Below are 57,671 nucleotides of genomic sequence, written 5' to 3'. Positions count from 1 at the left end.
ACCGACTGGCTCTGTTTGCCCGGATACGTGCAACACGGGCTCATCGCGCCCCACGGAGCACACACGACACCCACACATGCGGAACGGGCCGGGCATGGCCCGGCCCGGTGACGGCAACGCCCACGGCGTCACTTCATCCGCGTGGCCCACTCCTGCACCTTGGCGATCCGCTGCTTCAGCTGCCCCGCCGTGGCCTCGGCCGCCGGCGGGCCTCCGCACACGCGCCGCAGCTCCGTGTGGATCACCCCGTGCGGCTTGCCGCTCTGGTGGACGTACGCGCCGACCATCGTGTTGAGCTGCCGGCGCAGCTCCATCATCTCCTTGTGGGAGACCACCGGCCGCCGCTCGGCGGGCACTTCGAGCAGGTCGGCCTCGTCGTCCGGCTTCTTGCGGCTGTGCGCGATCTGCCGGGCCTGCCGCTTCTGCAGCAGCAACTGCACCTGGTCGGGCTCGAGCAGCCCGGGAATGCCGAGGTAGTCCTGCTCCTCCTCGCTCCCCGGGTGGGCCTGCATGCCGAACTCGGCGCCGTTGTACATGACCCGGTCGAAGACGGCCTCGGACTCCAGCGCCTCGAAGGCGAACTGCTCCTGCTCGCCGGTGTCCTCGTCCTGCTCCCGGTTCGCCTCGTCCATCTCCTTCTCGGAGTCGGCGTACGGGTCCTCCTCGCCCTGCTTCTTGGGCTTGTCGAGGACGTGGTCGCGCTCGCGCTCCATCTCGTTGGCGAAGGAGAGCAGGTCGGGCACGGTCGGCAGGAACACCGACGCGGTCTCGCCGCGCCGCCGGGAGCGCACGAAACGGCCGACGGCCTGGGCGAAGAAGAGGGGGGTCGAGATGGTGGTGGCGTACACGCCCACCGCCAGCCGCGGTACGTCGACGCCCTCGGACACCATCCGCACGGCGACCATCCACCGGTCGTTGTTCGCGCTGAACTCGTCGATCCGCTCGGAGGCGCCGGAGTCGTCGGACAGCACGAGGGTGGCCTTGCTGCCGGTGATCTCCCGGATGAGCTTGGCGTAGGCACGCGCCGAGTCCTGGTCGGAGGCGATGACGAGGGCGCCGGCGTCCGGGATGGCCTTCCTGACCTCCGTCAGCCGCTGGTCGGCGGCCCGCAGCACGGACGGCATCCACTCACCGCGCGGATCCAGGGCGGTCCGCCAGGCCTGGCTGATGGCGTCCTTGGTCATGGGCTCGCCGAGGCGGGCGGCGATCTCGTCACCGGCCTTGGTGCGCCAGCGCATGTTGCCGCTGTAAGAGAGGAAGATGACGGGCCGCACGACATTGTCGGCGAGCGCGTTGCCGTAGCCGTAGGTGTAGTCGGCCGCCGACCGCCGGATCCCGTCGTTGCCCTCTTCGTACGTGACGAAGGGAATGGGGTTGGTGTCGGACCGGAAGGGCGTACCGGTCAGGGCGAGCCTGCGGGTGGCGGGCTCGAAGGCCTCCAGACAGGCCTCACCCCAGGACTTGCTGTCTCCGGCGTGGTGGATCTCGTCGAGGATGACGAGCGTCTTGCGCTGCTCCACGCGGTTGCGGTGCAGCATGGGCCGGACGCCCACACCGGCGTACGTCACGGCGACACCGTGGTACTCCCGGCCGAGCGGCCCGGCGCTGTACTCCGGGTCGAGCTTGATCCCTATCCGGGCGGCGGCCTCGGCCCACTGCTTCTTCAGGTGCTCGGTCGGGGCCACCACGGTCACCTGCTGCACGACGTGGTGGTGCAGCAGCCAGGAGGCCAGTGTCAGCGCGAAGGTCGTCTTGCCGGCGCCGGGGGTGGCGACCGCCAGGAAGTCCCGCGGCTGCTCCTGGATGTACCTCTCCATCGCCCCCTGCTGCCAGGCGCGGAGCTTGCCGGCGGTCCCCCAGGGGGCGCGGCCGGGGAACGCCGGGGACAGGTGGTGCGAGGCAGTGCTGGTGCCGGCGGTGGTAGTCACGGTCTCCGTTGTGGGTCGGGCGGCTCGTTCGAGGGAGCCTGACGGCTCGGCTACGTATGACAACCGGGCCACCCTACCGGCGCCCCGAACCCGCCCACGCGCGGACCGGGCCGGGTCGCCTGCGGGTGGGACCGACGTCACAGCACCCTCGGCCGCCCTCGGCCCTCGGCGACCGGCGACCGGCGACGGCGACCGGCGACGGCGGTAAAAAGCAGCCCGCGCTCCGCCGGGGCCCGGCGGTCCGCCGGTCTACGGCCGGCGTTCCCGCAGCCGCGTCGACACCCAGGCCCCGGCCAGCGCCACCACCGCCATCGGCAGGAACACCGCGGTGAAGGCGGCCGGGTGGGAGCCGGAGGTGTGGGTGCTCGTGTGGGTCACCGTGCCGCCGCCCAGCGCGGCGAAGGCGGCGCCGCCGGCGGACAGCAGGACGACGTTGGACAGGCCGTCGGAGATCTGGAGGGCGGCGGAGTTGGTGCCGGCCTCCTCGGGGGCGGAGAGCTTGAGCAGGAGAACGCTCGTGGAGGAGATCACGAGTCCCATCCCGAAGCAGCCGAAGGCCCAGGCGAGGGCGAGGGTCCAGACCGGCACGGAGTCGATCAGCACGCTCGGCGCTGCGGCGATGGCGGCCGCCACCAGCAGCATCCCGACCGTGGTCAGCCGCTCCCGGTACGGCTCCACCCGCGACCGCGACTGCACCCAGGAGCCCAGCGCCCACGTCCCCCCGCCCGCGGCGAGCGAGAACCCGGCCAGCGTCGGACTGAGCCCGCGCTGCGTGACCAGCATCAGCGGTACGAACGATTCGGCGGCGATGAAGGACCCGGCGGCGACGCCGCGCAACAGCACGACCGACGGCAGCCCGCGGGCGGCCCGGTACGTGCCGCGCGGGAGCAGCCCGAGCACGGCCGGCACGAGCAGGGCCACGCCCACCGCACCGGGCAGGAGCGAGAGGGGGCGCAAGTCCTGGGCGGCGTACTGGAGCAGCCCGGCGCCGAGGGAGATGGCCAGGGCGAGCCGAATGCGCCGGCGGTCGAAGGAGGCGAGCGGGCTGTCCGGCGGGGCGGGGCGGCCGGTGGTGCGCGCCGGGTCCGGCGTGACCGGCCGGTCGGCGAGGGCGGTCCGCTCGGCGGGGACGGGCAGGTCCGCCTGGACGGAACCCTCCACCGCGGCGGACTCCCCAGGGGTCCGCCCCGCCGGGCCGGACGCACGACGCCGTATCTGCGGCAGCGCGAGCGCGAGCGGGAAGACGACGAGCAGGGGTATCCCGACGAACACCCACCGCCACCCCAACTGCTCGGTCACCGTGCCTGCCGCGAGCGGGCCGACGATGGACGGCAGCACCCAGCTCGCGGCGAACGCGGCCATGATGGCCGGCCGCAACCGCTCCGGATAGGCCCGCCCGACGACGACGTACAGCGCGACGATCACCAGCCCGCCGCCCAGCCCCTGCACGGCCCGGCCCAGGATGAACACCCACATCGTCCCGGCGGTCCCCGACAGCAGCAGGCCGGCGCCGAAGGACGCGATGCCCGTCGTCAACGGCCCGAGGGGGCCGCGCCGGTCCGACCACTGCCCGGAGAGCACCATCCCGAACAGACTGGTCGTGAAGTACCCGGAGAACGCGAACGCGTACTGCGAGACCCCGTCCAGTTCCCGGGCCGCGACAGGCATCGCCGTCCCGACGGCGGTCGCCTCGAAGGCGATGAGCAGCACGACGGAGACGATCCCCACACTCAACGCCCGGTACGCCGCCCCCAGCACACCCTCTTCCCGCTCGGCTACGGAGGGCGGATCAGCGGCTTCCTCGACATCGGCATCACGCGGCTTCGGGACGGTCATGCCCGCCAGCGTAAGGTCCACACCGCACGGTGACCCCTGTCCCGGGAAGGTCCCGGCCTGAGACCTTGGTCGTACACCCCTCTTCCCGGCCACCCCCTTCGTGAACGGCGTATGGCAGTCACATTGCAGCCCACGAGCCTCTCTTGAGCCCGGCCCCACCCCGCCCTACGGTCACTACACCGAGTTCGAAACACGGCCGTGTGCCCGAGTGGTTCAGGGACTCGCCTGCAAAGCGAGTAACGCGGGTTCGAATCCCGCCACGGCCTCAACCTGTCCGACCGGGCACGACAGAAGGGCGGCACCCCGCGCGGGGTGCCGCCCTTCTGGTCTTCCGTGCACGGCTCGGGAGGCGCACGGCCGGCCGGCCGTCGCACGCGCCTCGACCGGTGCGGTCGCGGCGTGTGCGCGAAGTCGTGCACAACCCCACGTGCCTCTCAGGTGTCCAGGACATGACCGGTAGCCGAGGCTCCGGTCGTTTCACCCACTGTTTCGACGAGGAGAACCCCGTGCACCTCCGCCCCTCGGCAGCCGTCCTGGCCGCAGCCGTGATCGCCGCCGCCGGTCCCGCTGTCTCCGCTCCCCTGGCGCACGCCGAGGAGGGCGCGCCCGAACTGGTCGTTTCCGCCCTGCCGTCCGCCGCCCCCAAGCCCGGTGAGGTGTACGACAAGTCCGTCACCCTCACCAACAAGGGCACGGCCGCCGTGGACGGGGTCACCTTCCAGGTGCGTCTGACGCGTGGGCTGGACTTCCCCGAGCAGGTGGCGGGCTGCACCTACTCGACCGTCAAGGAGCAGGTCAGGCAGGCACTCTGCGAACTGGACACGGTCATCGAGCCCGGCGCCTCCGTCACTACGCCCGTCCGGTTCAAGGCGCTGGACAGTGCCCTGATGGAGGCCGTCGAGTACGGCACGAGTGCGAGCGGTGAGGCGCCTGGCGAGGGGTACGACGACAGCTATCGGCGGCTCACCCTGACCGCGGACAACACCGCCGACCTCGTCGCGGTGGGCGAGGCCACCGAGGCGCTGGCGGGCGAGAAGCAGTCGGTCACGGCGACCCTGCGCAACGACGGCCCCGGCTGGGTACAGAACCAGGAGAGCGACGACCTCCCGGGTCTGCTGGTGCAGATCCCGCCGGGCACCGTCGCCGTGGCGGTGCCGAAGGACTGCGCGCCGTTCGGGATCGACGGGCCGAGCGGACCGCAGGGGACCACGGGCAAGCCCAAGTACGTGTGCTGGCCGCAGGGCGGAACCCTCGACGTGGGCCAGTCCCTGGCGTACACCTTCACGCTGAAGGTCAAGGAGTCCGCCCAGGACACCGAGGGCGAGGTCAAGGCGTCGTCCGTCTACGACATCGCCCCCGAGTACGACACGAACCGCGCCAACAACACCGCCCTGATCAGCATCGACCTGCCGAGCGACTACGAGCCCGGGCCGAGCCCCTCGGAGGGTACCGACGGCGGCTCCGGCAACGGCGGGAACGGCAACGACCCGGAGGGCCAGGCCGCCGGCGGCACGGGCGCCACGGCATCCCCCTCGGCCACGGCCTCGACCGGCACCACGACCGGAGGCTCCACCGGCTCCACGACCGGCAGCACCACCGGCGGCAACCTCGCCGCCACCGGTTCCGACGGCACCCCGCTCCTCGCCGGTGCCGCCGCCACCGCCGCGGTGCTCGGGGGTGGCCTGGTCCTGGCCGTACGCCGCCGCAACGCCACCAAGTCCGCCTGACGCGGCCGGCGTCGGGTACGCCGGACCCGTATTGTAACGGTCGGTCTAAAACGGCTAGGGTGCCGTCATGGCCCGACCGAGGATGTTCGACGAGGAGCGGGCCCTGGACGCGGCGATGCGCACGTTCTGGAAGAAGGGCTACGAGGCCACTTCCACACAGGACCTGTGCGACGCCACGGGACTGGGGCGCAGCAGCGTCTACAACACGTTCAAGAGCAAGCACGACCTGTTCGAGCGCTCCCTGGCCCGCTACATCGACACCATGACGACCGCCCAACTCGCTGTGCTGGAGGATGCGCGGCTCAGCGGCGCCGACCGCATCCGCACCCTCTTCGCCGTGATCCTCGACGGCGACGCGGAACACCGGGCGGACGGCCACAGCATCGGCTGTCTGACCGTGAACACCACGGTCGAACTGGCCGCCCGCGACGCCGAAGCGGCGCGCATCCTGGAGCGTGACACGGCCCGCCGGCTGGCGGCCCTGCGCGCGGTGGTCGAGGAGGGCCGGCGGGACGGCAGCATCACCTCCCCCCGGGACGCCGGAGCGCTGGCCCGATTCATCAACGCGGCGATCGCCGGCATGCGCGTATCGAGCCAGGGCGGCGCCGACCGGGCCGCCCTGGAATCGATCGCCGAGATCACCCTGGACGCCCTGACCGACTGACCCGCCGACCCGCCGACCATTGGCGATCATGCCCGCCGGGCTGTGCCCTCGCATGTCCACGTTTTGAACTGATCAATACATAACTCGATCCATCGAAGGAGACCCCCACCGTGCCTCGTGCCGTATACGTCCTGGCGCTCGGCATCTTCGCCATGGTGACCAGCGAGTTCGTGGTCGCCGGGCTGATGCCCCAGATGGCCGACGGGCTGAACGCGACCATCCCGCAGATCGGATACCTCATCACAGCCTTCGCGGTGGCCATGGCGGCCGGCGGGCCGTTCCTCACGGTGGCGCTCATGAAGCTCCCGGCGCGCACGGCACTGATGGTGCTGTTCGTGATCTTCCTGGCGGGCAACGCGCTCGCCGCCACCGCGAGCGGCTACGGCACGATGATGGCCGCGCGGATCATCACCGGCATCGCCGCCCAGGCCTTCTTCGGCGTGGGTATCTCGATGTGTGCCCGGATCACCCGCCCGGAGGTCCGGGGCCGCGCCATCGCGGTCGCCATGAACGGCCTCATGCTCGGCACCCTGCTCGGGCTGCCGATGTCCACCCTGGTCGGCGAACGGTTCGGCTGGCGCGCGGCATTCTGGACCATCACCCTGATCACCGTGGTCGCCGCCGCGGCCACCCTCTTCGGTGTGCCCCGCATCGAGCGCGACCGGAACGACAGCGGCCTCCGCGCGGAGTTCGGCGTCTTCAGGAGGCCCAAGCTGTGGCTGGTGCTCTCCACCAGCACGCTCATTATCGGCGCCACCTTCTCGGCCTTCAGCTACCTCAACCCGATCCTCACCGGCGTCACCGGCTTCTCCACCGGCACCGTCCCCGTCCTGCTGATCGCCTACGGTGCGGCCACCGTCGTCGGCAACAATGTCGTCGGCCGTCTAGCCGACCGTCACACCGTCCCGGTGCTGGCCGTCGGCCTGGTCCTGAACTCGATCTTCCTCACCGGCTTCGCTCTCCTCGCCGACCTGCCCGTGCCGGCCGTCGTCTGCATGCTGGGCATCGGCCTGGTCGGCGTCACCATGAACCCGGCGATGGCGACCCGCGTCCAGCGCATCGGCAACGCGGGCCCGCTGGTCAACACCGTGCACACCTCGTTCATCACGCTCGGCGTCATCCTCGGCTCTTCCCTGGGCGCCCTCGTGATCGACACCTGGGGCCTGCGCGCCCCGCTCTGGCTCGGCACGGTCATGGCGCTGGCCGGCCTGGCCACCCTCCTGCCGAACCTCGCCCGCCGCGCCACGCCCGCCACGAGTCCGGTCGACATCCGCTCTGCCCAGTGGGAACAGCCGGAACGGGTCTGAGCAACGCCCTACGGCCCGTCAGAGCACCCCGCCCGCCTCGTCCTGGAACGCGTCCGTCCAGTAGTGGCGGGCCGCTCTGCCCGCGGTCACGCCCGTGGGGTCCACCGTCGACAGGACCTGGAGCATCGTCATGGCGAGCTGGTCGTACGTTTCGGTCGTCAGCTCGTGGTCCGACTGCTCGTCTATCGCGCGCTCGCGGTGCAGGAGCCAGAGGGTGAAGGCGAGGGTCGACACGTCCGTGTTGAGCGGGGACAGCGTCGCCTCGGGTTCGCTCCAGTTCAGGACCGCGCCCGTCGCGCCGTCGACGACCAGGCTGTTGTCCTCGACCAGGTGACCGAGACGGAACAGGCGGTGGGCCCCGGCGGGCAGTTCCGCCGGGGCGCCGGCGTCGGCGTGGTACTCGGCGAGGGTCGCCAGGGGGACGTCCGTGTCCAGGGAGAAGACGTGGGCGTCCTCCGGCAGGCCCACCTCGCGCAGGAAGCGGCGGGTCGGCTCGTGCGTGAGGGTCGCGGGGAAGTCGACGTCCTCGAAGCGCGCCACCTTGCCGGGGCCGAACTCCTGGTCGAGGAGGCGGTGCGGGAGGTCCAGGGAGAGTCCGGAGGCGCCGCCCCGGCCCGCCACCAGGGACAGGGGGCGGATCAGCGCCGCCATCTTCCAGAACGGGGCCGGTTCGCCGTCCGCGCCGTCGCGGAACACCGCCAGCAGGTGCTGGGACGCCTCCGCCACCGCCTTGGGGCCGTAGCGGCCGGCGTAGGAGGCGAACTGGCCGCGCAGGCCCGCCAGTTCGTCCGTGGCCTCCGCGAAGCGGACCAGCGTGCGCAGGGAGGGGGCCAGGGGGCGGCGGTCCATCAGGCCGGGGCGGTCGTGCAGGACGTACGCCGTCGAGATCTCGCCCGTCGCGCCGTCCAGCAGGAGCGACTCCGTCTCCAGGCCGCCGGGACCCAGCAGGCCGCCGATCACCAGCTGCTCGCGCAGCTCCGCCGAGAGGCGGTCGCCCGGGTCCCCCGTCGAGTCGGCGACCGTGCGCAGGCCCTCGCGGCTCAGCTCCGCGAAGCTCAGCACGCCGCTGTCGCCGGGCAGTCCGGGGCCGGTCAGCCAGTGCCGCGTGGACGCGTCCGTCACCCACGGGTCCAGGTCGGACTCGGTCAGCGTGATCACCGCGGAACCGGCGTCGGTCGTACTCATGGGCTCCCCCGCATGTGCTTGCTCACCGTCCCCTGGCGGAGCACGGCAGACCACCCGGCCCAGCCCGGCAGCCGTTCCCCACTGCCCAGAACAGTACGCGCCACCACTGACAACGCCCCGGAACAGCCACGCGCGCCCGACGACCACACGCGCTCACCTCACATGACGCGCAGAGGACCCTCGCGCGTTCCCTTTCCGCGAGAATCGCCTCCAGCCGGTGGCGCGACCGCAGTCGGCCGGCACGACACCGTCCCGACGAGCGGTCAGGCCCGTTCCGTGACCACCGCGGCCTGGGGGCGGATCGGGAGCCGGTTCACGGGGCGGCCCGTCGCGGCCCGTACGGCGGACGCGACGGCCGCCGGAGACGCCACCACCGGCACCGCGCTGACGGCCTTGGCCCCGAAGGGGGCGACCACGTCCCGTTCCTCGACCAGCCGGACGATGCGGATGTCGGGCGCGTCGAGGGCCGTCGGCAGGGCGTAGCCGGTCAGGTCGGGGTGGCGGATCAGGCCTCGCGGCGTGCGGAGGTTCTCCGTGAGCGCGATGCCCACGCCCTGCGTCACGCCCGCCTCGATGCGGGCGGCCAGCTGGGCCGGGTTGAGGATCCGGCCCACGTCCTGGGCGACGGCCAGTTCCACGACCCGTACGGAACCGATCTCGATGTCGACGTCCACCACCGCGCGGATCGCGCAGAAGGCCATGCCCACGAACGCGTCGCCCTGGCCGGCCTCGTTCAGCGGCTCGGTCGGGTGCGGGCGGCACTGGGCGGTGGCCCACAGTTCCTTGCCGTCCAGCGCTTCGGTGACGGTCGTCGAGAGGACCCCGTCGTACGACGTGATCTTGCCGTCGGTGATCTGGAGCAGCTCCGTGGACATGCCGAACTTGTGGGCGAGCGGCTGGAGGAGCTGCGTGCGGACCATCTTGGCGGCGCGCTCCACCGCCCCGCCGGAGACCCAGGTGTGCCGGCCGCGGCAGCCCGCGCCCGCCGGGGGCTGGTCGGTGTCGACCGGTGCCACGTGCACCTCGTCGATGCCGAGCGTCTCCTGGACGATCTGCCGGGCCAGGGTCGTGAAGCCCTGGCCGGTCTCGACGGCCGCGCACAGGACCGTCGCGACGCCGTCGTGGACCTTCACGGTCGCCGTGGAGACCTCGTCCGCGCCCTCGGCGCCGAGCATGTGCACCATGCCCACGCCGTAGCCCACGCCCCGGCGCACCGCGCCCGGTTCGCCCGCGCCCTCGGGGCCGCCGGGCAGCAGCCACTCGTCCTCGGGTGTGTCCTTGGGCAGCGGAGGCAGCGGGAAGTCCCGTACGGCCTGGAGGAGTTCGGCCACCGGGGCCGGGCAGGTCACGGTCTGGCCGGTCGGGAGGACGTCGCCGGTCGCCAGGGCGTTGCGCAGCCGCACTTCCGCCGGGTCGAGGCCGAGCTTCTTGGCGATCTTGTCCATCTGCGCCTCGTAGGCGGCGCAGACCTGCATGGCGCCTTCGCCGCGCACGTGACCGGACGGGGGGTTGTTGGTGCGTACGGCCCAGCCCTCGATGAAGGCGTTCGGGACGACGTAGGGGCCGCAGGCGAAGCCGACGGCGGCGGCCAGGGCCTCGGCGGAGGTGTCGGCGTAGGCGCCCGCGTCGAGCAGGATCTGCGCCTCGACCTTGACGAGTCTGCCCTCGGCGTCGGCGTGGTGGCGGTAGCGCAGCAGGGTGGGGTGCCGGTGGACGTGGCCGAGGAAGGACTCCTCGCGCGTGGCGGTGAGTTTCACCGGGCAGCCGGTGCGCAGCGCGAGCAGCCCGAGCGGGAGCTGGAAGCCCTGGTCCTCGCGGTCGGCGGTGGCGCCGGGGACGCCGGTGACGACGACCTTGACGCGCTCGGGTTCCAGGCCGAACGCGGCGGCGGCCGCGTCGCGGTCGGCGTGCGGGTCGGTGGAGGCGAGGTACAGCTCCACCCCGCCGTCCGGGCGGGGCACGGCCAGGCCCGCCTCGGCGCCGATGGGCGCGGGGTCCTGGCGGCCGATGCGGTACAGGCCCTCGACGACGATCTCGCCGGCCGCCTCCGGGTCGCCGTGGCGCAGCGGGATGTGCCGGATCAGGTTGCCGTCGGGGTGCAGCGGCTCGGCCTCGAAGGCCTGCTCCGGGTCGGTCACCGGGTCGAGGACCTCGTACTCGACGATGACGGCGGCCGCCGCCATGCGCGCGGTGTCCGGGTGGTCGGCGGCGACGGCCGCGATGGGCTCGCCGTGGTGGCGCACGACCTCGGAGGCGAAGACCGGCCGGTCGGCCGTGCCGCGGCCGTGCAACGGGCTGCCGGGGATGTCCTCGTGGGTGACGACGGCGTGGACGCCGGGCATCTCACGCGCGTGGGAGGTGTCGATGGACACGATGCGCGCGTGCGGGTGCGGTGAACGCAGCACGGCCGCCCACAGCAGGCCCTCGGCCCACAGGTCGGCGGCGTACGGGAAGGTGCCCTCCGTCTTGGCGCGGGCGTCGGCGGGCGGGAGCGAGGCGCCGATGCCGTGCGGAAGCGGTTCGGGGGCGGAGGCGGCCTCCGCGGCCTGTGTGGCCTGGGCGGTGGCTGCTTCGTTGCTCACGCGGGGCCTCCGTCCTGGCCGTAGGGCTGGTCATGCGGTTCCGGGGAGTGCCGTTCCGGGGGTGCTCCGAAGGCGGACGCGTGCACGCCCCCGGCGCCCGGGCCCGCCTGGTGCGGGATGCGGGCCTCGCCGGTGTCGCCGTCGGCGGGCGCGGAGTGGGCCTCGCGTTCGGCGACGACGTCCTTGACGGCGTCCACCACGCCCCGGTAGCCGGAGCAGCGGCACAGGTTGCCGCACAGTGCCTGGCGGGTCTCCAGCTCGGTGGGCGCCGGGTTGCCCTCCAGCAGGTCGTGCACGGTCATCGCCATGCCGGGGATGCAGAAGCCGCACTGCACGGCGCCGCAGCGCGCGAGCGCCCGCTGCACGTCCGAGGGCCGGCCGTCCTCGGCCAGGCCCTCGACGGTACGGACCTCGCTGCCGGCGGCGGTCACGGCCGGGACCAGGCAGGACGCCACGAGCCGCCCGTCGACCTGGACGTTGCACGCGCCGCACTCGCCCTGCGAGCAGCCGTCCTTGGCGCCCGCGAGCCCGAGCCGCTCACGCAGCACGTACAGCAGGGACTCGCCGATCCACGCGTCGGAGACGGGGCGGTCGGCGCCGTTGACGCGCAGGACGTAGGAGGCGAGGGGGTGTTCCTCCTGGGGGGCGGCGGGGGGGACGTCGTGCGGGGCGGCGACGGCCGGGGCGCCCGGGGTGCCGGCCGGGTCGGCCGCCTCGGTGGCCGGGTCCTCGTCCGGGGCCGGCTCGTCCCGGAGGTCGCCGTCGACGGTCTCCGGGCCTGTGTCGGCGTCCGCGAGGACCGGGAGGGGCTCGGAGGGGCTGTCGGCGGCCTCTGGGGCCCCAGGAGCGTCCTCGGAGGGCTCACCGGGGCCGGGAGCGGGCTGTGAGGCTTCCTGGGCGTCCTGCGGGAGGGCGGCGGCTTCCGGGTCCGCCTCGGGCCCGGGCTCCCCGGGGAACTCGTCGGGCGTCTCGGCGTAGGGCTGCCCGAGTACGTGACCGTCGGGGCCGGACGCCTCCTCCGGCCCGTGGCCGGGGAAGTCGGAGGGCTCGAACCCGTGGTCGGCGAAACGCGGCTCCTCCGCCGTGTGCCCGGCCGCCCCGGGCTGCTCCGGCGCGTACTCCGACGGCCGAGGTGGGTGGGACGCGCCGGGCGTCTCCGGGCCGTGGCCGGCGATCCCGGAGGACTCCGGCGCGTGGCCGAACTCCCCCGGCTGGTGCGCGTGGCCGGTGTCCTCGCGGGCTTCCGGCGCGTGAGCGTCCCGCGAGTGCCCGGGCCCGGCCTCGCCCGGGTCCGCCTCCTGCGGCAGCGGACCGGCGGCCTGCTGCTCCGGCGCGTATCCGGAGGCCGGTCCGGCGTCGCCCTGCTGCCCGTACTCCTGTTCGTGACCGCTCTCGTGACCCGGCTCGTGGGGGTAGCCCGGGTGGGCCTCCTCCTGCCCTGCCGTGTCGTGCGGGTCCTGCTGCCCCCAGGGCCGGCCCGCGGCGTGCGTCGCCCAGGGCGCGGGCGCGCCGCCGGGCAGCGTGGCCGGCGGGGTGCCGCCCCACTGCTCGACCAGCGAGGACGTGGTGAACTCGCCCGACTCGTCCGGAAGGTCGCCCCCGGCGACGGGGATGGACCACTGCCCGGTCACGTCATGGCCGGGCGCCTCGGCCGCGTGCGCGGTCTCCTCGAAGTTCCACTGCCCGGTCGCCCCCGGGGTGTACGTGAACCGGTCGTCCCCGCCGTGCGGCCGCGCCCTCGCGTCGGAGCCGTAGGGCGTCCCGGGGTCGTACGGGGCGTCGGAGCCGCCGTACGGCTGCTCGGGCACGTCGTAGCCCTGCTGCTCGTGCGCGCCGTGCTCGTGGCCGTGCTGCGGGCGCCCGGCGTTCGGGTCGTGCCACTGGGCCCCGTCGACCGGTGCGCCCGGCACCGGCCACGCGCCCGTGGCGGCCGGGTCGGTGCCGGCCGTCGTCGCGGGGTTGACCGCTATCTGCGGCGGTACGTAGCCGTGGCCGGGCGCGGCCAGGGGGCTGTCGGCGGCCAGCAGGGCGTCGACGCCCCCCTCGGGGAGTTCGACGAAGGCCGTGGCGCCGTCGTCGTACTCGCCCTGGGGCAGCGGGTCCCAGCGGCTCCCGCCCCGGGGCGTGCCCTCTCCGTGCTGGTCGTCGGTCACGACAGCGCCCTCCCCAGTGCTCGTCGGGCCAGCGCGGCGACGGTGCGCCGCAGGTGCAGTACGGCGGGCGGAAGCTGCGCCACCGAGCCGTCCCCGGCCGGCGCCGCGTCGGGGATGCAGGCCGCGGCGACGTACTCCCCGAAGGCGTTCAGCGCCTCCGGGACGAGCGCCCGGTTGTTGTCCCAGTCGATGAGGCTGCCGACCCACTGCTCGGCCTCCAGCGGCCGCAGCGGCATCGGCGCTATGGCGCCCACCGCGCAGCGCACGCCCCGGCGCGCGGGGTCCAGGACCAGGGCCACGGACGCCACCGCACGCCCCGGTCCGGTCCGGCCGGTCGCCTTCAGGAAGACCTGCGGGGCGTGCAGCAGCGGCACGCGCACGTAGCCGATGAGTTCGCCGGCGCGCAGCATGTCCATCCCGGCCAGCAGGTGCGACACGGGGATCTCCCGGCGGGCTCCGCCCGGGCCCGCGACGATCAGGGTCGCCTCCAGGGCGGCCAGCACCGGCAGGGCGTCCCCGGTGGGGGCGGCCGAGGCGATGTTGCCGCCCAGGGTGCCCGCGTTGCGGATGTGCGGCGGGCCCGCGGCACGCGCGGCGGCGGCGAGCGCCGGGATCAGGGCCGCGAAGTCGGGGCGGCCCATGCGCGCGTGCGTGAGGCCCGCACCGAGCATCGCGTGACCGTCCAGGTACTGCCAGCCGCGGATCTCGCTGATGCGGCCGAGTCCCACCAGCGCGGCGGGTCTGAGCTGCCCGGAGTTGACGGCGGCCATCAGGTCGGTGCCGCCCGCGACGGGCACGGCGGCGGGCACGGCGGTGAGTGCCGCGACGGCCTCGTCCAGCGTCGTGGGCAGCGTGACGGCCTGCGCCGCCTGCGGTGCGTGCGTGGTCAAACCGGCTGCCCCTTCCCGCTGCCCCACCTGGTCCCACCTGTGCTGCCGTACGGTACGTGCTGACAGGGCGGACGTGGCAACTCTGGCACATCTTGGCGAGAGCCGAGGACACGGGTCCGCTAGGAGGCATTCGCCCACCTCACCGGCGAGATGGTCCGTTTTCTCACCGCTTCACCAGTGCGTGCCGATTGGCACTTTCGGTGACCCTTGTGCGCTTTTTCCGTGGCTTGTTCGAGCTGTTCGGTAACGAGGGGGCGAGCTACCGGTGCGGCGGCGGGCCGTCCTTCGGGCGGCCCAGCACCCCGGGGCGCTGCTGCCAGGGCAGCGGGCCCGTGGGGGGCCGGTAGGCGACGCCCAGGGCGTCGAGCCGCCGGTAATGGGCGGTCATACGGCGCTGGAAACCCGCGAAGTCCCGTTCCGCCGGGGCGGGCAGGGCGCTCCAGGCGACCTCCGCGAAGGCCGCGAGGCGGGGGAAGGCCTGGTAGTCCACGCGCGCGTGGTCCTCCATCACCTCGGTCCACAGGTTGGCCTGGGTGCCCAGCACGTGCCGGGCCTCCCCGGGCGTCAACTCCGGAGGAACGGGCTCGAACCGGTAGACGTCCTCCAGGGTGCGCACCCACCCGATCGGTACCGGCTCCCCGGGACCCGGGTCCTGACGGTGGTCCAGGTACACCTGCTGCTCGGGGCACATGACGACGTCGTGGCCGGCCCGGGCGGCGGCGATGCCTCCCGCGTAACCGCGCCAGGAGGACACGGCGGCGCCCTCGGCCAGCCCGCCCTCCAGGATCTCGTCCCAGCCGATCAGCCGGCGGCCGCGTTCGGCCAGCCATGTGCCGAAGTGCCCGATGAACCAGGACTGGAGCTGGTCCTCGTCCGCGAGCCCGAGTTCCCTGATCCGCGCCTGGGCGGTCTCCGACCGCCGCCACTGGTCCTTGGGGCATTCGTCGCCGCCGATGTGCACGAACTCCGAGGGGAACAGCCCGAGTACTTCCTCGAAGACGCCCTCGTAGAAGCGCAGGGTGTTGTCAGTGGGGGCGAGTACGTTCGGGTTGATTCCCCAGGTGTCCCAGACGGAGAGGGCGGTCGTGTCGATGACGTCGGTGTTGCCGAGTTCCGGGTACGCGGCGATGGCGGCCTGCGAGTGGCCCGGTACGTCGATTTCGGGGACGACGGTGATATGCCGCTCGGCGGCGTAGGCGACGATCTCCCGGATGTCGTCCTGGGTGTAGTAGCCGCCGTGCGGCTTGTCCTCCCACAACGGCGAGGCCCGGTGGCCGGTTTTCGTGCGGGTGCGCCAGGAGCCGATCTCGGTCAGCCGCGGATGCCGCTCGATCTCGATGCGCCAGCCCTGGTCGTCCGTCAGATGGAAGTGGAAGACGTTGAGTTTGTGCGCCGCCATCAGATCGAGGTACCGCAGCACGCCGTCCTTGGGCATGAAGTGCCGGGCGACGTCGAGCATCAGGCCGCGCCAGCGGAATCGGGGGGCGTCCTCGATCGTGAGGTACGGCACGGTCCAGGCGCGGTCGCGGCCGAGCGGGGCCCTGCGGTACGCGTCGGGGCCGAGGAGCTGGCGCAGCGTCTGGGCGCCCCAGAAGACACCGGCCGCGCCGCCGCCCTCGATGAGGACGCCGTTCCGGTCGCTGACGAGGCGGTACTCCTCGGGGCCGAGCCCGGGGGCGAGCCGGAGCCCGATGCCGTCGCCGCGGGCGTCGTCGCGTTCCCGCCCCTCGCGCAGCGGCAGGCCGGTGGACTGCCGGAGGGCGGCGCTCAGCCAGTGGGCGACGCCTTCGCCCGCGGTGTCGGCGTAGAGCCGGGAGTGCCGCGCCAGCCGCACCTCGCCGGAACCGGCGACGGCACCGCGGGGCGCCGGAATCAGTTCGGTCACGTCAGTCCTTCACCGCTCCGCCCAGTCCGGAGACCAGGCGGCGCTGTACGAGTACGAAGAAGACCAGGACCGGAATCGTCATCACCGTGGAGGCGGCCATGACTCCGCCCCAGTCCGGGTCGTCGGGCTTGTAGAAGACGAGCAGGGCCATCGGCAGCGTCGACTGCGAGGTGTCGCTGATGATGAACGACTTGGCGAACAGGAAGTCGTTCCAGGCGGAGATGAACGAGAACACGCTGGTGGCCACGAGACCCGGCAGCACGAGCGGGAAAAGGATCTGCCAGAGGAATCGCGCCCGGGTCGCCCCGTCGATGTACGCGGCCTCTTCCAGTGCCTCCGGGACGGCTTTCACGAACCCCCGCAGCATCCAGATCGCGAAGGGCAGTGAGAAGGCGATGTGGGGCAGGATCAGCGAGCCCAGCGTGTTCAGCTGACCGGCGTCCCGCATGAGGAAGAACAGGGGGATCGTGAGGGCTTCCACGGGCACCGTCTGGGCCACCAGAAACATGATCAGAAGGGTGGTCCGGAGGCGGAAACGGAATCGTGTGACGGCGGTCGCGGCGAGAAACGCGATCAGCGCGGAGGCGATCACGACACTGCCCGCGACGACGAGGCTGTTGAGGAAGTAGCGGCCGAATTCCTGCTGCCCGAAGACGCGCCGAAAGGAATCCAGGGAGGGCGCGAGCGTCCACGGCCTCGGTTCGCTGGACTCGATCTCCCCGGCCGGTCTGAAGGCGCTGAGCACCATCCAGTAGAGGGGGAAGGCGACGACGACCGCGATCAGCAGGGCGGAGGCCTCGGCGGCCAGCCGCCCCGGGCGGCGCACAAGGGCGCGTACGGGATTCACAGTTCCTCCCCCTGCCGGCGCAGCAGCCGCAGGTACACCAGCGTGACGGCGAGCAGGATCAGCAGCATCACGATGCCGATCGCGGAGCCCAGGCTGTACTGCGAGGACGCGAAGGCCTGCTGGTAGGCGTAGACGTTCAAGACCAGGTTCTGGCCGGCGATGCCGCCGCCGTTCGTCATGACGTAGATCTGGGTGAAGACCTTGAAGTCCCAGATGACCGACTGGATGGTGACGACGACCAGGATCGGCCGGAGCATCGGGGCGAGGACGGAGCGCCAGATCCGCCACTGCGAGGCGCCGTCGAGGGAGGCGGCCTCCAGCACTTCGCCGGGTACGGCACGGATCCCGGCGTAGACGGTCACCATCACGAACGGGAAGGAGCACCAGACCACTTCGAGCAGGACGAGGAAGAAGGCGCTGATCCGGCCATAGGTCCACGAGTGGTCGCCGAGGCCCAGCATCCGGTTCACCGGGCCGAAGTCCGGGTCGAAGAGGAACAGCCACACCGTGGAGCCGGTCACGGCCGGGGTCGCCCACGCGCCCAGGGCGGCCAGCATCAGCGCGAGCCGCGGCACGGCCCGGACGCGGGTGAGGAGCACGGCGAGGGCGCAGCCGACGGCGAGCGTGGAGACGACACAGGCCGCCGCGAAGAGCACGGTGGCGAGCAGCACCTGCCAGAACTGCGGGTCCCCGAACAGCTCGGCGTAGTTCCCGAACCCCTCGAAGGTGGCCGGCTCCCCGCCACTGACCTGCGCCTGCGTGTACCGGAAGAACGAGATCAGCCCGAGCTGGTAGATCGGATAGACGAGCAGCCCTCCGAGCACGACGAGCGCGGGCGCGAGATACAGCCATGGCGTCCAGCCGCCCCCGACGCGTCCGGCCCTGCCCGCCCCACTCCGGCGCGCGCCCGGTCGCCCGGCGCGCCGGGCGTGGGCCTCGGAGGACTTGCGCGCGGCCGGAAAGCCCTGCACGGCCGGGCCGGACGCGCCCACGGTGGCCACCTGTTCGCGCGGAGCGGCGACCGAACCGGTCCCGGCCGGGTCTGCCCCATCGGATTCCGCGCGATGGTTCACCGGGCTCACCCCGCGGAGCCGAACGCGTCGTTCATCTTCTTCGCGGCGTCCTCGGAGGCCTTCGCGACGTCCTTCTTGCCGCTGATGACCTCCTGGAACATCGTCGGCAGGACCAGGGAGGAGTCGATCTGGGCCCAGGCGGGTGAGGCGGGGACGAACTTCGTGCCGGCCGAGAGGGTCTGTACGAAGGGCTTCACGAACGGCTCCTGCTGCGCGACCTGCTGCCGGACGTCCGTGAAGGTCGGCAGGAAGCCCATCGCGTCGAAGAGTTCACTCTGCGTCTCCTTCGACGCGAGCCGCTCCATCAGCTGGACGGCGAGCGTGCGGTGGGACGTGCTCTTCAGGACGCCGATGTTGTTGCCGCCCGCGAAGGCCGGTGCGATCGAGCCGGACTCGACCCCCGGCAGCGGGACGACGGCGTACTTGCCCTTGACCTTGCCGGCCTCGACGGCGGTGTGGCTGAAGTCGCCGCCGATCGCCATGCCCGCCTTCCCCGCGGCGAACGCGGAGATCGTGTCGTTGCCGCCCATGCCCGCGCACTTGGCGGCCGGGCAGTTGTCGTCGCCGAAGAGTGAGGTGTACGCCTTGATGCCCTTGCGGGCCTGCGGGCTGTCGATGCCGGACGCGTACGACCCGCTCTTGCCGCTCGCGAGTTCACCGCCGTTGGCCCACACGAACGGCATCGCGCCATAGGTGTAGGCACCGCCGACCACCAGCCCGTACAGCTCGGGCTTCGCGGCGCGTATCTCACGGGCCGTGGAGGCGAGTTCGGCCATCGTCCTCGGGACGGACAGGCCGAGCTCCTCGAACACGTCCGTGCGGTAGTACAGGGCGCGGACGCCGACGTAGAACGGGGCGCCGTAGAACTTGCCGTCCACCGTCACCGACTGCCTGGCCGTCGGGTCGGTGTCCTTCGCCTCGCTCCAGGCGCCGAACTCCTCCGTGACGTCGAGGAGTCCGCCGTCCTTCACATAGCCGGCCGTGTCGGTGTTGCCGTACTCCATCACGTCGGGCGCGGAGGCGGGGTCGTTGAAGGCGGCCTTGACGCGCTGGGCACGGGTGTCGACGGGGATGTACTCGACATCGACCTCGGTGCCCTTGTGAGTCTTCTCGAAGTCGGCGACGACCGCGTCGACGACCTTCTCCTTGGGGGCGTTGCCGACCTCCTGGAAGAGCCACACGCGCAGCGTGCCGGTCTTCTCGTCCTTGTCGGAGGAGGAGTTCGAGGAGGTCTGGGGCGCGCAGGCGGTGGCCAGGAGGGCGGCGAGCGCGGTGAGCCCGGCAAAACGGACGGACAGCTTCATGGAGTGCTCCTCCGAGGGAGTGTTGCAACATGCGCAATGAAGGTTTCGCTGTGCACAACACTTCGGAGGCTAGGGACTGCGGGAACGCGCCCACAAGAGGTCTCAACCACTCTGTGACCGGCAGACGCACCCCGCGCAACGCCCGGACAGCACAAAAGCCCTCAGGGCGCACAAAACGCACCCTGAGGGCTTCACGCCCCGCGGACCGGGCCTACTTGTCGCCCTTGCCCTTGTCGTCGTCGCCGGAGCTCATGGACTCGTAGATCTCCTTGCACATGGGACACACGGGGTACTTCTTCGGGTCGCGGCCCGGCACCCAGACCTTGCCGCACAGCGCCACGACGGGAGTGCCGTCGAGGGCGCTCGCCATGATCTTGTCCTTCTGGACGTAATGGGCGAAGCGCTCGTGGTCACCGTCACCGTGGGAGGTCTGCGGCGTCGGCTCTACGAGGGTCCCCGTACCAGTCCCGCGCTCGGGCTCGAGAGTGCTCATAGGGCCAAGGGTACTGAAGCTCACACGCATCAGTTGAGCGAAGGGTCGTCCGGGTACGTCGCCACCATCGCCAGCTCGCTGCGCTGGCGGCGCAGCACCTCGCGCCAGAGCCGCTCGGGAGACGGGGACGAGACGTCACCGGGCTCCGACTCGACGACGTACCAGGCACCGTCGACCAGCTCGTCCTCCAGCTGGCCCGGGCCCCAGCCGGCGTACCCGGCGAAGATGCGCAGCGAGCCGAGGGCGGAGGCGAGCAGCTCCGGCGGGGCCTCCAGGTCGACCAGACCGATCGCCCCGTGCACCCGGCGCCAGCCCAGCGGGGTGGCCTCGCCGGACGCGCCGCCGGGGACGACCGCGACACCGAGGGCCGAGTCCAGCGACACCGGGCCGCCCTGGAACACGACACCCGGTTCCACGGCGAGATCCCCCCAGCCCTCCAGGATGTCGCCCACACCCACCGGGGTGGGACGGTTGAGGACGACACCGAGGGAGCCCTCCTCGTCGTGGTCGAGGAGCAGCACCACCGCGCGGTCGAAGTTCGGGTCCGCCAGGGCGGGGGTGGCCACGAGCAACCGCCCTGTGAGCGAGGACACCTCGGTCATGGCAGACATGATCCCGCATTCTCCCCTCGCGTGGGGAGGCAATGCGGCACGGGGAGGGAACGCAGCTCAGGGCGCACCGAAGCGTCCGACGCACACGAGAGCGACGGTGACCCCATGTGCCCGGCACGGAACGGTTCGTGTTGTGACGAAGCTATGACGTGGCTGGGTCTGACTCAGGCTTACAGAAGGGGGGTGGTGGGCGATTACCCTTTCCCTCCTGGCCCCTGCCCGACTCCATGGAACGCGAGATTCATGACCGTCAACGACGATGTCCTGCTTGTCCACGGCGGAACCCCGCTGGAGGGCGAGATCCGTGTCCGCGGTGCGAAGAACCTCGTACCGAAGGCCATGGTCGCAGCGCTGCTGGGCAGCGCTCCGAGCCGGCTGCGCAATGTTCCGGACATCCGCGATGTTCGGGTCGTACGGGGTCTGCTACAGCTGCACGGTGTGACGGTCCGTCCGGGTGACGAGCCCGGCGAACTGGTGATGGATCCGACGCGCGTGGAGAGCGCGAACGTCGCTGACATCGATGCCCACGCGGGTTCGAGCCGGATCCCGATCCTGTTCTGCGGACCGCTGCTGCACCGCCTCGGCCACGCGTTCATCCCCGGTCTCGGCGGCTGCGACATCGGCGGCCGGCCCATCGACTTCCACTTCGAGGTGCTGCGGCAGTTCGGCGCGAAGATCGAGAAGCGGGCGGACGGCCAGTACCTGGAGGCGCCCCGGCGCCTGCGCGGTACGAAGATCGCGCTGCCGTACCCGTCCGTCGGCGCCACCGAGCAGGTGCTGCTGACGGCCGTCCTCGCGGAGGGCGTCACGGAGCTGTCCAACGCGGCCGTCGAGCCGGAGATCGAGGACCTCATCTGCGTGCTGCAGAAGATGGGCGCGATCATCGCGATGGACACCGACCGGACGATCCGCATCACGGGTGTGGACCAGCTCGGCGGCTACAACCACCGCGCCCTCCCGGACCGTCTGGAGGCCGCGTCCTGGGCTTCCGCGGCACTGGCGACCGAGGGCAACATCTACATCCGCGGCGCGCAGCAGCGCTCGATGATGACGTTCCTGAACACCTACCGCAAGGTGGGCGGGGCCTTCGAGATCGACGACGAGGGCATCCGCTTCTGGCACCCCGGCGGCCAGCTGAAGTCCATCGCGCTGGAGACGGACGTCCACCCCGGCTTCCAGACCGACTGGCAGCAGCCGCTGGTGGTGGCCCTGACCCAGGCCACGGGCCTGTCCATCGTCCACGAGACGGTCTACGAGTCCCGCCTCGGCTTCACGTCCGCGCTGAACCAGATGGGCGCGCACATCCAGCTCTACCGCGAGTGCCTGGGCGGCTCGAACTGCCGCTTCGGCCAGCGCAACTTCCTCCACTCGGCCGTCGTCTCGGGCCCGACCAAGCTCCAGGGCGCGGACCTGGTCATCCCCGACCTCCGCGGCGGCTTCTCGTACCTGATCGCGGCGCTGGCGGCCCAGGGCACGTCCCGCGTCCACGGCATCGGCCTCATCAACCGCGGCTACGAGAACTTCATGGAGAAGCTCGTGGAGCTGGGCGCGAAGGTCGAGCTGCCGGGCAAGGCACTCGGATAGTCCCCCGTACGCCGAGGGGCGGCCACCTGATTTCAGGTGGCCGCCCCTCGGCATTTCATACGGCTCTACGTGGCGCGCCCCAAAGGGGCGCGGGGAACTGCGCGACCAGCCACAGGCGGCCCGCAGTTGCCCACGGCGCACGCAACGGGCCGCTTACTTACCCTTGGCCGCTTCCTTGAGCTTCGAGCCCGCGGAGACCTTCACGCTGTAACCGGCGGGGATCTGGATGGGCTCGCCGGTCTGCGGGTTGCGGGCGGTGCGAGCGGCACGGTGGGTGCGCTCGAAGGTCAGGAAGCCGGGGATGGTGACCTTCTCGTCGCCCTTGGAGACGATGTCGCCGACGACGTCGGCGAACGCGGCCAGCACGGCGTCGGCGTCCTTGCGAGTCACCTCGGCGCGGTCGGCCAGCGCGGCCACCAGCTCACTGCGGTTCATGTTCTTACTCCCGTGTTCATCTTGCCGTTGAGGCGTCAGATCGAAGCCGATGCTGCCAGGGTCCTCGATGAGTCCCCGGACCCGGGTCCGTCGTCAGACCCTCGCGCCCAGGGACGCATCCTGCCCCTACCTGCGGCGGGAAAGCCAATCCAGCACCCGCAGGAGTCGTGAGAACACCCTTGGGGAGTCACACGAAAAGAGGGCCTGAGCCTGGCGCCACGATAGCTCCGCTGCTGACAGGGGTCTTGCGACGCGCCGGGTTCCGCGCCGCCGTGGGGTTACTCACAGTCGGAGGCCGCCGGCCCACGGGCCCCCGTGAGGGGCCCGGTCGGCGCGGCCTCAGACGCCGGTCGGGCTGCCCGCCGCCGCGCCGACCGCCTTGGCGGCCTCCCGCACGGCGCCGGCGACCGCGCCCGCGACCTTGTCGTTGAAGACGCTCGGGATGATGTAGTTCGGGTTCAGCTCGTCCTCGGTCACCACGTCCGCGAGGGCCTTCGCGGCGGCCAGCATCATCTCGGTGTTGACCGTCCGGGACTGCGCGTCCAGCAGACCGCGGAAGACGCCCGGGAAGACCAGCACGTTGTTGATCTGGTTCGGGAAGTCCGAGCGGCCGGTGGCCACGACGGCCGCGGTCTGGCGGGCGATCGCCGGGTCGACCTCGGGGTCCGGGTTCGCAAGCGCGAACACGATCCCGCCGTCGGCCATGGCGGCCACGTCGTCGCCGTCGAGGACGTTCGGGGCCGAGACGCCGATGAAGACGTCGGCGCCGCGCACGGCCTCCTTGAGGGTGCCCGTGAGGCCCTCGGGGTTGGTGTTGTCGGCGATCCAGCGCAGCGCCGAGTCCGGGGCGGCGTCCACCAGGTCCTCGCGGCCCGCGTGCACGACGCCGTGGATGTCGGCGACGACGGCGTTCTTGACGCCCGCGGCGAGCAGCAGCTTCAGGATGGCCGTACCGGCGGCGCCGGCGCCGGACATGACGACGCGGATGTTCTCCATCGCCTTGCCGGTGACACGGAGTGCGTTCGTCAGGGCGGCGAGGACGACGATCGCGGTGCCGTGCTGGTCGTCGTGGAAGACCGGGATGTCGAGCGCCTCGCGCAGCCGGGCCTCGATCTCGAAGCAGCGCGGGGCGGAGATGTCCTCGAGGTTGATGCCCGCGAAGCCCGGGGCGATCGCCTTGACGATCTGGACGATCGCGTCGGTGTCCTGGGTGTCCAGGCAGATCGGCCAGGCGTCGATGCCGGCGAACCGCTTGAAGAGCGCCGCCTTGCCCTCCATGACGGGCAGCGCGGCCTTGGGGCCGATATTGCCCAGTCCCAGAACGGCGGAGCCGTCCGTCACGACCGCAACGGAGTTGCGCTTGATGGTGAGGCGGCGGGCGTCCTCGGGGTTCTCGGCGATCGCCATGCACACGCGGGCCACGCCCGGCGTGTAGACCATGGACAGGTCGTCACGGTTGCGGATGGGATGCTTCGACGCCATCTCGATCTTGCCGCCGAGGTGCATGAGGAAGGTCCGGTCCGAGACCTTGCCCAGGGTGACGCCCTCGATGCCGCGGAGTTCCTCGACGATCTCGTCCGCGTGCGAGGTCGACGACGCCGCGATGGTGACGTCGATACGGAGCTTCTCGTGACCGGACGCGGTGACGTCGAGGCCGGTCACCGAGCCTCCGGAGGACTCCACGGCGGTGGTGAGCTGCGAGACGGCGGTTCCGCTCGCGGGCACCTCCAGCCGGACCGTCATCGAGTAGGAGACGCTGGGCGCCGTTGCCATGGCCGACTTCCTCTGCTTTCACCTGACGCTGAGTTGTGCCGTCCGATCGTCGCACCTACCGCTGAGTAGCAGGTAGCCGCCCTCGATTGCGAACGTTTTGTTCGCGGAAAGGGCCAGCAAAAAGAGACCCACGTCACGTGGACGTGGGTCTCTTCCCAAGTAAGTGGCACCGGCCCGCCATGCTCGCCTCGCGGCAAGTGGTCGCTCGTAGCGACGAAGGTTGGGCCCGGGGGCTTGGATCGGGCCGGTGCCACATCCAGGCTAACAAACAGATCCCGTAAGGCCATTCCCGTACCGGTAGTTCATTTCGCCGACAAGTGGGTATCGGGCCTCAGTCCCTGAGCAGGTCCGGAACTCCCGCCGTGTCGGGCTCGTCCCGGCCGGCCGAGACGACCGTGAGCTGCTGGGTGGCCCGGGTCAGCGCGACGTAGAGGACGCGCAGACCGGCCGGGGACTCGTCGGCGATCTCCGCCGGGGAGACCACGACCGTCGCGTCGTACTCCAGGCCCTTCGCCTCCAGGCTGCCGAGGGCCACGACCCGGTCACCGAGCCCGGCCAGCCAGCGGCGGGCCTCCTCACGGCGCTGCATGGCGACGACCACGCCGACCGTGCCGTCGACGCGCTCCAGCAGCCGGGCCGCCTCGTCCCGGACGGTCGCGCCCAGCGTGTCCTCGACGACGGTGAAGCGGGGCTCGACACCGGTGGAGCGGACCGCCTTCGGCGACACGGAACCGGGCATGGCGAGGGCGAGGACCTTCGAGGCCAGCTCGGCGATCTCGGCCGGGTTGCGGTAGTTCACCGTCAGCTCGAAGCGGCGTCGCGGGCGGGTGCCGAGGGCCTCGTCGCGGGCCTGGGCCGCCTCGTCCGGGTCGGACCAGGAGGACTGGGCCGGGTCGCCGACGACCGTCCAGGTGGCGTGCCGGCCGCGGCGGCCCACCATGCGCCACTGCATCGGGGTGAGGTCCTGGGCCTCGTCGACGATGACATGGGCGTACTCGACGCGCTCCTGCGCCAGGCGTTCGGCGCGCTCGCGCTGCGACTCCTCGCGCACCGGCATCAGCTCCTCCAGGCCGGTGAGCTGGTCGAGCGGGTCGAGTTCGCGCTTCCTGCGGGGGCGGGCCGGGGCGCCGAGGACGGCCTGCAGTTCGTCGAGCAGGGCGATGTCGTGCACCGTGCGGCCCTCGCGCCGCAGCGAGCGGGCGACCTTGCGGACCTCGCCGGGGTTGAGGATCCGCCGGGCCCAGCGGCCGAGGCGGCGTTCGTCGGCCATGGCGTCCAGGACGGCCCCCGGGGTCAGCTCCGGCCACCAGGCGTCGAGGAACGCGATGAAGGCGTCCTCGGAGGTGATGTCCTCGTCGAAGGAGGAGCGCAGTTCGGCGGCGAGCTCCGGGTCGCTGTGCCGGCCGGCCGCGCCGGACCGCTCCCACAGGGCGTCCAGGAGGAGCTTGCGGGCGCGGGGGCGCAAGAGGTTCACGGGGGCGGTGCCGCCGAGGGCGGCGTGGCGGATGCCGTCCAGGTCCCGGGCCTCCAGTTCCAGGCGGCGGCCGAAGGCGACCACGCGCAGCCGGGCCGGTGGATCGTTCATCTCCAGGGCGCCGCGCGCGGCCTTCCGCAGCACCTTGAGCATGCGGGAGGAGCCCTTGGCGCGGGCCACGGCCGGGGAGTCGTAGAGCGTGGCCTCGCTGCCGTCGACCAGGGAGCCGATGGCGCGGATGGCGACCTGGCCCTCCTCGCCGAGGGAGGGCAGCACGCCCTCGGTGTAGGCGACGAGCAGCGGGGTCGGCGAGACGATCAGGATGCCGCCCGCGTAGCGGCGCCGGTCCTGGTAGAGGAGGTACGCGGCGCGGTGCAGGGCGACGGCGGTCTTGCCGGTGCCGGGGCCGCCCTCGACGTACGTCACGGAGGCGGCGGGGGCGCGGATGACCAGGTCCTGCTCGGCCTGGATGGAGGCGACGATGTCGCGCATGGTGTGGCTGCGGGCCTGGCCGAGCGCGGCCATCAGGGCGCCGTCGCCGATGACGGGCAGCTCGTCGCCGTCGAGGTACGCCGTCAGCTCGGGGCGCATCAGGTCGTCCTCGACGCCGAGCACCTGGCGGCCCTTGGAGCGGATGACGCGGCGGCGGACGACACGGCCGGGGTCGACCGGGGTGGAACGGTAGAAGGGGGCGGCGGCCGGGGCGCGCCAGTCGATGACCAGCGGGGCGTAGTCCTGGTCGAGGACGCCGATGCGGCCGATGTGCAGGGTCTCGGCGATGTCGGCGGTGCTGTCGGGGCGTACGGCCCCCTCCGCCGGCTCGATCGCGGTGTACGCCCCGTCGGGCCCCTTCTTGCCGTCCTTGCCGGTCAGCAGGTCGATACGGCCGAAGAGGAAGTCCTCGAACTCGTTGTTCAGCCGGCTGAGGTGGATGCCGGCGCGGAAGACCTGTGCGTCCCGTTCGGCGAGTGCGCCCGGGGTGCCGACCTGGCCGCGCCGGGCCGCGTCCTGCATGAGGAACTCCGCCTCGTGGATCTTCTCCTCGAGGCGCCGGTACACCCGGTCCAGGTGTTCCTGTTCGACGCTGATCTCCCGGTCACGAACCGAATCGTGCACCGAACCGACCGCGTCTTGTCTGTGAGCCTGAACGGCCACCGGGCCCCCTTCTGACGTGCTGGGCAGCCGTCAACCGTACGCGAAGGGGACCCCTGGAAGCTACGGGTCGGCGGGCAGGCACGGGACCTGTTGCCCCAATGGCGCCTGCCGGCTGACCGGACAGACCTATGCGTCGACCTCGACCAGCCGCTTGCCGTCGAAGGTCACGACCTCGAAGTGGTCGATCTCGTTCGGCTCGAAGGCGGCGCCGCCCTGGACGTAGAGGGGCTCCTTGGCCTTGTCGGACTTGGCGTCCGGCAGGCCGTAGCCCCACTCCGGGACGGACCAGGAGGACAGGGTCTCGCGCTCGCCGTTCTTGCCGACCGCGACGAGGGCGCACTTCAGCGGGCCCTTGACGTTCTTCAGCTCCAGGACCATGCCCGTGCCCCAGTCCTTCTTCTGGAGGGCGACGGTGGCGGAGACCTTTGTGGTCGGGTCGGTGGCGGTGATCTTGTCGGAGATGCCGTCGAAGGCGGCCTTGGCGGGGCTCGCCGCGAGCGGGCGGTTCTCCGCGCCGCTGCCGCCGTCGCCACCGTTCGTCGCGACCGCGACGAAGGGGCCGCCGATGATCAGCGCACCGGCCGCGGCCACCATGTAGAAGTTGCGGCGGCGCTTCTGGGCGCGGCGGTCGGCGACCTCGTCGACCAGCTTCTCGACCAGGCGCGGGCGGGGCTTCGCGGACAGCGACTCGCCGATCGCGGGTGTGCTGCCGGAGCCGGGAAGGTCGGCGAGGGCGGCGAGCATCGGCTCCATGCCGGCCAGTTCGTCGAGCTGCTGGGCGCACCATTCGCAGCCCGCGAGGTGGGCTTCGAAAGCGGTTGCTTCGGCGTCGTCGAGGATGCCGAGGGCGTAGGCGCCGACGGTCTCGTGCTCGTTCGGCACCGGAGATTCCTGCATGGGACCAGACATACCCATGCCTCCCGTACCGAACCCTTGGTTACCCCCGTAAACACTCATCACGCCGTCACCCCCCGCTCCTCCAGTGCCAGCTTCATGGAACGCAGGGCGTAGAACACCCTGGAGCGGACGGTTCCGCTGGGTATGCCCAGAGTCTCGGCCGCCTCATTGACGGTACGCCCCTTGAAATACGTCTCGACGAGCACCTCCCGGTGGGCGGGGGTCAGGTCGTCGAGTGCGTCCGAGAGAGTCATCAGCCACAGCGCCTTGTCGATCTCGTCCTCCGCGGGGATGACCTCCAGCGGCGACGGGTCGACCTCCTGTGGCCGGGCCTGCCGGCTGCGGTGGCCGTCGATGACGATGCGCCGGGCGACCGTCACCAGCCAGGGGCGTACCGATCCGGTCGCCCGATTGAGCTGACCGGCGTTCTTCCAGGCACGGATGAGCGTCTCCTGCACGACGTCCTCGGCGCGCTGCCGGTCTCCGGCGACCAGGCGCAGGACGTATGCCAGCAGGGGTCCGGCGTGTTCGCGATAGAGCGCACGCATCAGCTCCTCATCGGGTTCCGAGGGCTGGGACATGCGATGTCGGGCCCTCGGTGCACGTTCATTGGCCACGACGGAATCCTTGCGCACGCCCACCTCCGGTGTCCGGGGGTTCCCCCAGTCGGTCGCTCCACATGCCGTACGGAAGCGAGCGGTTGGGCGTTCAATGAGACCCGACAGATTTCTCCGGGATGACGTGACGAGCGGGACATGAGGTCACATTCCCACCCCGCGTTCTTTACATTTCCGCCACATCGGCAAGATCAAGCCAGGCCTTCCCTACGGTGGCGTAGGTAAACGGCATGTAATCGAAATCACTTCGACAGTCGGGTCGCAGAAGTCGCATTTAGGACAGGGAAATTGAGTGCACGGACCACTCAATTCCGTTTTACGCGCGGGCGAGTGCCGCGCGGCGACGATGCCGGGCGACGCGTTCACGGTTCCCGCAGACCTCACTGGAGCACCAGCGCCTCCTGCGTCCCCGGGAAGTGTCGAGGTACACGATGGGGCAGTTGTCCCCTTCGCACTGGCGCAGGGCGGCGCGGGCGACGGGATCGGTGAGCAGGTCCACGGCGTCCCGGGCGACGGCCGCGAGCAGGGCGGCGCAGCCGGGCGGACCGTCCAACCGCCGCAGCAGCTGGCCGTCTTCGCCGCGGACCGCGCGCGGGGCCGGGGGCGAGGTGCGGGCCAGGTCGTTGACACGGGCGAGGGCGAGGTCGTACGTCGCGACTCCGGGTCTCGGCCGGCAGCGCACCAACCGGTCCACCTGGGCGCGCAGTTCACGGAAGGCCAGCAGCCAGCCGGTGTCGGCGTGCGCCAGGGCGGTGTCCGCCGGGACGAGTCCTGAGCCGGTGATCCAGGCGCGCAGTACGTCCACGGAGTCGAGCCGCTCCTCCGGGTGCGTGGTGGAGAGCAGATCCAGGCAGATCCGCCCGGCGTCGAACCGCAGCTCGTAGGGGGCCGTGGCCGTACCCAGTGCCATGTGCCTGTCACCGCCTAGGGGTTCACCCCGGTCGCGAGGGCTTCGGTGAGACGCCAGTGAGAGGGCCGGGAAACCGTTCCCTCTTACAGTGCCTGCCCGCTACGACGCCGGAAACCCCTCGCACACACCTCGACGCGGCGAATACCCGAACGGCCCCCGCGTTCAGGCCAGGCCCGGGGCCGGGCGCCACGCCCCGGGCGGACTCACATGAGGCCCCCCACCCGCGCCGCGAGCGCCACGCCCGTGGCGGCCGGACCCCCACGGGGCGTCTCCGCTCGGGCCCGTGGGGCGTGGGTGGCGTGTGGCGTGTTCTGGCTCAACCTCCGGGCGGGGTCACGCGTCCGCGTACTTCGTCTCCGCGGTCGGGTCGAGGGCCAGGCGGTAGCCCCGCTTGACCACCGTCTGGATCAGCTTCGGGGTGCCGAGGGCCGTGCGGAGGCGGGCCATGGCGGTCTCCACCGCGTGTTCGTCGCGGCCGGAGCCGGGGAGGGCGCGCAGGAGGTCCGCGCGGGCGACGACCCAGCCGGGGCGGCGGGAGAGGGCGCGCAGGAGGGACATGCCGGCGGGCGGAACCGGTTTGAGGTGGCCGTCGACCAGGACGGCGTGGCCACGGATCTCCACGCGGTGCCCGGCGACGGGGAAGGAGCGGGCCCGCCCCGGGAGTTCCTGGCAGAGGAGCTGGACCAGGGGGCCGAGCCGGAAGCGTTCGGGCTGGACCGTGTCAATGCCGCGCGACTGCAGGGGCAGGGCGGTGACCGGGCCCACGCAGGCCGGCAGGACGTCGTGGCTCAGCGCGGCCAGGACCTCGTCGAGCAGTCCGCGGTCCTCCGCCCGGGAGAGGAGGGAGGCCGCAGCCGGGGCACTGGTGAAGGTGACCGCGTCCAGGGCCCGGGCGACCGTCGCGTCCAGCAGGCGGTCGACCGGCGTGATGTCCTCCGGCGGCATCCAGCGGTAGACGGGCACCCCGAGTACATCGGCCCCGCCCTCCCGCAGCGCCTCCACGAACCCGGGCAGCGGCTCACCGTGCAGCTGGATCGCGATCCGCAGGCCGTCGACGCCCTCCTCCAGCAGCCGGTCCAGCACTTCCGCCATGGACTCGGACGACGGCGACCACTCCTCCGTCAGCCCGGCGGCCCGGACCGCGCCCTTGACCTTCGGCCCGCGCGCCATGATCCGTACGCCGCCCAGCCGCGCCAGCAGATCATCGCCCAGGCCCCAGCCGTCCGCGGCCTCGACCCAGCCGCGGAAGCCGATCGCGGTCGTGGCGACCACGATGTCCGGCGCCCGCTCGATGATCTCCTTCGTCGCGGCAAGCAGCTCACTGTCGTCGGCGAGCGGCACGATCCGCAGGGCAGGGGCGTGCAGGACGGCGGCTCCGCGTCGCTGTAGCAGCACCCCGAGCTCGTCGGCCCGGCGCGCGGCCGTCACACCCACGGTGAAACCCGCCAGGGGTCCGTGGTCCGGTCGCTGTTCTTCCTCGTACATGGCTCTCGTCCCGCATCCAGTCGTCGTACTTCGTGGGTACGGCGTACCTACATGCCGATCGAGCCTGTCAACGGCTCGTGACAGGCCCGGATCGGCATGATGTCGCTGGTGTTACGTCACACCTCGGCGTAGCTGAGCTGCGGCTTCGCCTCCGAGGTCGCCGTGGTGACGGGTACCCGGGGAGCCGTACGGCGAAGGTATACGGCCCAGATGACCACGAAGCAGACCGCGTAGAAGGCCAGGAAGGCGACGAACGCCCCGGTGCCCGAACCGTAGGAGAGGAAGGACTGGCGGAAGGCGAGGTTGATGCCGACACCGCCCAGCGCGCCCACCGCGCCGATCAGGCCCATGGAGGCCCCGGAGAGCCGCCGCCCGTACGCCGCCGCCTCCTCGCCCTGCAGTCCCTTGGCCAGGGCCTTGTTCTGGAAGATGCCCGGGATCATCTTGAACGTCGAGCCGTTGCCGAGCCCGCTGAGCACGAACAGCACCACGAACGCCCCGGTGAACAGCGCCAGCGACTTCTCCATGGAGGCGCCGATCAGGACCGCCGTCGCCACACCCATACCGACGTAGTTCCACAGGCTGATCTTCGCGCCGCCGTGCCGGTCGGCGAGCCAGCCGCCGAGGGGCCGGATCAGCGAGCCGAGGAGCGGGCCGATGAAGGTGACGTACGCCGCCTCGAGCGGGGTGCGTCCGAACTGGTTCTGCAGGACCTGCCCGAAGGCGAAGCTGTAGCCGATGAACGACCCGAACGTGCCGATGTAGAGGACGGACATGATCCAGGTGTGGGCGTCCCGCGCGGCGTCCTTGGCGGCGCCGGTGTCGTTCTTGACGTTCTCCAGGTTGTCCATGAAGAGCGCGGCCATGACGGCGGCCACGAGGATCAGCGGAATGTAGATCCCGAGCAGCACGCGCGGCCCGCCGCCCGCGCCGATGATGGCGAGCGCGGCCAGCTGGATCACGGGGACGCCGATGTTGCCGCCGCCCGCGTTCAGTCCGAGGGCCCAGCCCTTCTTCCGCAGCGGGAAGAAGGCGTTGATGTTGGTCATGGAGGAGGCGAAGTTGCCGCCGCCGATGCCGGCCAGCAGTCCGACGAGCAGGAAGGTGGAGAAGGAGGTGCCCGGCTCCATCACGGTGAACGCGGCGACGGTCGGGACCAGCAGGAGGGCCGCGGAGATGATCGTCCAGTTCCGCCCGCCGAAGATCGCCACGGCGAAGGTGTAGGGGACGCGGACTACGGCGCCGACCAGCGTGACCATCGAGGTCAGCATGAACTTGTCGGCGGGGGTCAGTCCGTACTCCGGGCCCATGAACAGCACCAGCACGGACCACAGGGTCCAGATGGAAAAGCCGATGTGCTCGGACAGGACGGAGAAGAAGAGGTTCCGGCGGGCGACCTTCTCCCCCGTCTCCTTCCAGAACGTCTCGTTCTCCGGATCCCAGTGCCGGATCCAGCGTCCGCCCTTGCTCGGGGGTGCGGGTGCCGTGCCAGGGCCTGTCATGACGCCTCCACTGTGCTCCGGGGCTCGGTCGTACTTCGAGTGACTGACCCCGAAGGTAGGGAGGACGCGTTTCCTGCCTGTGGCACCGGGTGACCGCGAGGGAACTTTGCTCTCACCCCGGGCCCGGGCGGGATGAGAGGTTCCGGGAGGTCTCCGCGTCAGTGCTGCGGGGGCTGCCAGTGGGCGTTCTGCTGAGGGTGGGGCTGAGGGTACGGCTGGTGATGCGGCTGGCTGTACGGGCCGGGGGGCTGCGCGCCGTAGGGACCGGGCGCGGGCCGGCCCTGGTACGGGGCCTGCGCGGGCTGACCGCCGTAGACGCCCGGGGCGGGCTGGCCGGGGTACGGCACCGGGGCGGGCTGGCCGGGGTACGGCCCCGGGGCAGGCTGACCGGGATACGCACCGGGCTGGGGGGCGTACGGCCCAGGCGCCTGCTGGGGGTACGGCCCGCCCGCGAACGGATTGCCCTGCCCGGGCATCTGAGCCCCGGGCGGCAGGTACCGCAGCCGCCCGGCCGCGTCGTTCACCGGCATGAAGCCCGCCGCCTGCAACAGGGCCGCGAACTTGGCGTTGCGCTTGCGCGTCACCCCGAGGCCGATGCCGAAGATCGCCACGAACAGCAGCCACACCACACCGGCCACGACGAAGTCGGAGGGCTCACCCCCGAGACGGAAGGCGAGGATCGCACAGCCGACGGTGACGCCGAGGGCCCCGTACCACATGCGCTTCTCGGCGTGCTTGCCGGTGAGGTCGAAGTTGATGCGGGCCTTGAGGAGTTCGAAGGCGTCGGGCACGAGCGGCGGCAGGGAGACACCGTCGGCCGCGTTGGGGTACTGCGCCCAGTTCTGCCCGGCCCGGGCCCGGGCCTGCGGGCCGGGGTCGGGCAGGAGCAGCATGGTGAGTGCGCCGTTGCGTCCGCTGCTCTGGCGGACGTCGGCGTACTCGTAGCCGAACTGCTGGGCGACGAAGGCCAGCCGGGCGAGTTTCTTCACGGATGCCATCGGGCTGGTGAGTTCGACCGGTTCCCCGCTCGCCATCAGCCGCAGCATCTTCTGTACCTGCCGCTTACTCATCCCCACCGCTCCCGCCGACCGCTTTGTTCACAAGCGCAACCCGGGCAGTTTTCCATACCGGTGGGCCGGCTCAGCCGCGGGGTGCCGCGCGCCTCCGGCTCCCGCGAGCCCTCACCCGGGGCTCCCCCGTCGGCCACAGCCGCGGCTTCTGCTTCGCCGCCAGGTCCTCCGCCCAGCCGAACGCCAGGACACAGCAGCCGATCAGGACCCAGACCAGGGCCAGGACGGGCCAGACGCTCTCCAGCAGCCCGGGCAGGTTCTGCTCCAGCAGGGGGAAGCCCCACAGCCGGTCCCACAGGGTCGCGGCGATCAGGATGCAGACGTTGTGCCACAGGTAGATGGTCACCGCCCGGGAGTTGAGCAGCGTGATCGTCCCCGCGAGGGGGCGCAGCCGGCGCGGCCACTGCGTCCAGGACGGGCTGAGGTGCAGCAGCAGGAAGACCGTGCCGAAGGACCACAGGGCCTGGGCCAGGGGCATGCTGTCCAGGTCGTTGCCGGTGCCGAAGTCGTGGTGCAGGGCGTACCAGAGACCGGCCAGGGCGATGACGGGCGCGACGGACGGCACGATGTAGCGCGGCAGCCGCCGCAGGATGCCCTCCTGGTGGGCCATGCCGAGGATCCAGCAGGCGCCGAAGGTGGAGAAGTCCGTGAGCGCCGAGGGGATCCGTTCGCCGGGCAGCGTGAGGTAGCTCTGCTCGAAGGCGACGGCCAGGGCGATCGGCGCGAGGATCGTGAGGACCGGCAGGGCGCGCAGGGCCTTCAGCAGCACCGGGGACAGCAGGACGTACCAGAGGTAGGCGCGGATGTACCACAGCGGACCCGCGAGGTCCGCGGCCCAGTTCTCGCCGATGAAGCCGTGGACGCCGGGCAGCCCCTCCGCGTACGGCGGGTCGCTGAGCGGGACGATCCAGAAGGTGAGGTGGAGCAGCCACCAGCCGGGGTGCCCGTCCGCGTCCGGGCCCCAGCCCTGGAGGACCATGCCGGTGACGCCGACGACGCCCAGCAGCCACAGCGGGGGCAGCAGCCGGCGCATCCGGCCGCGGATCACCTGCACGGCCGGGCGCTTCAGCGAGCGGGCCATGAGGCTCCCGGCGAGCGCGAACATCACGCCCATGGACGGGAACACCAGCGGCAGCCAGGCCCAGCCCGTCAGGTGGTACAGCACGACACGGAACAGCGCGAGGGCGCGCAGCAGGTCGAAGTACCGGTCGCGGCCGGGCTTCTCGGCGGCGGCTGACTCCTGCCGCGGAGCCTCGGTGACAGGAGCCGTGGTCATCCGACCGGCCTCCCGTCCATCGCCTGGGGCGCGGCTGTTCCGCCCCCGGGCAGGCCCACCGCGCCCGTGCGCCGCAGCTTCTGCCAGCGCAGCCGGCCGCCGGTGAGGGCGGTGATCCAGGACTGGAGCAGGACGACGTACATGAGCTGGCGGTAGAGGAGCTGCTGGAGCGGGAGTGAGATGAGGTGGGTCATGCGTTCCTTGTCCAGGTGGAACGCGTAGGCGGCGCAGACCCCTTGCACCGCGAGGACGCCCAGCCAGGCGCCGATGGTCTTCTCCGTGGGGCCGAACACCAGGCCGTACAGCAGGAACACGTCGATCAGCGGGGCCAGCAGCGGCGCCACGACCATGAACATCGACACCAGTGGCATGCCCACCCGGCCGAAGCGGCCCGAGGGCCCCCGCTCGACGACGGACCGGCGGTGCTTCCAGATGGCCTGCATGGTGCCGTACGACCAGCGGTAGCGCTGGGACCACAGCTGCTGGACGGACTCGGGGGCCTCGGTCCAGGCGACGGCCTTCTCGGCGTACACCACGTGCCAGCCGTCGCGGTGCATGGCCATGGTGATGTCGGTGTCCTCGGCGAGCGTGTCGTCGCTCATGCCGCCGACGCGTTCCAGTGCGCTGCGCCGGAACGCCCCGACCGCGCCGGGGATGGTGGGCATGCAGCGCAGCACGTCGTACATGCGGCGGTCGAGGTTGAAGCCCATCACGTACTCGATGTGCTGCCACGCGCCGATGAGCGAGTCCCGGTTGCCGACCTTGGCGTTGCCCGCGACGGCGCCGACGCGCGGGTCCCCGAAGGGCTGGACGAGTTCGCGGACGGTGGTCGGTTCGAAGACGGTGTCGCCGTCCATCATCACGATCAGGTCGTACCGGGCGTTGGCGATGCCCCGGTTGAGGGCGGCGGGCTTGCCGGCGTTGAGCTGGCGGACGACGCGTACGCCGGGCAGGTCGAGGTTCTCCACGATGCGGGCGGTGCCGTCGCTGGAGCCGTCGTCGATGACCAGCACCTCGATGGGGTGGTCGCTGGCGACCAGCGAGCGGACCGTCTGCTCGATGCACTTGGCCTCGTTGTAGGCGGGCACGAGGACGGACACCGGTTCCGTGATGGGTTCGCCCCAGCGGAAGCCGCGGCGCCGGACCCGGCGGGCGTGCGCGACGGAGAGGATGAGCATCAGCCCGAGACGCCCGAAGACCAGCACACCGACGACGGCGAGGCCGGCGACGAGGACACCGGTCATCTTCTCGGACGCCTGCACCAGGAAGACCCACGCCTCGCCCTTCAGCGACTCCAGCCCGGCGACGGGGGTGTGCGCGCTGGGGGCGTCGAGTGCGGCGGTGAGGGTCTTGAAACGGTAGCCCTTGTCCTGCAGCCCGGAGACGTACCGGTCGAGGGCGGCGACGGTCTGGGAGCGGTCACCGCCGGAGTCGTGCATCAGCACGATGGCGCCGTCGCCGTTCTTCGGCGTGGCGTTGCGGATGATCTGCTCGGCCCCGGGCCTGCGCCAGTCCTCGCTGTCGGTGTCGTTGACGATCGTGATGTAGCCCTTGCTGCCGATGTACTCGGTGACAGGCCAGGTGTTGTTGTCCATGTTCTGCGCGAACGACGAGTAGGGCGGGCGGAACAGCGAGGTGCGGATGCCGGCCGCACCGGCGAGCGCGAGCTGGTTCTGCGACAGCTCCCAGTCGACCCGGCTCTTGCTCTGCAGCGACAGGTCCGGGTGGTTGAAGGTGTGCAGCCCGATCTCGTGGCCCTCGTCGACCATGCGCTGGACGAGGTCCGGATAGCGGGAGGCCATGGTCCCGGTGATGAAGAAGACGGCGTGGGCGTCGTGCTTCTTCAGCACGTCGAGGACCTTGGGCGTCCACATCGGGTCGGGACCGTCGTCGAAGGTCAGCACCAGCTCGTGGTCCGGGAGGTCCAGGCTGGCCGGCTTCCCGCCCCGGGTGTCGATGACGGGGCCGCCCTTGAGGATGTGCTTCGGGACGCGGTCGTTCGCCGCGGGCGGTCCGACGCGGTGGTCGGCGAGGACCTCGCTGTGCACGTATCCGCGCAGCATGAGCATCGCCCCCAGGGCGACGAGCACGAGCAGGGGCAGCAACAGACGCATGGGCAGGCGCCGGCGCCTGGAGCCGCCACGGGCTCGAGACGCGGGCCCGGAACGGCGGGTACGGGATGCCATGGGTGGTGGTACTCCGGGTGGTGCGGGACGGGGTGGTACGGGGACGGGAGCGGGCGGACGGTGAAATGAGAACGGGCCCGGCCTGTCGGGGACGTCGCAGCTGTGCGGGGTGGGGTGCACTCCGCGGCGTCTTGGGCCCCGCTGCACGAGCGGGACGGGTGACTCGGAGCGGGTGATCGCGAGGTGGCTACGTTCCGGAGAGCTCGGGATGTCTCCGGCCGCCCGGGCCCCGGTGTCGGAGAGGGGACCGGCCGGAAGGGCGGTGGAGCGGCGCCCGGAGTGGTGGGCGCCGCTTTCGCGGACGCGGTCTAGACGGCGGCCGGCGTCTCGGCGACGGGCTGCGGCTCGGCCGGGCCCTCGGCGACGGTGCCGCCGTCGCCGCCGGTACCCGTCGTCTCGGTGGGCGGGGCCGTGGGCTCGCCCGTCGGCGTCGGGTCGGTGACCGGCGTGCCCGGCGGGTCCGCCGGTTTGGTCGGGGCCGGGTCGGTGGCCTTCGGGCCAGGCGCCGGGGTGGTCCGGATCGCGGTCGGTGTGGGCTCGGCGGAGGTGCCGGCGCGGCCGGGGCGGGCGGTGGCCTCGGGTGCGGCGACGCCGGGGCCGGGCGCGGAGGCCGTGGCCTCGCCGGTCGCGGGCGCGCTGCCCGGTGCGGTGACGCCGGTGTCCGAGGGCGGTGCCGACTCGGCGGGCAGCGACGGGGTGTCGACCTGTCCGGCCGGAGGGTTGTCCCCCCTGGTCGGCACCGGCAGCCAGGGGGCGTTGGAGTTGCCCGACAGCAGCGTGGCGACGATGACGACGGCGTAGACGCCGCAGGCCAGGGCGATGGCCATGCCGATCCGGCGGTAGCGGCGGCTGCGGCGGCCGGATTCGTCGACGAAGACGGGCCGGTCGGCGGCCTCTGCGCCCGGGCTCTCCTTGGCCTGCCGCAGGAAGCCGTCTCCGAGCTGCACGGCGTCGAGCTGGACGGTGACCTCGTGCGGATCGTGGGTCTGCCCGGGCGCGTCGGAGGTGTCCGCCGACGGTTCGGCTCCGGCTTCCTCCTGCCAGGGGTCGCGGACCGAGGTCCGGTGGCTCGGCCGCGGGGCGAGCGAGTCGGCCTCGCCGTCGCTCTGGCGGGGAATGCCGCGCAGTATGTCCGTCCCGGGCAGCCGGTGGCCGGTCGTCCGGACATCACGGCCGGGGAAGACCTGCGTGGCTCTCCCGTCCCGGACTCTGCCGTCCGACGGGAGTTCCCCGGTAGCCGTCGCGGCATCGGGCCACTCGGGTTGGGCGTCTTCTCGCCACTGTTTCATGCGCACGCACTTCCCCCCACGGATGGTTCAGGTGCGCTTGACGACCTGAGCACCCGCCGTCGGATCGGGCCCCCACCCGTCCGAACGCCCCCTCGTACCACACCGTGCTCAGGCGTCGAATGTAGCGCACGCGCAGGTTCTGTGTGGGCGCCGTGTCGAATCGTGTCAACCGTGAGACGCCATGAGGACATCGTCGCCGGCCGGAACCCAGGCACCTTCGGGCCTGCGCAGCCACCCCGTTTCCGCAGCCAGCCGGGCTGCCGCCCGGCGCAGCGCGTCGAACGCGGGGTGGGTCAGGCCCTTGCGCCACACCAGGGAGACGGGGGACAGCGGAACCGGGTCGACCAGGGGCCGCACCACCATCGACGGCAGCGCCGGGAACTCCACGACGGCCAGGACCGGGTTGCGCGTCCTGGCCATGAGCCGCTGGAACTCCTCGTCTCCGACGGCCAGTGGCGCGGGTGGCGCGATATCGATGCCCCGGCCCTCGAACAGCAGCCGGGCGAGCCCGGTCCACTCCGGCGTGCGCGGGTTGCCGGCGCCCGCGTAGACGCTCTCGCCGGCCAGCTCGGCGAGCGGCACCGATTCCCACGCGGCCAGCCGATGGTCCTCGGGCAGTACGACCGCCATCGGCTCGAACCGCACGGGCTGGTGGTCGAGCCCGGCCCGCAATGCCGGGTCCAGCCCGGCGAACCGTCCGAACGAGGCGTCCAGCCGGCCGGCGAGCAGTTCACCGGCGGCTCCGGTCAGGCCGCTCTCGTAGCGGGCCATCAGCTCATGGTGCGGGGCGAGTTCACGCGCCTCGTGCAGCACGCGGCGCGGTGTGACCAGGCCCGGGGAGTTGAGGTCGACCAGCAGCGGCCGGGCCTGGCCGAAGGCGGCGAGCAGTTCGTCCTGCGCCCCGAGCACCCGGCGGGCGTACGGCAGCAGCCGCTCCCCGTCGGGGGTGAGCGTCACCTGCCGGGTGGTCCGCACGAACAGCTCGGCCCCCAGCTCCCGCTCCAGCCGCCGCACGTCCCGGCTGAGCGCCTGCTGAGCCACGTGCAACCGCACCGCGGCCCGCGTGAAGTGCAACTCCTCGGCAACGGTGACAAAGCCACGCAGCAGACGGGGGTCGAGGTGAGCGGACATGCGGCGAACCTACAGCGGGCGCCGGGCCGGAGAGCCGGGGCCGGGGGTGCCCGGGCTCAGGGGCCGGTGTCCCGCGACGTCTGCCCCTCACCCGGCCGGACGTCAGCGCCCGTCACGCCCTCCGTGCCCTTCACACCCTCCGCACCGGCCGGCACCGGAGCCTGCCCCACCCGGTGCCGGGGTGCCGACCGCATCGGGGGTCTGGTCAGGGTGATCTGGCGGACGACCTGCTGGAAGCACGCGAGGGCGGCGAGGCCGGGCAGGGCGGCCGCCGCGGTGCCGAGGATCGTGCGAGGTGCCTGGACGACGCACAGCAGCACGGCGATGCAGGAGAAGACCAGGACCACGCACCAGGAGTGCACGGCCCGGCGCTGGTGCAGCGCGGCCCGCAGGACGGACAGGGAACCCACCAGCCAGGGCCCGTACACCAGCAGGGGCCACCAGGTGCGCAGACCCCTCGCCTCGGGGGACACGGCGACCAGGCGCAGGGGGTCGTAGGCGACCATGCCGCTCAGGAGGCTCACCGCGGAGGCGATGACGGCCGTCAGGGCGGCGACGAGGAAGCTGGTGGTGCGGAGCATGCCCGGGGCCTTGCGGGCCCGGACCTTGCGGTGACGCCGAGGGAGCTCCCGCACGGGCGGCAGTTCCTCGGTGATGTCCTGGAGCCGCCGCATGTGGGTGCCCGGGGCGGGGACGGGCGCCGGATCCACGGCGGGGGCCGGGTCCTCGTCACGGGGGGCGGGGACCCTCGCCGCCTGCTCCCCGAGGGCTTCCTCAAGGATGAACGCCAGTTCCTCGGCGGGGTCCCAGGTCGGGTCCGGTGGGGTCAGCGGGGTGATGAAATCCCGGGCCGGAGCCCGATGCCGACCGGTGCCCTCTACTTTGTCGTACATGGCGCGGCCCGACTATTCCGCAAGCGCGAAGGCGGGCCAATCGGTCGCACTGATCCACCGTCGGGCGAGATCCTTTTCCAGCGCACTCATGGCGTCGATGAACTCGCGCAGAACCGGCTCGGTCACCTGCAGCGTGACAGGGCAACCGGCTTTTGTGAGCGTTCCGTTGACGGTCGCCGACGAGTGTGCTGGAGCCGGAATGTAGGTGTACGGGCCGAGCGCTACCGCCCAGCCGTCTTTCCTCGTCGCCTCGGTCATGTACCGACTAACCGTCGGCCCACTTCGGCGGATGCGCGGCAAACGAGTGAAGGATTTTCCCGAATGAACATCTTTTCCATGCGCCATGAGAAGCATTAGGAATCTCCATATCCCTGTATGAAAAACAGGGAGCGAATGTTTCTCGCCATGACCTTCCGGCCTGCGCCACGGATCCACAACCCAGGTGCGCGAATGCGCGCGGAACAGGTGTTGGACCTCTTGATCGTCCCCGGGCGACGGTGGGCGCATGCCGCGACCCTCCCCGTACCGCCTCCTGTTCCGCCTGCCGGGCACCCGCGCATTCACCGCCGGGAACCTCATCGCCCGGCTGCCGATGGGCATGTTCAGCGTCAGCGCGGTCGTGATGATCGCCGGGACCCGGGGCTCCTACGCCCTCGCCGGTGCCGTCACGGCGACGGGACTCGCGACGACCGCCCTGGTCGCGCCGTGGACCGCCCGGCTCGTGGACCGGCACGGCCAGGCCCGGGTCGCTCTGCCCGCCACGGTGATCGCCGTCCTCGGTTCCCTCTGTCTGCTGCTGTGCGTGCGCCACGGCGCCCCGGACTGGACCCTGTTCGCCTCCTACGCCGCCACCGCCACGACCCCCAACACCGGCGGCATGTCCCGGGCCCGCTGGGCACATCTGCTGGCCGGTGACCCGGAGGCGCTGCACACGGCCAACTCCTTCGAGCAGGCGGCGGACGAACTGTGCTTCATGCTGGGCCCGGTGCTCGCGGCCTTCCTGTGCGGGACGTTCTTCCCCGAGGCGGGCACCCTCGTGGGCGCGGTGCTGCTGCTGACCGGCATGGTCCTGTTCACCACCCGGCGCACGACGGAGCCCCCGGTCCGCGCGCACATACCCGGCAAGGCGCCCCTGCGCGCCCCCGGCATCCCCCCGCTGCTCGCGGTCTGCCTGGCGATGGGCGGCGTCTTCGGCGCGACGGAGGTCGTCACGCTGGCGTTCGCCGACGCCCAGGGGCGCCAGTCGGCGGCCGGTGTCGTGCTCGCGCTGCAGGTCGCGGGCTCCTGCGCGGCGGGCCTGCTGTTCGGCGCCGCGAAACCCGCCGGCCCGGCCGCTGCCCGGCTGCCCTGGTGCGTGGCGGCGATGGCCGCGCTGCTGGCGCTGCCGCTGCTGGCCGCAGCCCTCACCGGTTCGCTCCTCCTCCTGGCGGCCGCGCTGCTGGTCGCCGGGATGGCGACGGCCCCGACGATGGTCACCACCATGACGCTGGTCCAGCAGCGCACCCCCGAGGGCCGGCTGAACGAGGGCATGACCCTGGCGGTGACCGGCCTGCTCGGCGGGATCGCCTGCGGCAGCGCGCTCGGCGGCTGGACGGCGGAGCACCTCTCTCCGACGGCGGGCTACGGGGTCCCGGTGGCGGCGGCGGCCGTGGCCCTGGCGTTGTCCCTGCGCGGTGATTCGAATCGCTTCACCTAGAGTCTCCCGCCCCATTGACGCCCTCACGCACCCCGCATACGTTCGATCGTCGAAGCGCTTCGACGTCATGCGTCGGGAGAGTAGGGACCCTCACATGAAGTTCACCGACGGCTACTGGCTCCTGCGCGAGGGCGTCACCGCGGCCCACCCGGCCCAGGTCCTCGACGTCACCGAGTCCGACGGCGCCCTGGAGATCCACGCCCCGACCCGGACCGTCCGCTCCCGCGGCGACCTGATGACCGGCCCGGTCCTCACGGTCAGGGCACACACCCCCATGCCCGGCGTCATCGGCCTGACCCTGACGCACTTCACCGGCGGGGAGCCCCGCGGCCCCGAGTTCGAACTCACGGCGTCGGACACCACCGCACAGGTCTCGTACGACGACGAGCACGCGACCCTGACCTCCGGCGACCTGTCGGTCCGGCTGGCCCGCGGCGGGCCGTGGCACGTCGAGTTCCTCGCGCACGGCCGAAGGCTCACCAGCAGCGGCCACAAGAACGCGGGCATCATGCGGGACGGCTCCGGCGCACACCACCTGCGCGAGCAACTGGTCCTGACGGTCGGCACGTCCGTCTACGGCCTCGGTGAGCGTTTCGGCCCGCTGGTGAAGAACGGCCAGGTCGTCGACATCTGGCAGGCCGACGGCGGCACCTGCAGCGAACAGGCCTACAAGAACGTGCCGTTCTACCTCACGGACGCGGGCTACGGCGTCTTCGTCGACCACCCGGGCCAGGTGTCCTTCGAGGTCGCCTCGGAGGTGGTCTCCCGGGTGCAGTTCAGCGCGGAGACGCAGGAGCTGACGTACTACGTCATCCACGGCCCCACCCCGAAGGAGATCCTGCGCAAGTACACGGCCCTGACCGGACGCCCGGCCCTGCCGCCCGCCTGGTCGTTCGGCCTGTGGCTGTCGACGTCCTTCACGACCTCGTACGACGAGGAGACGGTGACGTCCTTCATCGAGGGCATGAGGGAGCGCGAACTGCCGCTGTCCGTCTTCCACTTCGACTGCTTCTGGATGCGCGAGTTCAACTGGTGCGACTTCCGGTGGGATCCACGGGTGTTCCCCGACCCGGAGGGCATGCTCGCCCGGCTGAAAGCCCGTGACCTGCGCGTCTCCGTCTGGATCAATCCGTATATCGCCCAGCGCTCCCCGCTGTTCGCCGAGGGCAGGGCGCTCGGGCACCTGCTGAGGCGACCGGACGGCGGCGTCTGGCAGTGGGACATGTGGCAGCCCGGCATGGCCCTGGTCGACTTCACCTCACCGGCCGCCCGCGACTGGTACGCCGCCAAGCTGGAGGCGCTGCTCGCGCAGGGCGTCGACTGCTTCAAGACCGACTTCGGCGAACGGGTGCCCCTCGACGTGGTCTGGTCCGACGGCTCGGACCCGGAGCGGATGCACAACTACTACACGTACCTCTACAACCGCACGGTCTTCGAGGTGCTGCGCAAGCACCGCGGCGAGCAGGAGGCCGTCCTCTTCGCACGGTCGGCGACGACGGGGAGCCAGCAGTTCCCCGTGCACTGGGGCGGCGACTGCGAGGCGACGTACGAGTCGATGGCGGAGTCGCTGCGCGGCGGCCTGTCCCTCGGCCTGTCGGGCTTCGGATTCTGGAGCCATGACATCGGCGGCTTCGAAGGCACCCCCACCCCGGCCCTGTTCAAGCGCTGGCTCGCCTTCGGCCTGCTCTCCTCCCACAGCCGCCTGCACGGCAGCAGCTCCTACCGGGTCCCCTGGCAGTTCGACGAGGAGTCGGTGGACGTGGCCCGCCACTTCACCCGGCTGAAGCTCCGGCTCATGCCCTACCTGTACGAGACGGCCCGCGCGGCCCACACCGAGGGCCTGCCCATGATGCGGGCCATGGTGCTGGAGTTCCCGGACGACTTGGGGTGCGCGCACCTGGAACGGCAGTACATGCTCGGCCCGGACCTGCTGGTCGCCCCGGTGTTCAGCGACGAGGGCGACGTCACGTACTACGTCCCCGAGGGCACGTGGACCCACTTCGTGACCGGCGAGACGGTGACCGGCCCGCGCTGGGTGCGCGAGCGCCACGGCTTCCTGAGCGCGCCGCTGCTGGTCCGGCCCGGCGCGGTGATCCCCGTCGGCGCGCGGGACGACCGCCCGGACTACGACCACGCCGACGGGGTGACGCTGCGGGCGTACGGCCTGCGGCCCGGCGACGAGGTGACGGTGCCGGTCGGGGACGTGACCTTCACGGTCGTCCGCGCGGGAGACACCCTGCGGACGACGTGCGACGCCCCGGAAACCGCCTGGAGCCTGGCCGCGGGCCGTCGCGAGGTCCAGGCCCCGCCCGGCACGGGGCTCCTCACGCTGGAACTCGGCTGATGGTCAAGATCACGGACGTGGCACGACGGGCCGGGGTCTCCCCCAGCACCGTCTCCTACGCGCTGAGCGGCAAGCGGCCGATCTCCGACGAGACCCGGCGGCGCGTCGAGGCGGCCGCCCGCGACCTGGGCTACCGCCCCCGCTCGGGCGCCCACCGGCCGGCCTGCGGCGAGCCCGACGTCCTGGCCCTGGCGGCGCCCCTCCGCCCCGGCGTGCACGTCCCGGTGGTGATGCGGCTGGCGGTGTCGGTGGTGACGACGGCCCGCGCGCACGACCACGACGTCCTGCTCCTCACCCAGCAGGAGGCCGAGGAGGGCCTGAGCCGCGCCATGGGCACGGCCTCGGTGGACGGGCTGCTGCTGACGGACGTCGAACTCCACGACCCCCGCCTCCACCGGCTCCGCACCCTGGGCCGTCCGTCGGTTCTGATCGGCGTCCCGGCGGACCAGAGCGGCCTGACCTGCGTCGACCTCGACTTCAGGGCGGCGGGCGAGGCCTGCGTGAACCACCTGGCGGAGCTGGGCCACCGGACGGTCGCCCTGGTCGGCTCACCCCCGGAGGTCTACCTCCGCAGAACGGCCTACGCCCACCACCTCATGCGGGGTTTCACCACGGCCGCCGGCCACCACGGCCTGACCGCGTCCGTCCACCCGGGCGGCCCCGACCCCGCCACGGCCCCACAGCTCGCCGAGCGGCTGCTGCGCGAACACCCCGCCCTCACCGCCGTGGTCATCCACAACGAACCTCTCCTGCAACCGCTGATCCAGGCTTTCCGGCGGCTCGGCCTGCGGATCCCCGACGACCTGTCGGTCATCGCGCTCTGCCCCGACGACCTCGCGACGACGGCCTGCGGCCCGGTCACGTCCGTCACCCTGCCGGCCGCGGAGCTGGGCACCCGGGCGGTGGAACTGCTGATGCAGAAGCTGCACGGCGCCCCCGTACCGGAGACGACGCTGCTGTCCCCACGCCTGACGGAACGGGCCACCACGTGCCGGGCATGACGAAGGCCCCGCCGCTCGGAAGCGGCGGGGCCTTCGCCCACATGGGATGAGTGGAGATGGCGGGAATCGAACCCGCGTCCAACGGTGCAGAATCAGGGCTTCTCCGTGTGCAGTTCGCTGTGATTTTCTCGGCCCCGGCGATCACGCGAACAAGTCGCCGACGGGCCCAGTCACTGTTTGGTTTCCCATCGAGCCCCGTGACCGGGCTCGATGGTTTAGTTCCCTAGATTATGCCAGGATCCGGGTCGGGAACGCTCCCGGGCTGACACCCATTTAGGGTCCTTCACTCACTGCTTATTAGGCAGCGAGGGCGAAGGACTGGGAATCGCGCTTGGTAGTGGCGATTATTTTTTGCGACATATGGTTTACGAGATCATTGCCGCTTCCTCGACACGCTTCCCCTGCTTCGACAGCCGCTGTCGAAACCGATCATCCCCATGTTGTGTTGACAATCCCTCCGGAGAGGGGCGCGCACCCGCTGTGGGGTGCAGTAGCCATCGTACGTGACCAACGCGGCTCGGTGCCAGCGTATTCCCTACGCCCCGCGCTGCCTCCGCTTCACCGCCGCGATCGCGCGGTCGGTCTCCCGGCGGTCCTGCTTCTCACGCAGCGCCTGGCGCTTGTCGTACTCCTTCTTGCCCTTCGCCAGCGCGATCTCGACCTTGGCCCGGCCGTCCTTGAAGTACAGCGCGAGGGGCACGATGGTGTGGCCCGTCTCCCCCGACTTCGACTCCAGCTTGTCGATCTCTGCGCGGTGCAGCAGCAGCTTCCGCTTGCGCCGGGCGCTGTGGTTGGTCCACGTGCCCTGGCTGTACTCCGGCACGTGCACGTTGTGCAGCCACGCCTCGTTCCCGTCCAGCTGCACGAAGCCGTCGACCAGCGACGCCCGTCCCTGGCGCAGGGACTTCACCTCGGTCCCGGTGAGGACCAGGCCGGCCTCGTAGGTGTCGATGATGAGGTAGTCGTGCCGCGCCTTCTTGTTCTGCGCGATCAGCTTGCGCCCTTTTTCCTTAGCCATAGTGCCGACCATTTTCGCACTACGGAGGGGCCCCGCGGAAAGTCGATTACGAGGAGCTCGCCAGGCCGCGCAGTACGGCCTGGGCCCGCTGGAGGGCGTCCTCGTCGGTCTCCAGGTCGGGCGTGATGCCCCGGCCGTCGACCCCGCGGCCGGAGGGGGTGCGGTAGTGCCCGACGGTCAGCTCCGCCACGGAGCCGTCGGGCAGCCGGCTCGGCATCTGGACCGAGCCCTTGCCGAAGGTGCGGGAGCCCACGACGAGCGCCCGTCCGCGGTCCTGTACGGCGCCGGTGAGGAGCTCGGCCGCGCTCATCGTCCCGCCGTCGACGAGCGCGACCAGGGGTCTCGTGGTGTCCCCGCCGGGGTCGGCGTGCAGGACGCGCTGCTCGCCGTCGACGTCGTAGGTGGCGACCAGGCCGCCGTCGAGGAAGGCGGAGGCGGCGGTCACGGCCTCGGTGACCAGGCCGCCGGAGTTGCCGCGCAGGTCCAGGATGATTCCGGAGCCGGGCGGGGACTGCCGGACGGCTTCGCGGACCCGGTGGCCGGAGCCCTTGGTGAAGGTGGCGACCTTGATGGCGGTCACCCGGCCGTCGAGTTCCCGGACGGTGACCGGGTCCGTGGACAGCCGGGCCCGGCGCAGGGTCTCGGTCCACGCGCGCCCGTCGCGCTCAAGGCCGAGGCGGACGGCTGTGCCGGCGGGGGCGTCGGCGGCGTCCCCGCGGAGTAAGGAGACGACCTCGGTGACGGGCCGGCCGTCGGTCTTCTCGCCGTCGACGCTGCGCAGCAGGTCTCCGGGGCGGATCCCGGCGGTGGCCGCGGGCGAACCGGCGCGCACCTTCGTCACCTCGATACGGCCGTCCCGTTCGCTGCGGGCCCACAGGCCGACGCCGGTGTACTGGCCGTCGAGGGCCTCCTCGAACTCCTGGTACTCACCCTGGGAGTAGACGGCGCCCCAGCGGTCCCCGCTGCGGCTGACGGCCCGCTTCGCGGCCTCCATCGGGGACTTGCCGTCGGCCATGGCCTCCTCGGCCGCCCTGGCGACATCCGCCTGACGCCCGGCCGGAACGGCCGAACGGGCCTCGTCCGACGCGGACTTCCGGTCACCTTGCGGCAACGCCCCGGTGGCCGCACCGGCGACGAGCACGCTCGCGAACACCAACGTCAGGGCCGCCCCGCGGCGGATGCGACGGGGCTGACAGAACGGGTCACGACCTGACATGCCGGTGAGTCTAGGACAAGGGGAAGGGCCGTACGGCCGGTTGACCGCACGGCCCCTCTTGGCATGCGTCACACCTTCAAGTACTTGCGCAGCGCGACGAACGCGGCCAACGCGGGCATCAGAAGGCTCGTCGCGAGGATGAGCGGCAGCTTCGTGAGGACCGCGTCCCAGCCGATGAAGTTGATCAGTGTCAGCTGGTCGGCCAGGGCCAGTCCGTGGTCGATGAGGAAGTACCGGGCGAGCAACAGGAAGCCGCAGGCGAGGGTGCCGCCGATGAGTCCGGCGACCGCGGCCTCCATGATGAACGGCGCCTGGATGTAGAAGCCGGAGGCGCCGACCAGCCGCATGATGCCGGTCTCACGCCGACGGCTGAACGCCGAGACGCGGACGGTGTTGACGATCAGCATCAGCGCGACGACCAGCATCAGCGCCATCACCGCGCGGGCGGCCCAGTTCATACCGTTCAGCAGCTTGAAGAGGTTGTCCAGGATGTCCTTTTGGTCCTGTACGGACTGCACGCCGTCACGGCCGTTGAAGGCGGTGGCGATGACCTGGTACTTCTCCGGGTCCTTCAGCTTGATGCGGTACGACTCCTGCATCTGGTCCGGCGTGAGGGAGCTGGCGAGCGGGGAGTCGCCGAACTGCTCCTTGTAGTGCTTGTACGCCTGATCCTGCGACTCGTACGTGACGGCCTGGACGACGTCCATCTTGCCGAGGTCGGCCTTGATCTGCTTCTTCTGGTCGTCGGTCACCGCGCCCTTGGCGCAGTTGGGGTCGGACTCGGCGTCGCTCTTGTTGCAGAGGAAGATCGAGACGTTGACCTTGTCGTACCAGAAGCCCTTCATGGTGTTGACCTGGTCGCTCATCAGGAGCGACCCGCCGAACAGGGCGAGCGACAGGGCGACGGAGACGACGACGGCGAACGTCATCGTCAGGTTGCGGCGGAGACCGACACCGATCTCCGACAGGACGAACTGGGCGCGCATGGCGACTGGTTATGCCTTTCCGTGGATCTCGGGTGCGGTATCAGTGCTGGTAGCCGTAGACACCGCGGGCCTGGTCGCGGACGAGGCGGCCCTTCTCCAGTTCGATGACGCGCTTGCGCATCTGGTCGACGATGTTCTGGTCGTGCGTGGCCATCACCACGGTCGTGCCCGTCCGGTTGATGCGGTCGAGCAGCTTCATGATGCCGACGGAGGTCTGCGGGTCGAGGTTGCCGGTGGGCTCGTCGGCGATGAGCAGCTTGGGCCGGTTGACGAAAGCCCGCGCGATGGCGACGCGCTGCTGCTCACCACCGGACAGCTCGCCGGGCATCCGGTCCTCCTTGCCGCCGAGGCCGACGAGGTCGAGCACCTGGGGCACGGACTTGCGGATCTCGCCTCGTGACTTGCCGATGACCTCCTGCGCGAAGGCGACGTTCTCGCCGACCGTCTTGTTCGGCAGCAGGCGGAAGTCCTGGAACACCGTCCCCAGCTGGCGCCGCATCTGCGGGACCTTCCAGTTGGAGAGGCGGGCGAGGTCCTTGCCCAGAACGTGCACCTGCCCGTGACTGCACCGCTCCTCGCGGAGGATCAGCCGCAGGAAGGTGGACTTTCCGGAGCCGGAGGACCCCACGAGGAACACGAACTCGCCCTTCTCCACCTCCAGGGAGACATCCCTGAGGGCGGGGCGGGTCTGCTTGGGGTAGACCTTGGAGACATTGTCGAATCGGATCACGGATGCACCACGGGTCGCCGGGGGTAGATGAGCGTGACCATACGCGAACCGGGTAGGGGGCCGCAGGCACCGGTCGTGGTTGCGCAGCGGATGTGCCGTTTTGTACGTCCCCCAGCGGTGCGGGGGCCTGCGCGTTCAGCCCCCGTGGCCCGCAGCCGCGGGAGTCTGCGCGACCACCCCTTCGGGAGCGAGTCGCGCGCCCTCCGGAGGAACCTGGCAGAGTAGAGGGGGAACATTCCCGTCCCCCCACACGTTGGATACGTGGAACCGGCGCAAGGAGGGCAAGCGCATGACGTACGACCGGCTGGTGTGCGCGAACTGCGCGTCCCCCGTGAACGAGGGCCGCTGCGCCGTGTGCCGCGCGAACCGCGAGCGGCTGCAGCAGGAGAATTTCCTCGCGAGCCTGAACCCGATGACTCTGATCGCACTGCTGACGGTGCTGATCGCCGCGGTGGCCCTGCTGGCGCACCAGACCGCGTAGGGGCGGTGGGCAGCCGCCCGTGGACATGCATGACCGAGGGCCCGGAGCGCTTCGCTCCGGGCCCTCGGCCGTGCGCTGTACGGATGGCCCGTACGGACGCGGCTACCGTCAGGCGGCAGCTCCGCCGCGGCCGCCCACGAGGCGCGGCAGCAGACGGAAGCCGACACCGCCGGCGATCATCGTGGCGGCGCCGATCACCAGGAAGGTGGTCTGCGCGGCGCCCGTCTCGGCGAGCTCCTGACCATTGCCCTGGGCCTGGGCCTGCGGGGCCGGGGTCGAGTCCGAGCCGATCTCGGTGAGGGAGGAGGAGCCCTCCTCCTGCGGGGAGGTGCCGCCGTCGGGGTCGGTGTTGTTGCCGCCGCCGTTGCCGCCACCGTTGCCGTTGTCGCCACCGTTGCCGCCGCCGGTGCCGTTTCCGTTGCCCGGGTCGGTCGGGGCGTCCGTCGGGTCCTCGGTCGGCTCGGTGGGCTCGTCCGTGGGCTCGGTCGGCTCGTCGGTGGGCTCCTCGGTCGACGGCGGGTCCGTCGGGAGGTCCGTCGGCGGGTCGGTCGGGAGCTCGGTCGGGATGTCCGTCGGCGGCGGCGTCGGGATCGGCGACTCCTCTGCGCACAGGATGCCGAGCAGGCAGTCCTCGGTCTCCGCGGCGGATGCGGCACCGGCGGCGGTCAGCGAGGCGCCGGCGGCGATCACGGCACCGGCCGCTATCCGCGCGACACGGATCCGCGTCTTCTTCGTCATGTGGTTGCTACCCCCAGTAGCTCATCGTCATTAGGCTGCGCTCGGGGCTGTGCTCGACGGGGAAGGCTGCGATGAAAGGCCCCCGGTTCACATGCGCCCCAGAGACACGCATGCCGCGCTTTACCCTTCCCACTTTTCAAGAACACGTCAAGGCCGTTTGCAGCCGCCATGTCCAACTACGGGGGCTATGCCGGAACTCTGAGCCTGTGAGTGTGATGTAAAACCCGGACACCGGAGCACAGAAAAGGCAACTACCGCCCCGGGGGCGGCAGTTGCCTTGTCGACAAACTTACTTCTCCTGCTGCTTGCGCCAGCGAATTCCGGCCTCGATGAAGCCGTCGATCTCGCCGTTGAACACAGCCTCGGGGTTTCCGACCTCGAAGTCGGTGCGCAGGTCCTTGACCATCTGGTACGGGTGCAGGACGTAAGAACGCATCTGGTTGCCCCAGGAGCTCCCGCCGTCCTTGAGGGCGTCCATCTTGGCCCGCTCCTCCTGGCGCTGCCGCTCCAGCAGCTTCGCCTGGAGAACGTTCATGGCGGTCGCCTTGTTCTGGATCTGCGACCGCTCGTTCTGGCAGGAGACGACGATGCCGGTGGGGATGTGGGTGAGGCGCACCGCGGAGTCGGTGGTGTTGACGCCCTGGCCGCCGGGGCCGGACGAGCGGTACACGTCCACCCGCAGCTCGGACTCGTCGATCTCGATGTGGTCGGTCTGCTCGACCACGGGGAGGATCTCCACGCCCGCGAAGGAGGTCTGGCGGCGCCCCTGGTTGTCGAAGGGCGAGATGCGCACGAGGCGGTGCGTGCCCTGCTCGACGGAGAGGGTTCCGTAGGCATAGGGGACCTGCACGGCGAAGGTGGTCGACTTGATGCCGGCCTCTTCCGCGTAGGAGGTCTCGTAGATCTCGGTCTTGTAGCCGCGCTGCTCGGCCCAGCGCAGGTACATGCGCTGGAGCTTCTCGGCGAAGTCGGCGGCGTCGACGCCACCGGCCTCGGCACGGATGTTCACCAGCGCCTCACGGGAGTCGTACTCACCGGAGAGGAGGGTGCGGACTTCCATCTCGTCCAGCGCCTTCTTCACGGCGGTGAGCTCGGACTCGGCCTCGGCGCGGGTGTCGGAGTCGTCCTCCTCCTCGGCCATTTCGAAGAGGACGCTCAGGTCGTCGATGCGACCGCGCAGGGCTTCGGCCTTGCGCACCTCGGCCTGGAGATGGGACAGCTTGCTGGTGATCTTCTGCGCCTCATCGGGGTTGTCCCAGAGGGACGGCGCGGCCGCCTGCTCCTCGAGCACGGCGATGTCTGCCCTCAACTTCTCGAGGTCCAGAACGGCCTCGATCGACTCCATGGTCGAGGAGAGGGACTTGAGCTCTTCGGATACGTCGACGACTGCCACGCCCTCCAGCGTAACGGCTCCGCCCGGCGGCCATCGCCGGGCCGCCGGAGACGGCGGCTCAGGGGGACTGCGGGGCCGAGTTCCTCGTGTCCTGGGGCGGTGCGCCGTCGTCGTCGCCCGAGGTGGACAGCCAGGCGCCCACGCCGATCGCCGCCGCGAGTGCGACCGCGCCCGCTCCCAGGGCCATCCGGCGGCGCCGGGTCGCGGCGCGGTTGCGGGCCGAGCCCGGGCGGGGGGCGCCCGGGGTGCGCGGGGCCCTGGCCGTGCCGTGGGCGCCGCCGGCCAGCTCGTCGGGGGCGGGGACCCGCATCGAGGTGTGGGTGTCGCGGTTGGAGTCGGCCGGCTTCGCGCCCGGCACCAGGGGGACCGCGCCCCGCCGCCGGACCCGCTCCCCGGCCGGTGCCGGTCCGGCGGGCTGCTCCTCCCGGTCGGCCTCCTCCGCGTCCTCGGTGTCCGGCTCGTCCACCTCCAGCGGGGGCATGCCCTCCAGCATCGGCAGCAGCTCCCGCAGCCGGGCTCCGAGCTCCGAGGCCCGCAGCCGCGAGGCCGGGGCCTTGGCCAGGCACTGCACCAGCAGCTGCCACAGCTCGTCCGGGATGCCGGGCAGCGGGACGACCGTCTCCGTCACGTGCCGGCGCAGGACAGCGCCCGGGTGGCCGCCGCCGAAGGGGGTGAAGCCCGCCAGCAGCTCGTAGAGGACCGTGGCGAGCGCGTAGATGTCGACGGAGGCGCGCGGGGGCAGGCCCTCGACGATCTCCGGGGCGAGGTAGTCCGGAGTGCCGATGATCTTCGTGGCCTTGGTCCGGCGCGGGGTGTCGATGAGCTTGGCCACGCCGAAGTCGGTCAGCAGCGCGCGGTGGGAGCCGCCCGGGCCGAGCGGGCCCTGCATGTCCAGGAGGACGTTCTCCGGCTTGACGTCCCGGTGCACCACGCCCGCGGCGTGCGCGGCGGCCAGTCCGTCGGCGATGTCGGCCGCGATCGCGACGGCCGCCTCGGGGGACAGGCGCCGGTCCCGGTCCAGCCGGGTGCGCAGGTCCGTGCCGCGGACGAGGTCCATGACGAGCGCCAGGTCGTTGCCGTCGACGACCAGGTCGCGCACCGACACGACGTGCGGGTGCTCCAGGCCGAGCAGGGCGGTGCGCTCCTGGACGAAGCGTCCGACGAGTTCCTGGTCCGACGCGAGGTCCTCGCGCAGCAGCTTGATGGCGACGGGACCTTCGGGGCCCTCGCCCAGCCACACCGTGCCGGCGCTGCCCCGCCCGAGGATCTGGTGGGCGGTGTACCGGCTGCCGATCTTCCGTGCCAAGGCTGCTCCTACCGACGCGTGTTGTCGCTAAAACTACGCGTCCGGAGAGGCAACCTTCACCGTGGAAGCCGAAATCACCCGCCAGGTGTCGACAAATCACCAACGCCGCAGGGCGGTTCCGGTCAGTTCGCGCCGCTCCCGCCGAGCTTCTCGAACCAGCCGGTCGCGGTGTTGAACCAGTCGGTGAGCTGGTCCCAGTAGCCCTTGGTGGTGCCGATCCAGTCCTGGAGCGGGCTCAGTTCCCAGATCAGCCAGCCGGCGACGAACAGGATGACGATAGTGAAGAGGCAGCCCTTCAGACAGCCGAGCCCGGGGATCCGCATCGGGTTGGCGCTGCGCTGTCGTGGCTGCCGGGGCTCACGCTGGGGCCGCTGCGGCTGCTGGGGCTGGGCCGGCGGCGCGGGCGGGGCGTAGCGCTGCGGCGGCTGGGGCCGCTGGGGCTGCGGGGCGTACTGCTGGGGCTGCTGCTGCGGATGGCCGTAACCGGGCCCGGGCGGGGGTGCCTGGCGGTGCGGCGGCTGCTGCTGCTGGGGCCGGGCCACCTGGCGCTGGGGGCGGCGGCGCAGCGGGTCCTGGCCGGGGTCGAGGTACTGGACCTGCGTCTGCTCGTTGCGGTCGCGGGCCGCGCGCAGCTGGTTCTGCCAGGGGTGCGGGTCGTCGGGGCCACCCTGCTGCCCCTGCTGTCCGGGGTGGCCGGGCGAGCCCGGCGGGACGGGCGGCATGACGGCGGTCGGGTCGGCCGTGCCCCGGCCTGGCAGGACGGCGGTGGGGTCGGCGGCGCCGGCCGGGCCGCCGGTGTGCGGCATGACGCTGGTCGCGGCGTTCGGGTCGTACGCGCCCGCGTTCTGCGGGAGGACCTGGGTGGGGTCGGCCGCCCCCATGTCCGGCACGGGCGCCGGCGCCGGGTCGGGCACCAGGAGCGTGCCGACACTCTCGGCGGCGCCGATCTGCGCGGAATTCGCGTGCACCCCGATGCCCTCGGCGACGACGCGCAGGCCGCGGGCGAGGTTCTCGGCACTGGGCCGCTCGTCCGGGTTCTTGCGCAGGCAGCGCTCGATGACGGTCCACAGCGGGTCGGGGACGGTGGAGGGGCGGCGCGGTTCGGCGCTCAGGTGCTGGTGCAGCACTTCCAGGGCGGAGCCGCCGGCGAACGGCGGGCGGCCGGTGACCAGCTCGTACAGCAGGATGCCGGCGCCGTAGATGTCGACGGCGGAGGTCTGCGGGCGGCCTTCGGCCGACTCGGGCGCGACGTACGCGGGCGTGCCGACGAACTCCTGGGTGCGGGTCAGGCCCGGGGAATCGGCCAGCCGGGCGATGCCGAAGTCGGTCAGCAGCGGGTGCATGCGCCCGTCGTACTGCTGGAGCAGGACGTTGGCCGGCTTGAGGTCGCGGTGGACGACGCCGTCGGCGTGGCTGGCGGCGAGCGCGTCGGCGATCTGGGCGGTGAGCAGGGCCGCGGCGACCGGGGAGAACGGCCCGTTCTCTCGCAGGTAGCGGTGCAGGTCGGGGCCCTCGACGAGGTCCATGACCAGGGCCAGCAGATCGCCCTCGACGACCAGGTCACGCACCCGGACGATATTGGGGTGGGTCAGCCGCAGCAGGACGGACCGCTCGCGCAGGAACCGCATGACGATGTCCGGGTCGCCGGCCAGCTCTTCCTTGAGGACCTTGATCGCGACGGTCTCGCCGGGCTGCCCCGGCACGGCCGCCTCGGCGCCCGCGGTCTCGCGCTGGCGGGCTCGCCAGACGGTGCCCGTGGCGCCGCGTCCGAGCGGCTCCTCGAGCAAGTACTTGCTGCCTACCGGCCGCACGTCATGCGCTCCCTGGTGCTTGCCTTGCCTGCTGGCCTGTCCGACCCACTGTAGTGCCGGGCGGCCGAGGACCGGAGTGTCGTCTTCTGTGGGTCTTACGTAGCGCCCCTCACACTCGTTCGAAGGAAAGACGCTCACCTCGGTCTTGTGGTTGCCGGTAACGGGCGTGACTGATCTCAAGCGGTCGCCTGTGGGTCATGTCTCAGGCACTTTTGCGGGCAGAGCCGACCAATCAAGATCACGTTTTCCGGAGCGACGGGCGCACTGTCAGTGGCAGGTGCGAGGATGCTGGCAGTACTGGCCGACGTGCTGGGGCGGGGTGGGGGACTCCGCGCCCGGGCAGAAGGGACCGCTGACGGCGATGCAGATCCGGCTGACCGTCGTAGATCCGCTGGGCCCGTCGGCGCCGGCGCGGGACCGCGCCCCGCGCAGCGACGTGCTGGTCACGGCCCCCGCCGGTACGGCGCTCGCCGCGGTGGCGTCGGCGCTCGCCCAGGTGGTCTCCGGCGGTGACGGCTCGGGCACGCCCGTGCTGTACGCCGGGGAGCAGCGGCTGGACACCCAGCGCTGCACACTCGGCGAGCCCCCGCTGACCGACGGTGCCGTCCTGTCCGTGGGCGCGCCGGGCGAGCCGGAGCCGCATCCCGAGCTGGACGACGCCCCGGCCCAGCTCCAGGTCGTCGCCGGGCCCGACGCGGGCGGTGTCCATCTGCTGCACGGCGGCGAGATCCGCATCGGCCGCTCCGCCGACGCCGACGTGCCCCTCGACGACCCGGACGTCTCCCGGCTGCACTGCGCGGTGACGGTGAGCGCGGACGGCCGCGTGGCGGTCGCCGACCTGGACTCCACGAACGGCACGACGGTGGACGGCGCGCGGGTGGGCGGCCGGGCGGTCCCTTTCGCGCCGGGTGCGCTGCTGCGGATCGGCGAGTCGGCCCTGCGACTGGCTCCGGCCGGGGGGCCGGGGGGCCGGGCGGAGACGACGCCGGACGGGGAGGGGCACGTGCGCGTGGCCGGGCCCGCCGGGGAGGGGACGGAATCTCACGCGCGCGGGGCGGATCCCGGACCCGAAGGGCCTTCGGGGCCCACGCACCATGACTACGGCTCGGCCGCCTGGGGCGCGCCGGGCGGCCGAGGGCACCGCTCCGCGGATCCGGCCGTGGTGCCGGGTCAGGGCGGGGCGCCGCGGATCGAGGCCGGGGGCGCGGGCGCGAGGTCCGAGGCACCGCGAGGGCGGGGGCACGGCGGCGGGACCCGCCCTGAGGGCAGCGGCGGCGAGGCCGGTGCGGGCGGCCGCCGGAGCGAGGCTCCGCCTAGGGGTGTGGGAGGCGAGGCCGATGCGGGCGGCCGCCGGAGCGAGGCTCCGCCTCCGGGCGCTGGAGGCGAAGCCCAGGCGAGGGGCCGCCGGAGCGAGGCTCCGGGTGCGGTGGGCGCGGCCCATGCGGGGGACGGCTGGAGCGAGGTGCCACTCGGGGGCACCGGGAGTGAGGCGCGTCGGCAGACGGCCGGTGGCGGATCGCGGCCGGGGCCCGCCGGGGCCGCGCAGACCTCCTCCGTGACGCACGGCACGCGCACCCGGCAGCACGACACCGCTCAGGGCGCGTCGCCCCTGACGTCTCCCGGCGCCCCGGCCGACGCTGTGCGGCAGCGCGGTGCGGGCCGGCCGGTGAGCGGCGCCGGGGACACCCATGCGGGTCGTTCCGGGGCCCGGGCGTTCGGCGACGCGGCCCCGGACCGCGCCGGAGCGGCGTACGACGCCGGCACCGCGGACGGCACCGGGCCGCACCCCCGGGTTCCGGACGGGTCGGCTGCTCCGGCCGGTGCCGACGACCCGGCCCTCGCGGACCAGCGTGCCGGTCGTGGCCGCAAAGGCACTCCCCTCCGCGGCACCGAACTGCCCCCGGGGAGCCGCAGGCGGGCCGGGCTCGGGGCGTGGGCCCGGCGGCTGGCCGGAGGGCGCGGCGAGCAGGCGGCGGAGCCGCGTGAGGCAGGTGAGGACGAGTCGGCCACGGTGGTGGCGGAGCACCACCCGTTCGTCGTGCCGGCCGCGCCGGAGACCTGGCCGGACCCGGCCGTGCTGCTGCTCACGGCCCTGGGGCCCGGACCGCGGCTGTGGGAGCGCGGCCCCGGCCACCCGGAGGCGCTCGCCGTGCGTCTCGGTACGGCCGACCGGGCGGCACCGGACGGCTCGGGCCTGCTGCCCGCCGTACCCGTGACGGCCGGGCTGCGCGAGGTCGGCGCACTGGGACTGGCCGGGCCGCGCGCGCGGCTGGCCGGGCTGGCCCGTGCCGTGCTGGCCCAGCTCACCGCGCTGCACTCCCCGGACACGCTGGAGATCGTCCTGATCGCCGCGGACCGCTCCCGCCCTCTTGAGGAGCGCACCGCCGAGTGGTCCTGGCTGGGCTGGCTGCCGCACGTGCGCCCGGGGCACGGGCAGGACTGCCGGCTGCTCCTGGCCCACGACCGCGAGCAGGCCGCGGCCCGCACCGACGAACTCACCCGCCGTCTGGAGGACCAGCTGGCGGACGCGGTCGCGGAGGGCGGCGCCGCGGAGGGCGGCAGCCCGCAGCCCGCCGGTACCGACTCGTCTCCGGCTCCCTCCGTCCCGGCCCCCCGCCGCCCCTCCTGGGTCCGGGACGGCGGGACCGGCACCGACGTGACAGCGGGTTTCCCCGGCCCGTACACCGTCGTGGTCGTCGACGGCGACCCCGGCGGCGCCGACCTGCGCAGAGCCGTCGCGCGGCTGGCGCTGGAGGGTCCCCGGGCCGGGATCCACGTCGTCTGCCTGG

General features: G+C 71.9%; 44 protein-coding genes, 1 tRNA gene and 1 other RNA gene (1 of these 46 only partly in view). 10 read left to right on the top strand and 36 right to left on the bottom strand.

Annotation, left to right across the window (positions count from 1 at the left end; genetic code table 11):
- Nucleotides 1–128 precede the first annotated feature (128 nt).
- Complete coding sequence (locus IO24_RS0127445; RefSeq protein ID WP_031140033.1) at nucleotides 129–1,928, bottom strand: DEAD/DEAH box helicase; 1,800 nt, start codon at nucleotides 1,926–1,928, stop codon at nucleotides 129–131.
- 249 nt (nucleotides 1,929–2,177) lie between these two features.
- Nucleotides 2,178–3,764 (bottom strand): MFS transporter, encoded by a 1,587-nt coding sequence (locus tag IO24_RS0127440; RefSeq protein WP_031140031.1) that lies wholly within the window; start codon nucleotides 3,762–3,764, stop codon nucleotides 2,178–2,180.
- A 194-nt stretch (nucleotides 3,765–3,958) separates the two neighbouring features.
- On the opposite strand from IO24_RS0127440, the gene IO24_RS0127435 reads away from it, so the two are divergent.
- The 4 genes from IO24_RS0127435 (at nucleotide 3,959) to IO24_RS0127420 (ending at nucleotide 7,462) form a co-directional block, all read left to right on the top strand.
- Nucleotides 3,959–4,030 (top strand) — tRNA-Cys (locus IO24_RS0127435).
- A 183-nt stretch (nucleotides 4,031–4,213) separates the two neighbouring features.
- Nucleotides 4,214–5,491, top strand: coding sequence for an LPXTG cell wall anchor domain-containing protein (locus tag IO24_RS0127430; protein WP_031140029.1), 1,278 nt, complete (start codon nucleotides 4,214–4,216; stop codon nucleotides 5,489–5,491).
- 67 nt (nucleotides 5,492–5,558) lie between these two features.
- The gene (locus tag IO24_RS0127425; protein ID WP_031140027.1) at nucleotides 5,559–6,155 is read left to right on the top strand and encodes a TetR/AcrR family transcriptional regulator; all 597 of its coding nucleotides are present in this window, start codon (nucleotides 5,559–5,561) and stop codon (nucleotides 6,153–6,155) included.
- Between the two features lie 110 nt (nucleotides 6,156–6,265).
- A complete protein-coding gene (locus IO24_RS0127420) occupies nucleotides 6,266–7,462 on the top strand; it encodes an MFS transporter (RefSeq protein ID WP_031140025.1) in 1,197 nt (398 codons plus the stop codon).
- A gap of 18 nt (nucleotides 7,463–7,480) precedes the next feature.
- On the opposite strand, the gene IO24_RS0127415 is transcribed toward IO24_RS0127420, so the two are convergent.
- The 10 genes from IO24_RS0127415 to IO24_RS0127370 all read right to left on the bottom strand — a co-directional run bounded on the left by IO24_RS0127415 (nucleotide 7,481) and on the right by IO24_RS0127370 (nucleotide 20,476).
- Nucleotides 7,481–8,647, bottom strand: coding sequence for an SUKH-4 family immunity protein (locus tag IO24_RS0127415; protein WP_031140023.1), 1,167 nt, complete (start codon nucleotides 8,645–8,647; stop codon nucleotides 7,481–7,483).
- Nucleotides 8,648–8,910: 263 nt separating this feature from the next.
- Entirely contained in the window at nucleotides 8,911–11,229 is a 2,319-nt protein-coding gene (locus IO24_RS0127410) for a xanthine dehydrogenase family protein molybdopterin-binding subunit (protein WP_031140021.1), read from the bottom strand.
- Nucleotides 11,226–13,382, bottom strand: a complete 2,157-nt coding sequence (locus tag IO24_RS0127405) for a (2Fe-2S)-binding protein (RefSeq protein ID WP_031140019.1) — start codon at nucleotides 13,380–13,382, stop codon at nucleotides 11,226–11,228. Before IO24_RS0127405 ends, IO24_RS0127410 begins: the two co-directional genes overlap by 4 nt.
- Complete coding sequence (locus IO24_RS0127400; RefSeq protein WP_031140017.1) at nucleotides 13,379–14,272, bottom strand: FAD binding domain-containing protein; 894 nt, start codon at nucleotides 14,270–14,272, stop codon at nucleotides 13,379–13,381. Before IO24_RS0127400 ends, IO24_RS0127405 begins: the two co-directional genes overlap by 4 nt.
- Nucleotides 14,273–14,531: 259 nt before the next feature.
- Nucleotides 14,532–16,157: a beta-N-acetylhexosaminidase gene (locus IO24_RS0127395; RefSeq protein WP_031140015.1), complete on the bottom strand. Its 1,626-nt coding sequence runs from the start codon at nucleotides 16,155–16,157 to the stop codon at nucleotides 14,532–14,534.
- A 1-nt stretch (nucleotide 16,158) separates the two neighbouring features.
- Nucleotides 16,159–17,004 (bottom strand): carbohydrate ABC transporter permease, encoded by an 846-nt coding sequence (locus IO24_RS0127390; RefSeq protein ID WP_031140013.1) that lies wholly within the window; start codon nucleotides 17,002–17,004, stop codon nucleotides 16,159–16,161.
- Nucleotides 17,001–17,975 (bottom strand): carbohydrate ABC transporter permease, encoded by a 975-nt coding sequence (locus IO24_RS0127385; protein WP_420823228.1) that lies wholly within the window; start codon nucleotides 17,973–17,975, stop codon nucleotides 17,001–17,003. The genes IO24_RS0127390 and IO24_RS0127385 overlap by 4 nt, the downstream gene beginning before the upstream one ends.
- 107 nt (nucleotides 17,976–18,082) lie before the next feature.
- On the bottom strand, nucleotides 18,083–19,381 hold the full coding sequence (locus tag IO24_RS0127380; protein ID WP_031140009.1) for an extracellular solute-binding protein: 1,299 nt from the start codon (nucleotides 19,379–19,381) through the stop codon (nucleotides 18,083–18,085).
- Between the two features lie 211 nt (nucleotides 19,382–19,592).
- Nucleotides 19,593–19,874: a DUF3039 domain-containing protein gene (locus tag IO24_RS0127375; protein ID WP_003990595.1), complete on the bottom strand. Its 282-nt coding sequence runs from the start codon at nucleotides 19,872–19,874 to the stop codon at nucleotides 19,593–19,595.
- Between the two features lie 29 nt (nucleotides 19,875–19,903).
- Entirely contained in the window at nucleotides 19,904–20,476 is a 573-nt protein-coding gene (locus IO24_RS0127370) for a YqgE/AlgH family protein (protein WP_031140006.1), read from the bottom strand.
- Between the two features lie 252 nt (nucleotides 20,477–20,728).
- Here IO24_RS0127370 and murA point away from each other — a divergent pair, with 252 nt between their 5' ends.
- Nucleotides 20,729–22,069 carry a UDP-N-acetylglucosamine 1-carboxyvinyltransferase gene (murA, locus tag IO24_RS0127365; protein WP_031140004.1) on the top strand — a complete coding sequence of 447 codons (1,341 nt, stop codon included), beginning with the start codon at nucleotides 20,729–20,731 and terminating at the stop codon, nucleotides 22,067–22,069.
- A gap of 153 nt (nucleotides 22,070–22,222) precedes the next feature.
- On the opposite strand, the gene IO24_RS0127360 is transcribed toward murA, so the two are convergent.
- From IO24_RS0127360 to IO24_RS43425, 15 genes are all read right to left on the bottom strand, one after another.
- Nucleotides 22,223–22,504, bottom strand: a complete 282-nt coding sequence (locus IO24_RS0127360; protein WP_003990598.1) for an HU family DNA-binding protein — start codon at nucleotides 22,502–22,504, stop codon at nucleotides 22,223–22,225.
- A 339-nt stretch (nucleotides 22,505–22,843) separates the two neighbouring features.
- Complete coding sequence (locus tag IO24_RS0127355) at nucleotides 22,844–24,277, bottom strand: NAD-dependent malic enzyme (protein ID WP_031140000.1); 1,434 nt, start codon at nucleotides 24,275–24,277, stop codon at nucleotides 22,844–22,846.
- Nucleotides 24,278–24,608: 331 nt separating this feature from the next.
- The gene (locus IO24_RS0127350; RefSeq protein ID WP_031139999.1) at nucleotides 24,609–26,906 is read right to left on the bottom strand and encodes a HelD family protein; all 2,298 of its coding nucleotides are present in this window, start codon (nucleotides 26,904–26,906) and stop codon (nucleotides 24,609–24,611) included.
- Between the two features lie 126 nt (nucleotides 26,907–27,032).
- Entirely contained in the window at nucleotides 27,033–27,863 is an 831-nt protein-coding gene (locus tag IO24_RS0127345; protein WP_078899423.1) for an anti-sigma factor family protein, read from the bottom strand.
- A complete protein-coding gene (locus IO24_RS0127340) occupies nucleotides 27,863–28,384 on the bottom strand; it encodes a sigma-70 family RNA polymerase sigma factor (RefSeq protein WP_010039908.1) in 522 nt (173 codons plus the stop codon). Before IO24_RS0127340 ends, IO24_RS0127345 begins: the two co-directional genes overlap by 1 nt.
- 352 nt (nucleotides 28,385–28,736) lie before the next feature.
- Nucleotides 28,737–29,330 carry a CGNR zinc finger domain-containing protein gene (locus IO24_RS0127335; RefSeq protein WP_031139994.1) on the bottom strand — a complete coding sequence of 198 codons (594 nt, stop codon included), beginning with the start codon at nucleotides 29,328–29,330 and terminating at the stop codon, nucleotides 28,737–28,739.
- Between the two features lie 333 nt (nucleotides 29,331–29,663).
- Complete coding sequence (locus IO24_RS0127330) at nucleotides 29,664–30,815, bottom strand: uroporphyrinogen-III synthase (RefSeq protein ID WP_031139993.1); 1,152 nt, start codon at nucleotides 30,813–30,815, stop codon at nucleotides 29,664–29,666.
- Nucleotides 30,816–30,931: 116 nt separating this feature from the next.
- Nucleotides 30,932–32,317, bottom strand: a complete 1,386-nt coding sequence (locus IO24_RS0127325) for a nitrate/nitrite transporter (protein ID WP_031139992.1) — start codon at nucleotides 32,315–32,317, stop codon at nucleotides 30,932–30,934.
- A 158-nt stretch (nucleotides 32,318–32,475) separates the two neighbouring features.
- Nucleotides 32,476–33,387: a membrane protein gene (locus IO24_RS0127320; protein WP_031139991.1), complete on the bottom strand. Its 912-nt coding sequence runs from the start codon at nucleotides 33,385–33,387 to the stop codon at nucleotides 32,476–32,478.
- Between the two features lie 70 nt (nucleotides 33,388–33,457).
- On the bottom strand, nucleotides 33,458–34,663 hold the full coding sequence (locus IO24_RS0127315; RefSeq protein ID WP_031139990.1) for an acyltransferase family protein: 1,206 nt from the start codon (nucleotides 34,661–34,663) through the stop codon (nucleotides 33,458–33,460).
- Nucleotides 34,660–36,849: a bifunctional polysaccharide deacetylase/glycosyltransferase family 2 protein gene (locus IO24_RS0127310; protein ID WP_031139989.1), complete on the bottom strand. Its 2,190-nt coding sequence runs from the start codon at nucleotides 36,847–36,849 to the stop codon at nucleotides 34,660–34,662. Before IO24_RS0127310 ends, IO24_RS0127315 begins: the two co-directional genes overlap by 4 nt.
- 308 nt (nucleotides 36,850–37,157) lie before the next feature.
- Nucleotides 37,158–38,138: a hypothetical protein gene (locus IO24_RS0127305; protein ID WP_234335296.1), complete on the bottom strand. Its 981-nt coding sequence runs from the start codon at nucleotides 38,136–38,138 to the stop codon at nucleotides 37,158–37,160.
- A 165-nt stretch (nucleotides 38,139–38,303) separates the two neighbouring features.
- Complete coding sequence (locus IO24_RS0127300; protein WP_031139987.1) at nucleotides 38,304–39,269, bottom strand: LysR family transcriptional regulator; 966 nt, start codon at nucleotides 39,267–39,269, stop codon at nucleotides 38,304–38,306.
- Nucleotides 39,270–39,325: 56 nt separating this feature from the next.
- Nucleotides 39,326–40,162, bottom strand: coding sequence for a hypothetical protein (locus IO24_RS0127295; protein WP_234335295.1), 837 nt, complete (start codon nucleotides 40,160–40,162; stop codon nucleotides 39,326–39,328).
- 12 nt (nucleotides 40,163–40,174) lie between these two features.
- Entirely contained in the window at nucleotides 40,175–40,420 is a 246-nt protein-coding gene (locus tag IO24_RS43425) for a hypothetical protein (RefSeq protein WP_078899422.1), read from the bottom strand.
- Between the two features lie 247 nt (nucleotides 40,421–40,667).
- On the opposite strand from IO24_RS43425, the gene IO24_RS0127290 reads away from it, so the two are divergent.
- From IO24_RS0127290 to IO24_RS0127280, 3 genes are all read left to right on the top strand, one after another.
- Complete coding sequence (locus tag IO24_RS0127290) at nucleotides 40,668–41,858, top strand: MFS transporter (protein WP_031139985.1); 1,191 nt, start codon at nucleotides 40,668–40,670, stop codon at nucleotides 41,856–41,858.
- Between the two features lie 94 nt (nucleotides 41,859–41,952).
- A complete protein-coding gene (yicI, locus tag IO24_RS0127285; RefSeq protein WP_031139984.1) occupies nucleotides 41,953–44,202 on the top strand; it encodes an alpha-xylosidase in 2,250 nt (749 codons plus the stop codon).
- Entirely contained in the window at nucleotides 44,202–45,203 is a 1,002-nt protein-coding gene (locus IO24_RS0127280) for a LacI family DNA-binding transcriptional regulator (protein ID WP_031139983.1), read from the top strand. The genes yicI and IO24_RS0127280 overlap by 1 nt, the downstream gene beginning before the upstream one ends.
- A gap of 48 nt (nucleotides 45,204–45,251) precedes the next feature.
- Here the strand turns inward: IO24_RS0127280 and ssrA are convergent.
- The 5 genes from ssrA to ftsE all read right to left on the bottom strand — a co-directional run bounded on the left by ssrA (nucleotide 45,252) and on the right by ftsE (nucleotide 49,153).
- Nucleotides 45,252–45,640, bottom strand: a transfer-messenger RNA (tmRNA) gene (gene ssrA / locus IO24_RS42485).
- 98 nt (nucleotides 45,641–45,738) lie between these two features.
- Nucleotides 45,739–46,221, bottom strand: a complete 483-nt coding sequence (smpB, locus tag IO24_RS0127275; RefSeq protein WP_031139982.1) for an SsrA-binding protein SmpB — start codon at nucleotides 46,219–46,221, stop codon at nucleotides 45,739–45,741.
- Nucleotides 46,222–46,267: 46 nt separating this feature from the next.
- Nucleotides 46,268–47,437: a S41 family peptidase gene (locus tag IO24_RS0127270; RefSeq protein WP_078899421.1), complete on the bottom strand. Its 1,170-nt coding sequence runs from the start codon at nucleotides 47,435–47,437 to the stop codon at nucleotides 46,268–46,270.
- Nucleotides 47,438–47,505: 68 nt separating this feature from the next.
- Complete coding sequence (gene ftsX, locus IO24_RS0127265) at nucleotides 47,506–48,423, bottom strand: permease-like cell division protein FtsX (protein ID WP_031139978.1); 918 nt, start codon at nucleotides 48,421–48,423, stop codon at nucleotides 47,506–47,508.
- Between the two features lie 40 nt (nucleotides 48,424–48,463).
- Nucleotides 48,464–49,153 (bottom strand): cell division ATP-binding protein FtsE, encoded by a 690-nt coding sequence (gene ftsE / locus IO24_RS0127260; protein WP_003990615.1) that lies wholly within the window; start codon nucleotides 49,151–49,153, stop codon nucleotides 48,464–48,466.
- 289 nt (nucleotides 49,154–49,442) lie between these two features.
- Here ftsE and IO24_RS0127255 point away from each other — a divergent pair, with 289 nt between their 5' ends.
- A complete protein-coding gene (locus tag IO24_RS0127255) occupies nucleotides 49,443–49,634 on the top strand; it encodes a hypothetical protein (protein ID WP_031139975.1) in 192 nt (63 codons plus the stop codon).
- Nucleotides 49,635–49,742: 108 nt separating this feature from the next.
- Here the strand turns inward: IO24_RS0127255 and IO24_RS0127250 are convergent, their stop codons facing one another.
- The 4 genes from IO24_RS0127250 to IO24_RS0127235 form a co-directional block, all read right to left on the bottom strand.
- Nucleotides 49,743–50,372, bottom strand: a complete 630-nt coding sequence (locus IO24_RS0127250) for an LPXTG cell wall anchor domain-containing protein (protein ID WP_031139973.1) — start codon at nucleotides 50,370–50,372, stop codon at nucleotides 49,743–49,745.
- A 289-nt stretch (nucleotides 50,373–50,661) separates the two neighbouring features.
- Nucleotides 50,662–51,765 (bottom strand): peptide chain release factor 2, encoded by a 1,104-nt coding sequence (gene prfB, locus IO24_RS0127245; RefSeq protein ID WP_031139970.1) that lies wholly within the window; start codon nucleotides 51,763–51,765, stop codon nucleotides 50,662–50,664.
- A 58-nt stretch (nucleotides 51,766–51,823) separates the two neighbouring features.
- Nucleotides 51,824–53,071 carry a serine/threonine-protein kinase gene (locus tag IO24_RS0127240; RefSeq protein WP_031139968.1) on the bottom strand — a complete coding sequence of 416 codons (1,248 nt, stop codon included), beginning with the start codon at nucleotides 53,069–53,071 and terminating at the stop codon, nucleotides 51,824–51,826.
- 122 nt (nucleotides 53,072–53,193) lie between these two features.
- Nucleotides 53,194–54,882 (bottom strand): serine/threonine-protein kinase, encoded by a 1,689-nt coding sequence (locus IO24_RS0127235; protein ID WP_031139965.1) that lies wholly within the window; start codon nucleotides 54,880–54,882, stop codon nucleotides 53,194–53,196.
- A 361-nt stretch (nucleotides 54,883–55,243) separates the two neighbouring features.
- Here IO24_RS0127235 and IO24_RS0127230 point away from each other — a divergent pair, with 361 nt between their 5' ends.
- Nucleotides 55,244–57,671, top strand: the 5' portion of a protein-coding gene (locus IO24_RS0127230; protein ID WP_031139963.1) for an FtsK/SpoIIIE domain-containing protein. 1,517 nt of this gene lie beyond the right edge of the window; 2,428 of the gene's 3,945 nt are visible here — the first part of the coding sequence; its start codon is at nucleotides 55,244–55,246; the stop codon falls past the right edge of the window.

This window comes from Streptomyces flavovariabilis, from assembly GCF_000725785.1.
GTDB lineage: Bacteria > Actinomycetota > Actinomycetes > Streptomycetales > Streptomycetaceae > Streptomyces > Streptomyces hawaiiensis.
This window is presented reverse-complemented; position numbering and strand designations above follow the sequence as displayed.

Bases quoted from the DNA above. Each gene is read 5' to 3' on its own strand.
- murA (WP_031140004.1), top strand. From the start codon at position 20,729: ATGACCGTCAACGACGATGTCCTGCTTGTCCACGGCGGAACCCCGCTG.
- IO24_RS43425 (WP_078899422.1), bottom strand. From the start codon at position 40,420: ATGACCGAGGCGACGAGGAAAGACGGCTGGGCGGTAGCGCTCGGCCCG.
- IO24_RS0127380 (WP_031140009.1), bottom strand. From the start codon at position 19,381: ATGAAGCTGTCCGTCCGTTTTGCCGGGCTCACCGCGCTCGCCGCCCTC.
- IO24_RS0127300 (WP_031139987.1), bottom strand. From the start codon at position 39,269: ATGTCCGCTCACCTCGACCCCCGTCTGCTGCGTGGCTTTGTCACCGTT.
- IO24_RS0127255 (WP_031139975.1), top strand. From the start codon at position 49,443: ATGACGTACGACCGGCTGGTGTGCGCGAACTGCGCGTCCCCCGTGAAC.
- IO24_RS0127370 (WP_031140006.1), bottom strand. From the start codon at position 20,476: ATGACCGAGGTGTCCTCGCTCACAGGGCGGTTGCTCGTGGCCACCCCC.
- IO24_RS0127360 (WP_003990598.1), bottom strand. From the start codon at position 22,504: ATGAACCGCAGTGAGCTGGTGGCCGCGCTGGCCGACCGCGCCGAGGTG.
- IO24_RS0127280 (WP_031139983.1), top strand. From the start codon at position 44,202: ATGGTCAAGATCACGGACGTGGCACGACGGGCCGGGGTCTCCCCCAGC.
- IO24_RS0127270 (WP_078899421.1), bottom strand. From the start codon at position 47,437: ATGTCAGGTCGTGACCCGTTCTGTCAGCCCCGTCGCATCCGCCGCGGG.
- IO24_RS0127290 (WP_031139985.1), top strand. From the start codon at position 40,668: ATGCCGCGACCCTCCCCGTACCGCCTCCTGTTCCGCCTGCCGGGCACC.
- IO24_RS0127330 (WP_031139993.1), bottom strand. From the start codon at position 30,815: ATGTACGAGGAAGAACAGCGACCGGACCACGGACCCCTGGCGGGTTTC.
- IO24_RS0127375 (WP_003990595.1), bottom strand. From the start codon at position 19,874: ATGAGCACTCTCGAGCCCGAGCGCGGGACTGGTACGGGGACCCTCGTA.
- smpB (WP_031139982.1), bottom strand. From the start codon at position 46,221: ATGGCTAAGGAAAAAGGGCGCAAGCTGATCGCGCAGAACAAGAAGGCG.
- IO24_RS0127335 (WP_031139994.1), bottom strand. From the start codon at position 29,330: ATGGCACTGGGTACGGCCACGGCCCCCTACGAGCTGCGGTTCGACGCC.
- IO24_RS0127315 (WP_031139990.1), bottom strand. From the start codon at position 34,663: ATGACCACGGCTCCTGTCACCGAGGCTCCGCGGCAGGAGTCAGCCGCC.
- IO24_RS0127305 (WP_234335296.1), bottom strand. From the start codon at position 38,138: ATGAAACAGTGGCGAGAAGACGCCCAACCCGAGTGGCCCGATGCCGCG.
- IO24_RS0127355 (WP_031140000.1), bottom strand. From the start codon at position 24,277: ATGGCAACGGCGCCCAGCGTCTCCTACTCGATGACGGTCCGGCTGGAG.
- IO24_RS0127430 (WP_031140029.1), top strand. From the start codon at position 4,214: ATGACCGGTAGCCGAGGCTCCGGTCGTTTCACCCACTGTTTCGACGAG.
- IO24_RS0127250 (WP_031139973.1), bottom strand. From the start codon at position 50,372: ATGACGAAGAAGACGCGGATCCGTGTCGCGCGGATAGCGGCCGGTGCC.
- IO24_RS0127415 (WP_031140023.1), bottom strand. From the start codon at position 8,647: ATGAGTACGACCGACGCCGGTTCCGCGGTGATCACGCTGACCGAGTCC.
- yicI (WP_031139984.1), top strand. From the start codon at position 41,953: ATGAAGTTCACCGACGGCTACTGGCTCCTGCGCGAGGGCGTCACCGCG.
- IO24_RS0127295 (WP_234335295.1), bottom strand. From the start codon at position 40,162: ATGTACGACAAAGTAGAGGGCACCGGTCGGCATCGGGCTCCGGCCCGG.
- ftsX (WP_031139978.1), bottom strand. From the start codon at position 48,423: ATGCGCGCCCAGTTCGTCCTGTCGGAGATCGGTGTCGGTCTCCGCCGC.
- IO24_RS0127340 (WP_010039908.1), bottom strand. From the start codon at position 28,384: ATGTCCCAGCCCTCGGAACCCGATGAGGAGCTGATGCGTGCGCTCTAT.
- IO24_RS0127310 (WP_031139989.1), bottom strand. From the start codon at position 36,849: ATGGCATCCCGTACCCGCCGTTCCGGGCCCGCGTCTCGAGCCCGTGGC.
- IO24_RS0127345 (WP_078899423.1), bottom strand. From the start codon at position 27,863: ATGAGTGTTTACGGGGGTAACCAAGGGTTCGGTACGGGAGGCATGGGT.
- IO24_RS0127425 (WP_031140027.1), top strand. From the start codon at position 5,559: ATGGCCCGACCGAGGATGTTCGACGAGGAGCGGGCCCTGGACGCGGCG.
- IO24_RS0127320 (WP_031139991.1), bottom strand. From the start codon at position 33,387: ATGAGTAAGCGGCAGGTACAGAAGATGCTGCGGCTGATGGCGAGCGGG.
- IO24_RS0127325 (WP_031139992.1), bottom strand. From the start codon at position 32,317: ATGACAGGCCCTGGCACGGCACCCGCACCCCCGAGCAAGGGCGGACGC.
- IO24_RS0127440 (WP_031140031.1), bottom strand. From the start codon at position 3,764: ATGACCGTCCCGAAGCCGCGTGATGCCGATGTCGAGGAAGCCGCTGAT.